This is a genomic window from Streptomyces sp. NPDC048718 (genome assembly GCF_043198875.1).
In the GTDB taxonomy this organism is placed as follows: Bacteria; Actinomycetota; Actinomycetes; order Streptomycetales; family Streptomycetaceae; genus Streptomyces.
Genome location: NZ_JBICVG010000003.1, coordinates 466942 through 524479 on the forward strand (window position 1 = coordinate 466942; position 57538 = coordinate 524479).

51 protein-coding genes and 5 pseudogenes (1 of these 56 cut by a window edge) are annotated in these 57538 nt (G+C 72.6%); 39 read left to right on the top strand and 17 right to left on the bottom strand.

The features are described 5' to 3' along the window. Positions 1 to 393: 393 nt before the first annotated feature. The gene (gene ileS / locus ACGFRB_RS07735) at positions 394 to 3534 is read right to left on the bottom strand and encodes an isoleucine--tRNA ligase (RefSeq protein WP_393240327.1); all 3141 of its coding nucleotides are present in this window, start codon (positions 3532 to 3534) and stop codon (positions 394 to 396) included. 607 nt (positions 3535 to 4141) lie between these two features. On the opposite strand from ileS, the gene ACGFRB_RS07740 reads away from it, so the two are divergent. From ACGFRB_RS07740 to ACGFRB_RS07765, 6 genes are all read left to right on the top strand, one after another. Then, positions 4142 to 4951, top strand: coding sequence for a TraR/DksA family transcriptional regulator (locus tag ACGFRB_RS07740; RefSeq protein ID WP_393240330.1), 810 nt, complete (start codon positions 4142 to 4144; stop codon positions 4949 to 4951). Between the two features lie 34 nt (positions 4952 to 4985). After that, positions 4986 to 5558, top strand: coding sequence for a signal peptidase II (lspA, locus tag ACGFRB_RS07745; protein WP_363012495.1), 573 nt, complete (start codon positions 4986 to 4988; stop codon positions 5556 to 5558). 151 nt (positions 5559 to 5709) lie between these two features. Further along, a complete protein-coding gene (locus ACGFRB_RS07750) occupies positions 5710 to 6651 on the top strand; it encodes an RluA family pseudouridine synthase (RefSeq protein ID WP_363012496.1) in 942 nt (313 codons plus the stop codon). An 86-nt stretch (positions 6652 to 6737) separates the two neighbouring features. Beyond that, positions 6738 to 7187, top strand: a complete 450-nt coding sequence (locus tag ACGFRB_RS07755; RefSeq protein WP_393240602.1) for a GNAT family N-acetyltransferase — start codon at positions 6738 to 6740, stop codon at positions 7185 to 7187. Between the two features lie 180 nt (positions 7188 to 7367). Then, positions 7368 to 8954 carry a Na+/H+ antiporter gene (locus ACGFRB_RS07760; RefSeq protein ID WP_393240333.1) on the top strand — a complete coding sequence of 529 codons (1587 nt, stop codon included), beginning with the start codon at positions 7368 to 7370 and terminating at the stop codon, positions 8952 to 8954. 153 nt (positions 8955 to 9107) lie between these two features. Then, complete coding sequence (locus tag ACGFRB_RS07765; RefSeq protein WP_393240335.1) at positions 9108 to 9677, top strand: dienelactone hydrolase family protein; 570 nt, start codon at positions 9108 to 9110, stop codon at positions 9675 to 9677. A 113-nt stretch (positions 9678 to 9790) separates the two neighbouring features. On the opposite strand, the gene ACGFRB_RS07770 is transcribed toward ACGFRB_RS07765, so the two are convergent. The 4 genes from ACGFRB_RS07770 to ACGFRB_RS07785 all read right to left on the bottom strand — a co-directional run bounded on the left by ACGFRB_RS07770 (position 9791) and on the right by ACGFRB_RS07785 (position 14650). After that, complete coding sequence (locus ACGFRB_RS07770; RefSeq protein WP_393240336.1) at positions 9791 to 10723, bottom strand: zinc metalloprotease; 933 nt, start codon at positions 10721 to 10723, stop codon at positions 9791 to 9793. A gap of 347 nt (positions 10724 to 11070) precedes the next feature. After that, complete coding sequence (locus tag ACGFRB_RS07775) at positions 11071 to 12717, bottom strand: alkaline phosphatase D family protein (protein ID WP_393240339.1); 1647 nt, start codon at positions 12715 to 12717, stop codon at positions 11071 to 11073. A 308-nt stretch (positions 12718 to 13025) separates the two neighbouring features. Continuing rightward, on the bottom strand, positions 13026 to 13841 hold the full coding sequence (locus ACGFRB_RS07780; protein ID WP_393240341.1) for a DsbA family protein: 816 nt from the start codon (positions 13839 to 13841) through the stop codon (positions 13026 to 13028). An 80-nt stretch (positions 13842 to 13921) separates the two neighbouring features. After that, positions 13922 to 14650 carry a hypothetical protein gene (locus tag ACGFRB_RS07785; RefSeq protein WP_393240344.1) on the bottom strand — a complete coding sequence of 243 codons (729 nt, stop codon included), beginning with the start codon at positions 14648 to 14650 and terminating at the stop codon, positions 13922 to 13924. Between the two features lie 390 nt (positions 14651 to 15040). On the opposite strand from ACGFRB_RS07785, the gene dnaE reads away from it, so the two are divergent. Beyond that, positions 15041 to 18580 carry a DNA polymerase III subunit alpha gene (gene dnaE, locus ACGFRB_RS07790; protein ID WP_363011649.1) on the top strand — a complete coding sequence of 1180 codons (3540 nt, stop codon included), beginning with the start codon at positions 15041 to 15043 and terminating at the stop codon, positions 18578 to 18580. 83 nt (positions 18581 to 18663) lie between these two features. Here dnaE and ACGFRB_RS07795 read toward each other — a convergent pair whose 3' ends face one another. After that, the gene (locus tag ACGFRB_RS07795) at positions 18664 to 18846 is read right to left on the bottom strand and encodes a hypothetical protein (protein ID WP_361228450.1); all 183 of its coding nucleotides are present in this window, start codon (positions 18844 to 18846) and stop codon (positions 18664 to 18666) included. 235 nt (positions 18847 to 19081) lie between these two features. On the opposite strand from ACGFRB_RS07795, the gene ACGFRB_RS07800 reads away from it, so the two are divergent. The 4 genes from ACGFRB_RS07800 (at position 19082) to ACGFRB_RS07815 (ending at position 23341) form a co-directional block, all read left to right on the top strand. Further along, the gene (locus ACGFRB_RS07800; RefSeq protein WP_393240347.1) at positions 19082 to 20620 is read left to right on the top strand and encodes an NYN domain-containing protein; all 1539 of its coding nucleotides are present in this window, start codon (positions 19082 to 19084) and stop codon (positions 20618 to 20620) included. 20 nt (positions 20621 to 20640) lie between these two features. After that, complete coding sequence (locus ACGFRB_RS07805) at positions 20641 to 21612, top strand: ABC transporter ATP-binding protein (RefSeq protein WP_363011739.1); 972 nt, start codon at positions 20641 to 20643, stop codon at positions 21610 to 21612. A gap of 214 nt (positions 21613 to 21826) precedes the next feature. Further along, positions 21827 to 22660, top strand: a complete 834-nt coding sequence (locus tag ACGFRB_RS07810) for an ABC transporter permease (RefSeq protein WP_363011741.1) — start codon at positions 21827 to 21829, stop codon at positions 22658 to 22660. A gap of 45 nt (positions 22661 to 22705) precedes the next feature. Then, a complete protein-coding gene (locus ACGFRB_RS07815; protein ID WP_363011653.1) occupies positions 22706 to 23341 on the top strand; it encodes a DUF2567 domain-containing protein in 636 nt (211 codons plus the stop codon). Positions 23342 to 23460: 119 nt separating this feature from the next. On the opposite strand, the gene ybaK is transcribed toward ACGFRB_RS07815, so the two are convergent. The 4 genes and pseudogenes from ybaK to ACGFRB_RS07835 form a co-directional block, all read right to left on the bottom strand. Continuing rightward, complete coding sequence (gene ybaK / locus ACGFRB_RS07820) at positions 23461 to 23958, bottom strand: Cys-tRNA(Pro) deacylase (protein WP_363011655.1); 498 nt, start codon at positions 23956 to 23958, stop codon at positions 23461 to 23463. 44 nt (positions 23959 to 24002) lie between these two features. Beyond that, positions 24003 to 24740, bottom strand: a complete 738-nt coding sequence (locus tag ACGFRB_RS07825) for an LON peptidase substrate-binding domain-containing protein (protein WP_363011658.1) — start codon at positions 24738 to 24740, stop codon at positions 24003 to 24005. A gap of 242 nt (positions 24741 to 24982) precedes the next feature. Beyond that, positions 24983 to 25999: pseudogene (locus tag ACGFRB_RS07830) on the bottom strand (hypothetical protein); the annotation flags it as partial. Between the two features lie 212 nt (positions 26000 to 26211). Beyond that, complete coding sequence (locus ACGFRB_RS07835) at positions 26212 to 27816, bottom strand: oxidoreductase (RefSeq protein WP_393240351.1); 1605 nt, start codon at positions 27814 to 27816, stop codon at positions 26212 to 26214. A 172-nt stretch (positions 27817 to 27988) separates the two neighbouring features. On the opposite strand from ACGFRB_RS07835, the gene hisD reads away from it, so the two are divergent. The 11 genes and pseudogenes from hisD to ACGFRB_RS07890 all read left to right on the top strand — a co-directional run bounded on the left by hisD (position 27989) and on the right by ACGFRB_RS07890 (position 36144). After that, positions 27989 to 29341 (top strand): histidinol dehydrogenase, encoded by a 1353-nt coding sequence (gene hisD / locus ACGFRB_RS07840; RefSeq protein ID WP_393240354.1) that lies wholly within the window; start codon positions 27989 to 27991, stop codon positions 29339 to 29341. A gap of 56 nt (positions 29342 to 29397) precedes the next feature. Beyond that, positions 29398 to 30504 (top strand): histidinol-phosphate transaminase, encoded by a 1107-nt coding sequence (locus tag ACGFRB_RS07845; RefSeq protein ID WP_393240606.1) that lies wholly within the window; start codon positions 29398 to 29400, stop codon positions 30502 to 30504. Further along, a complete protein-coding gene (hisB, locus tag ACGFRB_RS07850; RefSeq protein ID WP_361228470.1) occupies positions 30501 to 31094 on the top strand; it encodes an imidazoleglycerol-phosphate dehydratase HisB in 594 nt (197 codons plus the stop codon). Before ACGFRB_RS07845 ends, hisB begins: the two co-directional genes overlap by 4 nt. A gap of 2 nt (positions 31095 to 31096) precedes the next feature. Beyond that, positions 31097 to 31261, top strand: coding sequence for a hypothetical protein (locus ACGFRB_RS07855; protein ID WP_361228473.1), 165 nt, complete (start codon positions 31097 to 31099; stop codon positions 31259 to 31261). After that, positions 31258 to 31902 carry an imidazole glycerol phosphate synthase subunit HisH gene (gene hisH, locus ACGFRB_RS07860; RefSeq protein ID WP_363011670.1) on the top strand — a complete coding sequence of 215 codons (645 nt, stop codon included), beginning with the start codon at positions 31258 to 31260 and terminating at the stop codon, positions 31900 to 31902. Before ACGFRB_RS07855 ends, hisH begins: the two co-directional genes overlap by 4 nt. Then, complete coding sequence (priA, locus tag ACGFRB_RS07865; protein WP_363011672.1) at positions 31899 to 32642, top strand: bifunctional 1-(5-phosphoribosyl)-5-((5-phosphoribosylamino)methylideneamino)imidazole-4-carboxamide isomerase/phosphoribosylanthranilate isomerase PriA; 744 nt, start codon at positions 31899 to 31901, stop codon at positions 32640 to 32642. Before hisH ends, priA begins: the two co-directional genes overlap by 4 nt. Then, positions 32639 to 33034 (top strand): annotated as a pseudogene (locus tag ACGFRB_RS07870) (RidA family protein); the annotation flags it as partial. The gene priA and the pseudogene ACGFRB_RS07870, both read left to right, overlap by 4 nt. Before the next feature lie 95 nt (positions 33035 to 33129). Continuing rightward, positions 33130 to 33885 (top strand): imidazole glycerol phosphate synthase subunit HisF, encoded by a 756-nt coding sequence (hisF, locus tag ACGFRB_RS07875; RefSeq protein WP_393240359.1) that lies wholly within the window; start codon positions 33130 to 33132, stop codon positions 33883 to 33885. A 158-nt stretch (positions 33886 to 34043) separates the two neighbouring features. Further along, entirely contained in the window at positions 34044 to 34637 is a 594-nt protein-coding gene (locus tag ACGFRB_RS07880; protein WP_393240361.1) for a helix-turn-helix domain-containing protein, read from the top strand. Between the two features lie 17 nt (positions 34638 to 34654). Continuing rightward, positions 34655 to 35941, top strand: a complete 1287-nt coding sequence (locus tag ACGFRB_RS07885; RefSeq protein WP_393240364.1) for an MFS transporter — start codon at positions 34655 to 34657, stop codon at positions 35939 to 35941. A gap of 56 nt (positions 35942 to 35997) precedes the next feature. Beyond that, the gene (locus tag ACGFRB_RS07890) at positions 35998 to 36144 is read left to right on the top strand and encodes a hypothetical protein (RefSeq protein WP_393240367.1); all 147 of its coding nucleotides are present in this window, start codon (positions 35998 to 36000) and stop codon (positions 36142 to 36144) included. A gap of 184 nt (positions 36145 to 36328) precedes the next feature. Here the strand turns inward: ACGFRB_RS07890 and ACGFRB_RS07895 are convergent, their stop codons facing one another. Beyond that, positions 36329 to 36970, bottom strand: coding sequence for a TIGR03085 family metal-binding protein (locus ACGFRB_RS07895; RefSeq protein ID WP_363011685.1), 642 nt, complete (start codon positions 36968 to 36970; stop codon positions 36329 to 36331). A gap of 83 nt (positions 36971 to 37053) precedes the next feature. Between ACGFRB_RS07895 and hisI the strand changes: the two genes are divergently transcribed. The 15 genes and pseudogenes from hisI to ACGFRB_RS07970 form a co-directional block, all read left to right on the top strand. Further along, on the top strand, positions 37054 to 37512 hold the full coding sequence (gene hisI, locus ACGFRB_RS07900) for a phosphoribosyl-AMP cyclohydrolase (protein ID WP_393240371.1): 459 nt from the start codon (positions 37054 to 37056) through the stop codon (positions 37510 to 37512). Positions 37513 to 37523: 11 nt separating this feature from the next. Further along, positions 37524 to 39014: an anthranilate synthase component I gene (locus tag ACGFRB_RS07905; RefSeq protein ID WP_393240373.1), complete on the top strand. Its 1491-nt coding sequence runs from the start codon at positions 37524 to 37526 to the stop codon at positions 39012 to 39014. 132 nt (positions 39015 to 39146) lie between these two features. Further along, complete coding sequence (locus ACGFRB_RS07910; RefSeq protein WP_393240376.1) at positions 39147 to 39809, top strand: TIGR02234 family membrane protein; 663 nt, start codon at positions 39147 to 39149, stop codon at positions 39807 to 39809. A 93-nt stretch (positions 39810 to 39902) separates the two neighbouring features. After that, positions 39903 to 40433, top strand: a complete 531-nt coding sequence (locus ACGFRB_RS07915; protein ID WP_393240379.1) for an SMI1/KNR4 family protein — start codon at positions 39903 to 39905, stop codon at positions 40431 to 40433. Between the two features lie 175 nt (positions 40434 to 40608). Next, positions 40609 to 40863, top strand: coding sequence for an HGxxPAAW family protein (locus ACGFRB_RS07920; RefSeq protein ID WP_363011695.1), 255 nt, complete (start codon positions 40609 to 40611; stop codon positions 40861 to 40863). Between the two features lie 214 nt (positions 40864 to 41077). Further along, positions 41078 to 41545 carry a DUF2752 domain-containing protein gene (locus tag ACGFRB_RS07925; protein ID WP_393240609.1) on the top strand — a complete coding sequence of 156 codons (468 nt, stop codon included), beginning with the start codon at positions 41078 to 41080 and terminating at the stop codon, positions 41543 to 41545. A gap of 136 nt (positions 41546 to 41681) precedes the next feature. Beyond that, positions 41682 to 42491 carry an indole-3-glycerol phosphate synthase TrpC gene (gene trpC, locus ACGFRB_RS07930; RefSeq protein ID WP_363011697.1) on the top strand — a complete coding sequence of 270 codons (810 nt, stop codon included), beginning with the start codon at positions 41682 to 41684 and terminating at the stop codon, positions 42489 to 42491. Positions 42492 to 42497: 6 nt separating this feature from the next. Then, positions 42498 to 42746, top strand: a complete 249-nt coding sequence (gene trpM / locus ACGFRB_RS07935; protein ID WP_363011699.1) for a tryptophan biosynthesis modulator TrpM — start codon at positions 42498 to 42500, stop codon at positions 42744 to 42746. A 432-nt stretch (positions 42747 to 43178) separates the two neighbouring features. Further along, complete coding sequence (trpB, locus tag ACGFRB_RS07940) at positions 43179 to 44462, top strand: tryptophan synthase subunit beta (protein ID WP_393240612.1); 1284 nt, start codon at positions 43179 to 43181, stop codon at positions 44460 to 44462. Further along, entirely contained in the window at positions 44459 to 45277 is an 819-nt protein-coding gene (trpA, locus tag ACGFRB_RS07945; protein WP_363011701.1) for a tryptophan synthase subunit alpha, read from the top strand. The genes trpB and trpA overlap by 4 nt, the downstream gene beginning before the upstream one ends. Positions 45278 to 45361: 84 nt before the next feature. Then, the gene (locus tag ACGFRB_RS07950; protein ID WP_363011703.1) at positions 45362 to 46192 is read left to right on the top strand and encodes a thioredoxin domain-containing protein; all 831 of its coding nucleotides are present in this window, start codon (positions 45362 to 45364) and stop codon (positions 46190 to 46192) included. A gap of 120 nt (positions 46193 to 46312) precedes the next feature. Further along, complete coding sequence (gene lgt / locus ACGFRB_RS07955; protein WP_393240384.1) at positions 46313 to 47353, top strand: prolipoprotein diacylglyceryl transferase; 1041 nt, start codon at positions 46313 to 46315, stop codon at positions 47351 to 47353. Between the two features lie 193 nt (positions 47354 to 47546). Then, a complete protein-coding gene (locus ACGFRB_RS07960; protein ID WP_393240386.1) occupies positions 47547 to 48155 on the top strand; it encodes a class I SAM-dependent methyltransferase in 609 nt (202 codons plus the stop codon). 49 nt (positions 48156 to 48204) lie between these two features. After that, entirely contained in the window at positions 48205 to 48876 is a 672-nt protein-coding gene (locus ACGFRB_RS07965; protein ID WP_393240388.1) for an HAD-IA family hydrolase, read from the top strand. 22 nt (positions 48877 to 48898) lie between these two features. Continuing rightward, positions 48899 to 49147 (top strand): annotated as a pseudogene (locus ACGFRB_RS07970) (transposase family protein); the annotation flags it as partial. On the opposite strand, the gene ACGFRB_RS07975 reads toward ACGFRB_RS07970, so the two are convergent. The 5 genes and pseudogenes from ACGFRB_RS07975 to ACGFRB_RS07995 all read right to left on the bottom strand — a co-directional run bounded on the left by ACGFRB_RS07975 (position 49146) and on the right by ACGFRB_RS07995 (position 54280). Next, the gene (locus ACGFRB_RS07975) at positions 49146 to 50252 is read right to left on the bottom strand and encodes a ribokinase (RefSeq protein WP_393240390.1); all 1107 of its coding nucleotides are present in this window, start codon (positions 50250 to 50252) and stop codon (positions 49146 to 49148) included. The pseudogene ACGFRB_RS07970 and the gene ACGFRB_RS07975 sit on opposite strands and share 2 nt — an antisense overlap. Continuing rightward, a pseudogene (locus ACGFRB_RS07980) lies at positions 50249 to 50371 on the bottom strand (ADP-ribosylglycohydrolase family protein); the annotation flags it as partial. The gene ACGFRB_RS07975 and the pseudogene ACGFRB_RS07980, both read right to left, overlap by 4 nt. Positions 50372 to 50573: 202 nt before the next feature. Next, positions 50574 to 51725, bottom strand: a complete 1152-nt coding sequence (locus ACGFRB_RS07985) for an ADP-ribosylglycohydrolase family protein (protein ID WP_393240393.1) — start codon at positions 51723 to 51725, stop codon at positions 50574 to 50576. After that, a pseudogene (locus tag ACGFRB_RS07990) lies at positions 51706 to 53113 on the bottom strand (ADP-ribosylglycohydrolase family protein). Before ACGFRB_RS07990 ends, ACGFRB_RS07985 begins: the two are co-directional and overlap by 20 nt. A 69-nt stretch (positions 53114 to 53182) precedes the next feature. Beyond that, positions 53183 to 54280 (bottom strand): ADP-ribosylglycohydrolase family protein, encoded by a 1098-nt coding sequence (locus ACGFRB_RS07995; protein ID WP_393240396.1) that lies wholly within the window; start codon positions 54278 to 54280, stop codon positions 53183 to 53185. Between the two features lie 321 nt (positions 54281 to 54601). On the opposite strand from ACGFRB_RS07995, the gene ACGFRB_RS08000 reads away from it, so the two are divergent. After that, positions 54602 to 55330, top strand: coding sequence for a VIT1/CCC1 transporter family protein (locus ACGFRB_RS08000; protein ID WP_363011719.1), 729 nt, complete (start codon positions 54602 to 54604; stop codon positions 55328 to 55330). 75 nt (positions 55331 to 55405) lie between these two features. Here the strand turns inward: ACGFRB_RS08000 and ACGFRB_RS08005 are convergent, their stop codons facing one another. After that, entirely contained in the window at positions 55406 to 55981 is a 576-nt protein-coding gene (locus ACGFRB_RS08005; RefSeq protein ID WP_393240398.1) for a GNAT family N-acetyltransferase, read from the bottom strand. Positions 55982 to 56841: 860 nt separating this feature from the next. Here ACGFRB_RS08005 and gltB point away from each other — a divergent pair. Further along, positions 56842 to 57538, top strand: the 5' end (the start) of a protein-coding gene (gene gltB, locus ACGFRB_RS08010; RefSeq protein WP_393240399.1) for a glutamate synthase large subunit. 3974 nt of this gene lie beyond the right edge of the window; 697 of the gene's 4671 nt are visible here — the first part of the coding sequence; it begins with the start codon at positions 56842 to 56844; its stop codon lies beyond the right edge, outside the window.

The window sequence follows — 57538 nt, forward strand, 5'->3', positions numbered from 1 at the left end:
GGTGGGGGGGGGGTGGGGGGTGGGGGGGGGGGGGCCGGTCCGGGGGTCGCGTTCTGCACTGCATGATTTACGGCGCGGAGCCCTCACTTGTGCGTAAAGCGTTCTTTTTCCGCGCCACAAATCACGCTTTACGTTTCGAACGCGACCCCCTTCCCGTCCCCCGCTCCCGTCCGTCTCGTGGCGCACCGCCCCGCACCCCTCCCGCTTTGAGTGGGGGATGGGGGTGGGTGCCGCCAGTTGGGTGGGAGGGAGGTGGGTGGGGGTGGCTGTGGTGGGGTTCCTTGCTGGTTGTGTGTGGGGAGGGGATTTCTGTTTTTTTTGGGGTCCCGAGGTACGCGAAAGGCCCGGCCCCACCTTTGTCTTGTGGTGGGGGCGGGCCTTTCGTTTGTGGGGTTACGCCTTGCGGAGGCGGAACGTGAGGGACAGGCCCTCGTCCTCGAACGCGGTGCCGTACGTGTCGTCGGCCTCGCCCTCGGCGTGGTCCGTCGCGAGGACCTCGTCGGCGATGAGGCCGGCGTGGGCCGTCAGGGCCTCCGTGGTCTCCGGGGAGGCGGAGGTCCAGCGCAGGGCGATCCGGTCCGCGACGTCGAGGCCGCTGTTCTTGCGGGCCTCCTGGATCAGGCGGATCGCGTCACGGGCCAGGCCCGCCTTGCGCAGTTCCGGGGTGATCTCCAGGTCCAGGGCGACCGTGGCGCCCGAGTCGGAGGCGACCGACCAGCCCTCGCGCGGGGTCTCGGTGATGATGACCTCCTCGGGGGTGAGGAGGATCGTCTCGCCGCCCACCTCCAGCGGGGCCTCGCCGGAGCGCAGGGCCAGCGCCAGGGCCGCCGCGTCCGCCGCCGCGACCGCCTTGGCCACGTCCTGGACGCCCTTGCCGAAACGCTTGCCCAGCGCGCGGAAATTGGCCTTGGCGGTGGTGTCGACGAGCGAGCCGCCGACCTCGGAGAGGGAGGCCAGGGAGGAGACGTTCAGCTCCTCGGTGATCTGGGCCTGGAGCTCCGGGGTCAGGTCCGCGAAGCCGGTCGCCGCGACCAGGGCGCGGGACAGCGGCTGACGGGTCTTCACGCCCGACTCGGCGCGGGTGGCGCGGCCGAGTTCGACCAGGCGGCGGACCAGCAGCATCCGCTCCGACAGCACCGGGTCGATCAGGGCGGCGTCCGCCTCGGGCCACGAGGCCAGGTGGACGGACTCCGGGGCGTCCGGGGTCACCGGGACCACCAGGTCCTGCCACACGCGCTCGGTGATGAACGGGGTCAGCGGGGCCATCAGCCGCGTGACCGTCTCCACGACCTCGTGCAGGGTGCGCAGCGCGGCCTTGTCGCCCTGCCAGAAGCGGCGGCGGGAGCGGCGGACGTACCAGTTCGACAGGTCGTCGACGAACGCGGAGAGCAGCTTGCCGGTCCGCTGGGTGTCGTACGCCTCCATCGCCTCGGTGGCCTCGGCCACCAGCGTGTTCAGCTCGCCGAGCAGCCAGCGGTCGAGGACCGGGCGGTCGGCCGGGGCCGGGTCGGCCGCCGACGGGGCCCAGCCGGACGTACGGGCGTACAGCGCCTGGAAGGCGACCGTGTTCCAGTACGTCAGGAGGGTCTTGCGGACGACCTCCTGGATGGTGCCGTGGCCCACCCGGCGGGCCGCCCACGGCGAGCCGCCGGCCGCCATGAACCAGCGCACCGCGTCCGCGCCGTGCTGGTCCATCAGCGGGATCGGCTGGAGGATGTTGCCCAGGTGCTTGGACATCTTGCGGCCGTCCTCGGCGAGGATGTGGCCGAGGCAGACCACGTTCTCGTACGAGGACTTGTCGAAGACGAGCGTGCCGACCGCCATCAGCGTGTAGAACCAGCCGCGGGTCTGGTCGATCGCCTCGGAGATGAACTGCGCCGGGTAGCGGCGCTCGAACAGCTCCTTGTTCTGGTACGGGTAGCCGTGCTGCGCGAACGGCATGGAACCCGAGTCGTACCAGGCGTCGATGACCTCGGGCACACGCACCGCTTCGAGGGAGCAGCCCTCGGCCGGGCACGTGAAGGTGACGGCGTCGATGTACGGGCGGTGCGGGTCGAGTTCCGACTGGTCGGTGCCGGTCAGCTCGGTCAGCTCCGCGCGCGAGCCCACGCACGTGAGGTGGTCGTCGGCGCAGCGCCAGATGGGCAGCGGGGTGCCCCAGTAGCGGTTGCGGGACAGCGCCCAGTCGATGTTGTTGTTCAGCCAGTCGCCGAAGCGGCCGTGCTTGACCGAGTCCGGGAACCAGTTGGTCTTCTCGTTCTCTTCGAGAAGACGGTCCTTCACTGCGGTCGTACGGATGTACCAGGACGGCTGCGCGTAGTAGAGCAGGGCCGTGTGGCAGCGCCAGCAGTGCGGGTAGCTGTGCTCGTACGCGATGTGCTTGAAGAGCACCCCGCGCGCGTCCAGGTCGGCGGTCAGCGCCTCGTCGGCCTTCTTGAAGAAGACGCCGCCGACCAGCGGGATGTCCTCCTCGAAGGTGCCGTCAGGGCGGACCGGGTTGACGACCGGCAGGCCGTAGGCGCGGCAGACCTTGAGGTCGTCCTCGCCGAAGGCGGGGGACTGGTGGACCAGACCCGTACCGTCCTCGGTCGTCACGTACTCGGCGTTGACGACGTAGTGCGCCGGCTCGGTGAACTCGACGAACTCGAAGGGACGCTGGTAGGTCCAGCGCTCCATCTCGGCGCCGGTGAAGGACTCGCCGGTGGTCACCCAGCCCTCGCCGAGCGCCTTGTCGAGCAGCGGCTCGGCGACGACGACCCGCTCGTCGCCGTCGGTGGCGACCACGTACGTCACCTCGGGGTGGGCGGCGACGGCTGTGTTGGACACCAGGGTCCACGGGGTGGTCGTCCACACCAGGAGCGCGGCCTTGCCTGCGAGCGGGCCGGAGGTCAGCGGGAAGCGGACGTAGACGGACGGGTCGACGACCGTCTCGTAGCCCTGCGCCAGCTCGTGGTCGGACAGGCCGGTGCCGCAGCGCGGGCACCAGGGGGCGACACGGTGGTCCTGGACCAGCAGGCCCTTGTCGAAGATGGTCTTCAGCGACCACCAGACCGACTCGATGTACGAGGGGTCCATGGTGCGGTACGCGTCGTCCATGTCGACCCAGTAGCCCATACGGCTGGTCAGCTCGGCGAACGCGTCGGTGTGCCGGGTCACGGACTCGCGGCACTTGGCGTTGAACTCGGCGATGCCGTACGCCTCGATGTCCTTCTTGCCGGCGAAGCCCAGTTCCTTCTCGACCGCCAGCTCGACGGGCAGGCCGTGGCAGTCCCAGCCGGCCTTGCGGGCGACGTGGTAGCCGCGCATCGTGCGGAAGCGGGGGAAGACGTCCTTGAAGACGCGGGCCTCGATGTGGTGGGCGCCCGGCATGCCGTTCGCGGTCGGGGGGCCCTCGTAGAACACCCACTCGGGGCGTCCCTCGGACTGCTCCAGACTCTTGGCGAAGACCTTGTTGTCGCGCCAGAAGTCGAGCACGCCGTGCTCGAGCGCGGGCAGGTCTACCTGGGCGGGTACCTGGCGGTACTGCGAAGACATCGATCTTCCTCCGGCGGATGTGAGGTGCCACGTTTCCGTCCGGAGGGACGAGAGCCTCGGCTCCCGCGGTACCACCCTCCTTGGCCACGGACACGACCGCGTCCGAAGCCCCCTCATTGGGGTCGCGACACCGGGTCTAGTCGCCGTGGGTCCACCACGGCTTTCTTCCGGCAGCTCCGGGGTGATGCTTCACATCGGGCACGCCCCCGGGCTCGCACCGTCCCCGGGTCGCTCATGGCTGCGTACGACGCTACTCGTCCCCATCCAAGCCTTTCGCTGCGCCCAGTGTACGGGGCCGGGCGCGGGTCGGCCGACCCGATTTCCGCCGGGTGGCGGGCACGGGCGGGGCCCCGGGCGCGCCCCCGGCCGTGCCCGGTCCGGCGTGACCCGAATGGCGACACCGCCCCGGTCGGACTTCGGCGGCGGTCGTACGGGGGAGCGGCGGCGGGACGGCCCGCCGCGGCGGGCGCGGCCGGGCCCGGTCCGCGCGGGGGGCGCCGCCGGGGCACGGGAGGGGGCGGCGTGCCCCGTTGCCGAGTGTCCCGGGCCGATTTATCGTCCCAGCACGATGCGCGCGCGTGATCACGAAGTGTGAAGGGGCCGCGACATGGTGGCGAAGAAGACCGCCGCGGAGAAGACCGCGCCGCCGGCCGGGAAGGCGGCGGCGTCCGGGGCGGCGCCCGGGGAGACGGCCGGGGAAACGGCGGGGGAGACGGCCCGGAAGGCCGCCGGGAAGGTGGCGAAGAAGGCCGTGAAGAAGGCTGCGAAGAAGGCGGTCGGGAAGGTCGCCGGGACGGCTGACGGGAAGACCGTCGGGCAGGCCGACGGGAAAGCCGACGGGAAGGCGGCGCCCGCGAAGAAGGCGGCCGCCGCCTCCGTGAAGAAGGCCGCCGCGTCGAAGAAGGCCCCGGCCCCCCGGGCCGCGCGTGAGAAGACAGGAGCCAGGAAGGTGCCAGCTAAGAAGACCGCGGGGGTCGCGACGAAGATCGGGGCCGACGCCGCGGTGCCCCCCGCCCGGGCCGGTGAGCTCGCCGTACGCCCGGGTGAGGATCCGTGGACCCCCGGGGAGGTCGCGGAGGCCCGCAACGAGCTCCAGGCGGAGGTGCTGCGGCTGCGCAGCGAGCTGATCCACTCCAGGGAGGAGCTGACCGGCCTGATGCGCGACTCCGGCGAGGGCGCCGGCGACGACCAGGCCGACACGGGCAGCAAGAACATCACCCGTGAGCACGAACTCTCCCTGGCCGCCAACGCGCGCGAGATGCTGGAGCAGACCGAGCACGCCCTGGAACGGCTCGACACGGGGACCTACGGGCTCTGCGAGATCTGCGGCAAGCCCATCGGCAAGGCCAGGATGCAGGCGTTTCCACGGGCCACGCTGTGCGTCGAGGACAAGCAGAAACAGGAACGCCGCGGCTGACGCGCGCGCGGGGGCGTGTCGTACCCTCGTGCACATGGCAGAGGCGGAGGGCGTCATCGATACGCCCGAATCAGCAGGAGCCGACGAGTCGGCCGGTCCCGAGACCGAGGAGCGCCCCCGCGGGAAGCGGAAGCTCGCGGCGCTGCTGGTGGTGGCTGTGCTCGCCTACCTTCTCGACCTCGGCAGCAAGATGCTCGTGGTCGCGCGGCTGGAGGGGCACGAGCCGATCGACGTGATCGGCGATCTGCTGCGCCTCAACGCCATCCGCAACAAGGGCGCCGCCTTCGGCATGGGCGAGGCGTACACGGTCATCTTCACCCTGATCGCGGCCGTCGTGATCACGGTGATCATCCGGCTGTCGCGCAAGCTCTACAGCCTGCCCTGGGCCATCGCCCTCGGTCTGCTGCTCGGCGGCGCGCTCGGCAACCTGACCGACCGGATCTTCCGCTCGCCCGGCGTCTTCCGGGGCGCGGTCGTCGACTTCATCGCGCCCGCGCACTTCGCCGTCTTCAACCTCGCCGACTCGGCGATCGTCTGCGGCGGCATCCTGATCGTGCTGCTGTCGTTCCGGGGCCTGGACCCCGACGGAACCCTCCACAAGGACTGAGCAGGACCGAGAAGGGCTGGGCGGGACGGGCCGCACGGCGCCGTGGAGCGCCGTGCGGGACCGGTGAGGCACGGGCCGGGCGCCGGTGAGGCGTGGGGCCGAAAGGCCGGTGAGGTCCGAGTGCCTTCCGGCACAAGGCATACTCGACAGGGTGAGCACGAGTCCCGAGATCCGCACCCTGCCCGTACCCGACGGCCTGGAGGGCGAGCGCGTCGACGCCGCCATCGCCCGCATGTTCGGGTTCTCCCGTACGAAGGCGGCCGAGCTGGCCGCCGCCGGCAAGGTCCTCGTCGACGGATCCGTCGTCGGCAAGTCCGAGCGGGTCAGCGGGGGTGCGTGGCTGGAGGTCGAGATGCCCGGCGCGCCCGCCCCGGTGCAGATCGTGGCCGAGCCAGTCCCGGGCATGGAGATCGTCCACGACGACGACGACATCGTCGTGATCATGAAGCCGATCGGGGTCGCCGCCCACCCCAGCCCCGGCTGGACCGGCACCACCGTGATCGGCGGCCTCGCCGCCGCCGGTTACCGCATCTCCACCTCCGGCGCCGCCGAGCGCCAGGGCATCGTGCACCGTCTCGACGTCGGCACCTCCGGTCTGATGGTGGTGGCGAAGTCGGAGTACGCGTACACCTCGCTGAAGCGCCAGTTCAAGGAGCGCGTGGTCGACAAGCGCTACCACGCCCTCGTCCAGGGACACCCGGACCCGCTGAGCGGCACCATCGACGCGCCCATCGGCCGGCACCCGAACCACGACTACAAGTGGGCCGTGACCGCCGACGGCAAGGCCTCCGTGACCCACTACGACCTCATCGAGGCGTACCGGGCGGCCTCGCTGCTCGACATCAAGCTGGAGACGGGCCGCACCCACCAGATCCGGGTGCACATGTCCGCCCACCGCCACCCCTGCGTCGGTGACGTCACCTACGGGGCCGACCCGACCATGGCCAAGCGCCTCGGTCTGACCCGGCAGTGGCTGCACGCCGTCCGGCTCGGCTTCGAGCACCCCGGCGACGGCCGCTGGGTCGAGTTCGAGAGCACCTACCCGGCCGACCTCCAGACCGCCCTCGACCGGATCGCGTCGGAGAGCCGGTGACCCTCGCCGCGGAGCCGGCGGGAGCCGCGGAAGTCGCGGGCCCGGCGGGCTCGGCGGATTCCGTACGGTCTCCTCTCGCGTACGCGGTGCGCGAGGTCGGTGGGCCCGCCGACCTGGAGGCCTGTTTCGCGGTGCGCCGCGAGGTCTTCGTCGAGGAGCAGGGCGTACCGGCGGACGAGGAGTTCGACGCGTACGACGAGACCGCCGCGCATCTGCTCGCGGTCCGCGCCGACGGCGTGCCGCTCGGCACCGGACGGCTGCTGTACGGGGCGGACGCCACCGCCAAGACCGGCGCCGACGCCTCCGTGGGCTCCCTCGGCCGGCTCGCCGTGTCCCGCGCCGCGCGCGGTCTCGGGGTCGGTGCCGCGCTGGTGCGGGCGATCGAGGAGACGGCCCGGGCGCGTGGCCTCGCCGCCGTCGACCTGCACGCGCAGACCCGGGCCCTCGGCTTCTACGAGCGGCTCGGCTATGTCGTGTACGGCCCGGAGTTTCCCGACGCGGGCATTCCGCACCGGGCGGTGCGCCGCGCGCTCTGAGCGGCGCGAAGAGGATTCCTGAACGGGCGAGGGGCCCGCCGATCATCTGATGATCGGCGGGCCCCTCGCCCTTTTCGGTGCCGCTCCTTGCGCGCGCGTGTGTGAGTAGCATCGCGGCTCACGGACGGCCTGTCGGGGGCATTCGCCGCCAATCCGGACGTACGTGACAGGGTAGGGGTCGTGGATCAATTGGCCCTGCTGTTCCTGCTCCTGCTCGGCGCCGTGCTCACCGTTCCGCTCGGAAGCCGGCTCGGGCTGCCCGCGCCCGTTCTGATGACCCTCATCGGGGTCGTGCTGGCCTTCCTCCCCTTCGTCCCCAACGTCGACATCCCACCCGAGTTCATCCTGCCGCTGGTGCTGCCACCCCTGCTCTACGCGGCGGTGCAGCGCACCTCCTGGCGGCAGTTCGCGGCCAACCGGCGGCCGATCTTCCTGCTCGCGGTGGCCCTGGTGTTCGTGACCACGGCCGCCGTCGGCGCCGTCGCGGACGCGCTGGTGCCGGGCATTCCGCTGGCCGCCGCGCTCGCCCTCGGCGCCCTGGTCGCGCCGCCCGACCCGGTCGCGGCCACCGCCGTGGCCGGGTCGCTCGGTCTGCCCCGGCGCCTGGTGTCGATCCTGGAGGGCGAGGGCCTGTTCAACGACGTCACCGCGATCGTGCTCTACCACGTGGCGATCACGGCCGTCGTCAGCGGGCACTTCTCCTGGTCGCACGCGCTGGGCGAACTGGTCCTGTCGGCGGTCGTCGCGGTCGTGGTCGGTGTCGCCCTCGGCTGGATCACCAACAAACTGATCGTCATCCTGGGCGATCCGACCCTGCAGACCGGTCTCACCCTCCTCGTGCCCTTCGTCTCCTACGTCATCGCGGAGGAGCTGCACGGCTCGGGCGTGCTCGGCGTGCTGGTCACCGCGCTGTTCCTGGCGGAGCACGCGAGCGACGCCGACGACGTGATGGGGCGGCTCGCCGGACAGACCTTCTGGGAGGTCGTCGACACCCTCGTCACCGGTATCGCGTTCGGTCTGATCGGCCTGGAACTGGTGCATGTCTTCGGTGTCGCGGAGGGGCACGGCTGGCAGATGGTCGGCTGGGGTACGGCCGTCGTCGGTGTGGTCGTCGGGGTCCGGCTGCTCTGGCTGCTGCCGGCGTCCTGGCTGGCGAAACGGCTGCACACCCGGCGGGACTACGCCGAGGAGATCCCGATGAGCTGGCGGGAGAGCGTCGTCATGTGGTGGGCCGGGATGCGCGGGGTGGCCTCGGTCGCGCTGGCGCTCGCCATCCCGTTGGAGACGAGCGACGGTTCGCCCTTCCCCGGCCGTGACGTGCTGATCTTCATCGCGTTCTGTGTGATCCTCACGACCCTGGTGCTCCAGGGGCTCACCCTGCCCTGGCTGGTGCGCAAGCTCGGGGTGAAGGCGGACGCGGAGGCCGAGCGGGTCTACGAGCGGGACCTGGCGATCCGGGCCGCCAAGGCCGCGCGGCTGCGGCTGAAGGAGGTCGAGGAGGTGGAGGAGCTGCCCGAGGACCTGGCCGAGCGGTTGCAGCGCGCCGCCTTCGACATCGGCGCCCGGATCAGCGCGGACATGGTGGACGACGAGCGGCGGGCCGCGTTCACCCAGCGGGTGCAGCGGATGGCCACCCTCCAGCGGGTTCAGCGGGAGATGATGTCGGCCGCCCGGCACGAGGTCCTGGCGGCGCGCAGCGAGCCGGGGGCCGACCCCGAGGTGGTGGACCGGGTGCTGCGCCAGCTGGACGTGCGCAGTATGCGCTGACGGACGCGGCGGCCTGGCCGCCGGACGCGACGGGAGTGCGGGACGGGCGGGCGGGGGAGCGTACGGCATATGCCGGTCCCCTCTCGCGCGCGGTAGGCATATGCCGCACCGCGGCGGCGGGCGCGGCCGGGACCGGATGGCAGGATGGGACGTATGGACATCATGCTCTTCCACTCCACCTACGGTCTGACGCCTTCCGTGACCGCCGCGGCCGAGCGGCTGCGGGCCGCCGGGCACCGGGTCTGGACGCCGGACCTCTTCGACGGCCGGACGGCCGCCACGGTGGAGGAAGGCATGGCGCTGCGCGACGCCCTCGGCAAGGAGGAGCTGCTGAAGCGGGCGGTGCTCGCGGCGGCCCCGTACTCGGATCAGGGCCTGGTCTACATGGGCCTGTCCTTCGGGGCCTCGGTGGCGCAGACGCTGGCGCTGGGCGACGAGAAGGCGCGCGGACTGCTGCTGTTCCACGGCACCTCGGACATCGCCGAGTCGGCGGCCGTGGACGAGCTCCCGGTCCAGCTGCACGTGGCCGAGCCCGACCCGTTCGAGACGGACGACTGGCTGTCGTCCTGGTATCTGCGGATGGGCCAGGTGGGCGCGGACGTGGAGGTCTACCGCTACCGGGGTGCCGGGCACCTGTACACCGACCCGGAGCTGCCGGACTACGACGCGGAGGCGGCGGAGCGCACCTGGGCGGTGGCCCTGGCCTTCCTCGACAGCCTCTAGGAAATCGGCGAGATCGTCCGAAGACGCGAGAAGCACGCGAGAAGCACGCGAGGGCCGACGGCCCCGGGGAGTCACCCGGAGCCGCCGGCCCTTCGTGTGAAGGCGGTGGAGCGTCAGCCGCGGTAGGCGGTCCAGGAGCTGCTCATGCGGGCCACCTGGCCGGCGGTGAACTGGTACATGCAGGAGTCGTACGTGTAGTCCATGAAGTTGTGGATCGGGTCCACACCGGTCGCGGTGCAGGTGTCACGGCCGGTCGGGCACTCGTACGCGGGGCTGGCCTCGGCCGGGGTGTCGCTGACGGAGTCGCCGCTGCCGGAGCAGCCGCCCTGGAAGGTGTGGTAGAGGCCCATCCAGTGGCCGACCTCGTGGGTGGCGGTGTCGCCCTGGTTGTAGTTGGTGGCCGAGCCGCCCGGCAGCGACGAGTTGAGGATGACGACGCCGTCCATCTTCGGGCTCGACTTGTACGAGGACGGGAAGGTGGCCCAGCCGAGCAGACCGCCGCTGAGGTTGGCGGTGTAGATGTTCAGGGCGTTGGAGCCGCCCTTGCGCAGGGCGTTCTTCATGTTCGTCTCGGCGGCGGTGCCGTCGCTGACGTTGTACCAGGTGGCGTTGTCCGTGTAGTCGGTGCCGGCCAGGGTGAACTGGAAGCCCGAGTTGGTGTTGCCGGTGCCCTGGCCCGCGTAGGCGGCGTTGAGGACGGCCATCTGGTTGTTGATGGCGGTGGCGCTCAGCTTGCCCGTCGTACCGCTGTGGATGACGTGGAAGTAGACCGGGATGCTGACCGCGGTGGCACCGGCGGCGGCGGTCGAACGGCCGGCGGCGCGGGCCGCGGAGACCTTCTTCGCCAGGTCGGCGTCCATGGCCTTGGCCTGGGCGGCGGTCAGCTCGTTGGGGTCGGCCTTGGTGGTGCTGCCCTTGGCCTTGCGGGCGCCGGAGAGCGCGGCGCCGCCGTCGGCGCACTTCTCGGCCGAGGCGAGGGTCTTGCCGGCGGAGGCCGGGGCGGCCACCGGGGCCGACAGCGGGGCCAGGGCCAGGGTTCCGGCCATCACGGCGGTGCCGAGCAGGCGACGAGACGTACGCGGCGATATACGGGCAAGAGCGGGCACGGATGACTCCTTGGGGGGTTGTGGGAGGTAGTTCCTCGCCACCGACTGCCGGGAGATTACGCGTTCATGTCAGGTCAAGTTCAGGAGTGATCAAGCCCAATCACCTGGCGGGCAAAGCGGGTCATTGGTGAGAAAAACTCGCGAGGGCTTTGGAGTTTGAAACAAGACCGTCACAGAAGAGGCGGCGAAGGCGGGTGGTGTGTCCGGATTCGATGCCCCGAACTCGCCACCCGCCGTAGCCATGTGATCTCCCGTTAACAGAAGGGATCATGGCTGAAAAGCGTCTGTCAACGTACTGGCTGGTACACCCGCTCGACATGCTGCGTTCCGCTGAGCGTGCGGTACGAACGCGCCCAGGCCGCCGTCGCGTTGCGATCGGCCCGGTCCGAGACCGTGTAGTAGTCCATCTGCGAGCGCTCGGACGTCACGTCGAGCACGCCGTAGCCGTGGTGGTCCAGGTCCACCCACTCCACATGCCGGTTGGCGGCCTTGAGGGCGGCCGCCGCGGCGACCGAGACGGTGCCCGCCGGCACGTGCAGGATGTCGTCCAGGTTGTCGGAGGTCACCGACGTCACCACGAACTCCGTGGCCGCCGACGCCGACAGCGGGTACGTCGCCGCCTTCACCGGCACGTCGTTGGCCCACGCCATGTGGATGTCGCCGGTCAGGAAGACGGTGTTGCGGATGCCCCGGTCCGTCAGGTGCGCCAGCAGCTCCTTGCGGTCGTCGGTATAGCCGTCCCACTGGTCGACGTTGAGGGCGATGCCGCCCTTGGGCAGCCCCAGCAGCTCCGCGATCGGTGCGAGGAGCTCGGCCGGCAGCGAGCCGAAGGCCACCGGCGAGATCATCACCGAGGTGCCCACCAGCTGCCAGGTCGCCGTCGAGGACGCGAGCCCGGACTTCAGCCAGTCCAGCTGCGCCCGCCCGGTGATGGTGCGGTTCGGGTCGTCCACCGCGCCGTCGGCGATCTTCGCCTGCTGCGAGCGGAACGAGCGCAGGTCCAGCAGATGCAGATCGGCCAGCTTGCCGAAGCGCAGCCGGCGGTAGACCGTGCCCTCGGTGGAGGTGCGCACCGGCATCCACTCGAAGTACGCGCGCTTGGCCGCCGCGACCCGGTCCGCCCAGTCGCCCTCGGTGCCCGGCGTGTGGTTCTCCGCGCCGCCCGACCAGGCGTCGTTGGCGAACTCGTGGTCGTCCCAGATCGCCACGATCGGGTGCGCCGCGTGCAGCGCCTGGAGGTCGGCGTCCGTCTTGTACGTGGCGTGCCGGATCCGGTAGTCGGCCAGCGAGACGATCTCGTGCGCCGGCTGGTGCCGGCGCACCGTGTACTTCGCGGCCGGGTAGGACCCGGTCGCGTACTCGTAGATGTAGTCGCCGAGATGCAGGATCGCGTCGAGGTCGGGCCGGGCCGCCAGGTGGCGGTACGGGGAGAAGTACCCGGCCTCCCAGTTGGCGCACGAGACCACGCCGAAGCGGATCCCGGCGGCCGCGTCGGCGGCGGGCGCGGTGCGGGTGCGGCCCACCGGGGAGACGGTCGCCTCGGCGGTGAAGCGGTACCAGTAGACGGTGGCCGCCCGCAGACCGCGGACGTCGGCCTTCACGGTGTGGTCGCAGGCGGCGGTCGCGACGGTGGTGCCGCGGGCCACGACCCGGGTGAAGGCCTGGTCCTCGGCCAGCTCCCAGCCGACCTGGAGGTCGGGGCCGAGGCCGGAGCCGGGCAGGGCGTCGGGGGTGGGGGTGACGCGCGTCCAGAGCAGGATGCCGTCGGGCAGCGGGTCGCCGGAGGCGACGCCGTGACGGAACGCGGGGGCCCCGGAGGCCGCGAGTACGGGCGAGGTGGCCCCGACCAGCGCCGGTGTGGCGACGGCGGTCACGGCGGCGGCCTTCACCACGGTGCGGCGGGTGGGGGCGGATATGTGGTTATGACTGGTCACGGCGCGTCAGATTACCGACAGGTAAGGCCCGGGGGCAGAGGGCGAGAGGAAGTTCGCCGACTCTTCGACGGGCGTTCTTCGGACCGGAACCCGATCGAGGCCGCGGACCGGAACGGACCCGGGGACGGCCCCCGCGCAGGAGCCGCCGGACATCCCCCGGACAAGCGGAATCCCCGCCCCGCCGCCGCCCGGAATCGCCCCTGCGCCGGCCCCGCCCGGCACGCCTTCCGGCCCCGCACCCCGCGCGTGAGCGGGGTGCGGGGCCGGAGGACGGAAAAGAAGAGGAGGGGAGGGAAAGGGGGGAAGGGTCAGGCCTTCAGCGCCTTGGAGATGGCCGCGTCGAACTGCGCGACCGTCATGGGCGCGTTCTCGCTGCCCTCGGCGGTCACCGGCTTGCCGTCCATCTTCAGCGTCGGCGTGCCCCGGACCCCGCTCTTGTCGAAGGTCTTCGACATCTTCATCGCCCACGCGTCGAAGGTGCCGCTCTCCACGTTCTCGCGGAACTTCGCGTTGCCCTTCAGCGCCGGAACGGTGTCCGCCACCTCCAGGAGGTAGGAGTCCTTCGAGAACTTGTCGTCGGTCTCCTCCGGGTGGAACTGCTGCGAGTAGAGCGCGTTCTTGTACGCGAGGAACGCCTCGGGGCTCACGTCGAGCGCCGCGCCGAGGGCCGACAGCGCGTTCTTCGACCCCGTGCCCTGGTCGGAGTTGTCGATGAAGGTGGCGCCGACGTAGCGCAGCTTGTACGTGCCGGCCTCGACGTCCTTGTCGACCTTGGCGCCCACGTTCTGCTCGAAGGTCGCGCACACCGGGCAGCGCGAGTCCTCGTAGATCTCCAGGGTCTTCTTCGCCTCGGCCTTGCCGATGACGACCGTGGTGCCGTTCTCGCCCTCGGTGTGCTTCGGGGCCGTGACGTTCTTCGCGTCCGCCGCCGCCACCCACTCGGACGGCTTGTTGGCCTGGACGACGGCGTAACCTATGCCGCCCGCGACGGCGAGCACGGCGACGGCCGACGCGGCGACGATCACCTGACGGCGGGCCTTGTCCTTCTTGGCCTGCATCTCGCGCTCGGCGCGCAGCCGCTCGCGGGCGGCTGCCTTGTTGGCCTGGTTGTTGCGGTTGCTCATGAGGAATCACTCCGTGACACGGGAAAAGGGGCGGTTGCCTGTTCCGAGGCCCGGTCCGACCCTGATCCGCCGGACGGCCTCTAAGCGAAGACGAGCACGGGCGCGCCGGCCGGAGCCGTACGCCTCGGGCTCGCCGCGCTCGGCGGCCCGCGCCGTCCCACGCACGTCACGAGCGGCCAGATCCGCGAACGGCGCGGCCGGTCCGCGGGGCGCCCGGCGCGGCGCGGGGCCGACCCGGCGGCGCGGTGGAGCGCGGTGATCAGCAGCAGCGGCCGGAAGGCCAGGGCCACGGCCGCGCGCAGCAGCCGGCCGAGCGCCCGCTCGCCGCCGCGCAGCCAGCCGGCCGCCGTCAGTCCGACCGCCACATGGGCGGCGAGCAGCAGCCAGGGCACCGAGGGGTCGGGCGAGGACAGCAGGGCCGCCGCGGCGTCGGTCCCGGAGGCGGTCACACCGGGCAGCGGCGTACCGACGGCTCCGCCGCACAGCGTGTCCATGGCAAAACCGACCGACCGCAGCGATCCGGAGACCGGCCCGCCCGCGGGGCCGTAACAGGCCACCTGTCCGCTGGTGAACAGGGTGTCCGCGGCCAGCTCCAGCGGGACCAGCAGCCCCGCGATCGGCCCGAAGCCGCGCTCGCGGCCGGCCAGCGCGAACGCGGTGGCGAAGACGGCCACCGCGACCGGGACGACCGTCCCGAGCGGCAGGGGCACTCCCGACAGCAGGACATGCGAGGCCACGGACAGCGCCACGGCCACTGCCGTGAAGAACGCCGCCCGGAGAGCTCTCAGCGGGATGCCTGCCATGTCCATCGCCGGGAAGTGTGCCACGACAGGCCATAAGAGGTCTCTAAAAGAGGGCTGTGAGCCGTGCCCGCCCGGACCCGGAGGACCTTCGGCCCGGGGCCTTCGACCCTCGTACGGCTCCCGCCGGGCCGGGGAAGAGGCCGGTCTCGGGGGAGGGACCGGGGGCGGATCAGGCAAGGAACAGGCAAGGATCAGGGGGGATCCGGGGCGAGAGCAGAGGGTGGACCAAGGGGGCGGATCCGGCCGGGCACACGGCCCGCGGGGCATATGACAAAGCGGACAGTCGTGCGACGCCTACACCATGCGACGGCACCCGCCCGGCGGCCGTCGTCACGCCTCCCGGAGACGTAGACTTCCAGGCCTACCCCCCCCAGAAAAGCAGCCGGAGGCAACCCCGTGTCCAAGCCGCCCTTCACGCACCTCCACGTCCACACCCAGTACTCCCTGCTGGACGGTGCCGCGCGGCTGAAGGACATGTTCAACGCGTGCAACGAGATGGGCATGACCCATATCGCGATGTCCGACCACGGCAACCTGCACGGCGCCTACGACTTCTTCCACTCGGCCAAGAAGGCCGGGGTGACCCCGATCATCGGCATCGAGGCCTACGTCGCCCCGGAATCCCGCCGCAACAAGCGGAAGATCCAGTGGGGCCAGCCGCACCAGAAGCGGGACGACGTCTCCGGTTCCGGTGGTTACACCCACAAGACCATCTGGGCCGCGAACGCGACGGGCCTGCACAACCTCTTCAAGCTGTCCTCCGACGCGTACGCCGAGGGCTGGCTCCAGAAGTGGCCCCGGATGGACAAGGAGACCATCGCCCAGTGGTCCGAGGGCCTGATCGCCTCCACCGGCTGTCCCTCCGGCGAGCTCCAGACCCGGCTGCGCCTCGGCCAGTTCGACGAGGCCCTGAAGGCCGCCTCCGAGTACCAGGACATCTTCGGCAAGGACCGCTACTTCCTGGAGCTGATGGACCACGGCATCGAGATCGAGCGCCGGGTCCGCGACGGTCTGCTGGAGATCGGCAAGAAGCTCGGCATCCCGCCGCTGGTCACCAACGACTCGCACTACACCTACGCGCACGAGGCCACCGCCCACGACGCGCTGCTGTGCATCCAGACCGGCAAGAACCTGTCCGACCCGGACCGCTTCCGCTTCGACGGCACCGGCTACTACCTGAAGTCGACGGACGAGATGTACGCCGTCGACTCCTCGGACGCCTGGCAGGAGGGCTGCCGCAACACCCTCCTGGTCGCCGAGCAGGTCGACACCACCGGCATGTTCGAAAAGCGCGACCTCATGCCGAAGTTCGACATCCCCGAGGGCTACACCGAGGTCACCTGGTTCCGCGAGGAGACCATGCGCGGCATGGCCCGCCGCTTCCCCGACGGCATCCCGGACGACCGCATGAAGCAGGTCGAGTACGAGATGGACACCATCATCTCGATGGGCTTCCCGGGCTACTTCCTCGTCGTCGCCGACTTCATCATGTGGGCGAAGAAGCAGGGCATCGCCGTGGGCCCGGGCCGAGGCTCCGCGGCCGGCTCGATCGTCGCGTACGCCATGGGCATCACCGACCTCGACCCGATCCCGCACGGTCTGATCTTCGAGCGCTTCCTCAACCCCGAGCGCATCTCGATGCCCGATGTCGACATCGACTTCGACGAGCGCAGGCGCGTCGAGGTGATCCGGTACGTGACCGAGAAGTACGGCGCCGACAAGGTCGCCATGATCGGCACGTACGGCAAGATCAAGGCCAAGAACGCGATCAAGGACTCCGCCCGCGTCCTCGGCTACCCGTACGCGATGGGCGACCGGCTCACCAAGGCCATGCCCGCCGACGTCCTCGGCAAGGGCATCGACCTCGACGGCATCACCAACCCCTCCCACCCGCGCTACAGCGAGGCGGGCGAGATCCGGGCGATGTACGAGAACGAGCCGGACGTCAAGAAGGTCATCGACACCGCCAAGGGCGTCGAGGGCCTGGTCCGCCAGATGGGTGTGCACGCCGCCGGCGTGATCATGTCCAGCGAGCCGATCGTCGACCACGCCCCGATCTGGGTGCGGCACACCGACGGCGTCACCATCACCCAGTGGGACTACCCGCAGTGCGAGTCGCTCGGCCTGCTGAAGATGGACTTCCTGGGCCTGCGCAACCTCACCATCATGGACGACGCCGTCAAGATGGTGAAGGCGAACAAGGGCATCGACCTGGACCTGCTCGCCCTGCCGCTGGACGACCCGAAGACCTTCGAACTGCTCCAGCGCGGCGACACCCTCGGCGTCTTCCAGTTCGACGGCGGCCCCATGCGGTCCCTGCTGCGGCTGATGAAGCCCGACAACTTCGAAGACATCTCCGCCGTGTCCGCGCTCTACCGCCCGGGCCCGATGGGCATGAACTCGCACACGAACTACGCGCTCCGCAAGAACGGCCAGCAGGAGATCACGCCGATCCACAAGGAGCTGGAAGAGCCGCTCCAGGAGGTTCTGGCGGTCACCTACGGCCTGATCGTGTACCAGGAGCAGGTGCAGAAGGCCGCGCAGATCATCGCCGGCTACTCGCTCGGCGAGGCCGACATCCTCCGCCGCGTCATGGGCAAGAAGAAGCCCGACGAGCTGGCGAAGAACTTCACCATCTTCCAGGCCGGCGCCCAGAAGAACGGCTACAGCGACGAGGCCATCCAGGCCCTGTGGGACGTCCTGGTCCCGTTCGCCGGCTACGCCTTCAACAAGGCGCACTCCGCCGCGTACGGACTGGTCTCGTACTGGACCGCGTACCTCAAGGCCAACTACCCGGCCGAGTACATGGCGGGTCTGCTGACCTCGGTCAAGGACGACAAGGACAAGTCGGCCGTCTATCTGAACGAGTGCCGCCGCATGGGCATCAAGGTGCTCCCGCCGAACGTCAACGAGTCGGAGGCGAACTTCGCCGCCCAGGGTGACGACGTCATCCTGTTCGGCCTCACCGCCGTCCGTAACGTCGGCTCCAACGTCGTCGAGTCGATCATCCGTACGCGCAAGAGCAAGGGGAAGTACAGCTCCTTCCCCGACTTCCTCGACAAGGTCGAGGCCGTCGTCTGCAACAAGCGCACCATCGAGTCGCTGATCAAGGCCGGCGCCTTCGACACCATGGGCCACACCCGCAAGGGCCTGGTCGCCCAGCACGAGCCCATGATCGACACCGTGGTCGCGGTCAAGCGCAAGGAGGCCGAGGGTCAGTTCGACCTCTTCGGCGGGATGGGCGAGGAGGACAGCGACGAGCCGGGCTTCGGTCTCGACGTCGAGTTCTCCGACGTCGAGTGGGAGAAGGCCTATCTGCTCGCGCAGGAGCGCGAGATGCTCGGTCTGTACGTCTCCGACCACCCGCTCTTCGGCCTCGAACACGTCCTGTCCGACAAGTCCGACGCGGGCATCTCCCAGCTCACCGGCGGCGAGCACGCGGACGGCGCGGTCGTCACCATCGGCGGCATCATCTCCGGCCTCCAGCGGAAGATGACCAAGCAGGGCAACGCCTGGGCCATCGCCACGGTCGAGGACCTGGCCGGTTCCATCGAGTGCATGTTCTTCCCGGCCACCTACCAGCTGGTCTCCACCCAGCTGATCGAGGACGCCGTCGTCTTCGTCAAGGGCCGGCTCGACAAGCGCGAGGACATCCCGCGGCTTGTCGCCATGGAGCTGATGGTCCCCGACCTGTCCAACGCGGGCACCAACGCGCCGGTGATCCTCACCATCCCCACGGTCCGGGTGACCCCGCCGATGATCAGCCGGCTCGGCGAGATCCTCCAGAGCCACAAGGGCAACACCGAGGTCCGCATCAAGCTCCAGGGCCCGCGCAGCACCACCGTGCTGCGGCTCGACCGGCACCGGGTCACGGCCGACCCGGCGCTCTTCGGTGATCTGAAGGTGCTGCTCGGCCCGTCCTGCCTGGCCGGTTAGCCGGCACCGTACCCAACGGCCTTACGCGCGAGGGGCGCGCCCGTCGTCACGGGCGCGCCCCTCGGTGCTGTGTGCCGGGCCGGTCAGTTGTGACCGAAGCGCTTCTGGCGGCCCTTGCGGGCGATGTCGCCCGGGGTGACCTGGCTTGTGCGCTGCTCCGACTGGGCCTCGAGTGAGGACCGCTGCGCCTGCTGGGTGCCGCGTTCGGCCGGGGTGGCGCGCTGCTGCTGTTGCTGACTGCGGTCCTGCTTGCGGTTCTTGGCCATGGGGTGGTGCCTCCTCGTGGGGGTCTGAGCTCTGGGGGCCGGGCCGCTGTCAGACTCACACACGGGGCAATGCGTCGCATTTTGGATCATTACGGACGGTAGGCGCCACCCTGAAGTGAGATTCGCCACGCCGATGATCCAGTTCCGGACCTCAACCACACCCCGGTCGGGCAGACTCGAAGAATCCTGGAGCACTTCCGATCCCGAGATCCCCGAAGAGTGTGGGCGAAAGAGGGTGGAACACGTGGACCGATGCGTCGTCCTGGTGGACGCCGGCTACCTGCTGGGCGCAGCCGCCAGTCTCCTCGCCGGAGAGCCGGCCCGCGCGCGGATCGCCGTGGACCACACGGCGCTCATCCGGCAGCTGCGCGAATGCGCCGAGGCCGACACCCGGTTGCCCCTGCTGCGGATCTACTGGTTCGACGGCGCGCCCGGCCGCGCACCCCAGCCCGAGCACCGCAGACTGCGCGTCCTGCCCCGGGTCACCGTCCGGCTGGGTGCGCTGACCCGAAGCGACGGCCGCTGGGCGCAGAAGGGCGTCGACGCCGCGATGCACACCGAGCTCACCGAACTGTCCCGTAACCGCGCCTGCTCCGACATCGTCCTCGTCACCGGCGACGGCGATCTGCTGCCCGGTCTGATGTCCGCCAAGGAACACGGCGTCGCCGTCCACCTCTGGGCCGTCCAGGCCGCCGACGGCGACTACAACCAGTCCGAGGACCTGGTGGCCGAGGCCGACGAGCGCCGGGTGCTCGACCGGGCCTGGATCACCCGGGCCATCCGCGCCAAGGAACTGGGCGGTTCGTGCGCCCAGCCGCCCGTGCCGCGTCCCGAGATCGCCGCGATCCTCTCCGCGCCGCTGCCCGAGTCCGGGCTCTCCGCCGCCGACCGGTCCGCGGATCGGGCCGCCGACCGGGTCACCGATCGGGGCATCGTGCCGGCGGACGGGGCCGCAGGGCCGGGAGCGGACCCGGGTCTCGACCGGAGCCCCGACCGGGGTCTCGACCGGGATCTCGACCGGGACCAGGGACAGGGACACGACCAAGGGCACGGGGAGGGGCACGACCACGACCACGACCACGACCGGGACCTGGACCGGGGACCGGGCCGCGAGTCGGAGCCGGAACCGGAGTACGCCGGAGTCGTCGTCCACAGCCGCGACGCGGACGAAGAGGAAGGCGGGGACCGGGAGCGGGACCGGGACACCGGCGCCTCGCTGAACGGCTCCGCCGCCCCCGCGCCCCCGGGCGGCCGGACGACCGTCCCCACCCCCAAGGACCTCGCCGGGCTGCGCGCCCCCGCCACCGCCCTCGCGTCCGCCCCGCAGCCGGCGAGCGCCACCCTGCGCTGGTCCTCCGACCGGGGCTGGATCGACCGCCCGCCGTCGCTCGGCGAACCCGCCGAGACGGCCCTGCTGCCCACCCTCGCCCAGCTCACCAGCGCCGAGCAGCGCTGGGCCGACCGCGAGGAGGACATCACCACCGTCGGCGGCGACCCCTACGAGGTGGGCCAGGTCTTCGCCCGCCGCTGGCTGGACCGGCTGCCCGAGCCCGGCCACGTGCCCCGGCTCGCCGCCATGTACCCGCGCATCCCGCACCGCATCGACGGCGAACTACTCCGCTATGCCGCGCGTTTCGGACTTCTCGCCCACAAGGACGACCAGATCGACGAGCACGACCGGTACGCGATCCGGGCCGGATTCTGGCGCGAGATCGATCTGCACGCCGCCGCCCGACCCGCCCCCGCGCCCGAGGAGGCGGACGCGACCACGTAGGCTCATCCCTCGTGAGTACGGTGTGCGAGGTGCGGGATCTGGTCAAGACGTACCCCGCCACACGCGGCAGGCGCGGCACTCCGGCGACCTCGGAGGTGCGGGCCACCGACGGGATCAGCCTCGATGTGCGCGGTGGCGAGATCTTCGGACTGCTCGGCCCCAACGGGGCCGGCAAGTCCACCCTGGTCCGCCAGCTCACCGGTCTGATGCGCCCCGACTCCGGCTCCGTACGCCTCCTCGGCCACGACCTGGTGCGCCACCCCGAGCGCGCCTCCCGGCTGCTCGCGTACCTCGGCCAGGAGTCCACCGCCCTCGACGAGCTGACCGTCGCCCTCGCCGCCGAGACCACCGGCCGGCTGCGCGGGCTCGGGGTCCACGAGGCCCGCGCCGAGCGCGACGCCGTCCTCGACGAGCTGGGCCTCGCCCCGATCGCCGGCCGGCCGCTGAAGAAGCTTTCCGGCGGCCAGCGCCGGCTCGCCTGCTTCGCCGCCGCCCTCGTCGGCGAGCGGCCCGTCCTCGTCCTCGACGAGCCCACCACCGGCATGGACCCCGTCGCCCGCCGCGCCGTGTGGGCCGCCGTCGACCGCCGCCGCGCCGAGCGCGGCAGCACCGTCCTGCTCGTCACCCACAACGTCATCGAGGCCGAGACCGTCCTCGACCGGGTCGCCGTCATCGACCGCGGCCGGGTCATCGCCTGCGACACCCCGAGCGGGCTCAAGGAGCGCGTCGCGGGGGAGGTCCGGGTCGAGCTGGTGTGGCGCGAGCGCGCCCCGCTCGACGTCCCCGAGGTGGCCGCGCTGCGCGAACTCGCCCAGGAGTCGGGCCGCCGCTGGGTGCTGCGGCTCGCCCCGGACGAGGCCCGGGCGGCGGTCGCCGCGGTGACCGGCGGGGCGGCGTTCGCCTCCCTCGACGACTTCACCCTGGCGACGCCGAGCCTGGAGGACGTGTACCTGGCGCTCGGCGGGCAGGCCCGGGGGCTGGTCAAGGCATGACAGGCACGATGGGCATGACGGGCGCGACGGGCACGGGCACGCACGGGGTAGCCTGCGCCGCACCCCACCGCACGAGCGAGGGCGCGCCCCTCGGCACGACCCGCGGCGTGAGCCACGGTGCGCCCCGTGCCGTGCCGGGCGCCGCGACCGGTGCCGCGCCCCGTCCCGCGACGGGTGGAACGACGTACGCATGGACTGTCAGGAGCTGGACGAGTTGAGCACCCTGCCCGCCGAGGCCCCGCCGGCCGCCGGCGCCGCCGCGGCCCGCCCGGCCCGGGGCGAGGAACCCGGCGCCGCGCCGCTCGCCCCCCGCGCCCGGCTGCTGCCCGCCCTCGCCGCCGTCTACCGCGCCCAGCTCTCGCGCGCCCGGGTCTCCCGGATCCCGCTGCTCTTCGTGGCCACCTTCCAGTCCGTCGGCATCATGATCCTGATGCGCGGGGTCGTGGACGGCGGCTCGGAGGCCCGGGCCGTGGTGGCCGGCTCCGCCGTCCTCGTCGTCGCGTTCGTCGCCCTCAACCTGCTCGCCCAGTACTTCGGCCAGCTCCGGGCCGGCGGCGGGCTCGACCACTACGCGACCCTCCCGGTGCCGCCCGCCGCCGTGGTCCTCGGCGCGGCCGGCGCGTACGCCTCCTTCACCGTGCCCGGCACGGTGCTCACGGCCGTCGCCGGTTCCGTCCTGTTCGGGCTGCCGCTCGGCCATCTGTGGATCCTGGCGGCCGTCGTCCCGCTGTCCGGGGCGGCGCTCGCCGGACTCGGCGCGGCCCTCGGCCTGCTCGCCCCCCGGCCGGAACTGGCCACCCTGCTCGGCCAGCTCGGCATGTCGGCGGCGCTGCTCCTCGGCGTCCTGCCGGCCGACCGGATGCCCGGCCCGATCGCCTGGGCCCGGGACCTGCTGCCCTCCACGTACGGAGTGGAGGCCCTGGCCCGCACCTTCGACCCCCACCCGGACTGGGTGGCCGTCGGCCTCGACCTCGCGGTGTGCGGGGCGGTGGGTGTGGTGTCGCTCGCGGTGGCGACCTGGGCCTACCGGCGGGCCGCGGTGCGCTGACGTCCCGGCGCGGCGGCACACAGACACACCTGGCACGATGGCGTGGTGACCGCACCCCTGACGCCCCCGCACGAGCCGCCGCCCGACCCCTTCGGTTTCGCGAACCCGCCGGAGCCGCCCGACGGCGGTCCCGTCACGCCGGCCGAGATCCGGCAGGCCGCCGTGGTCGCCCTCGTCTCGGGTGTGGCCGGGGTACTGCTCGGGCTGATGTGGCTGTGGCTGGCGCCGAGGGTCGGGCTGATCTCCGACGGCAAGGCGGTCTATCTGCGCAACAGCGAGGCGGAGGCGGCCGTCGGCGGGGACGGTACGTTCATCCTGCTCGCCCTCGGCTTCGGGGCCGTGGCCGGGATCCTGGCCTTCCTGGTCCACCGGCGCGGCGGGGTCCCGCTGGTGTTCGGCCTGGCGCTGGGCGGGGTGCTCGGTTCGCTGCTGGCCTGGGGCGCGGGCATCTGGCTGGGACCGGGGGGCGACGTGGTCGCCCGGGCCAAGGAGGTCGGCCCCAAGGTTCCCTTCGACGCGCCGCTCGAACTGAACATGGCCGCGGCCGCGATGCTGGCCTGGCCGATCGGCGCCATGATCACGCACCTGCTGTGCACGGCCCTGTTCGGGCCCCGCGACCCGCGGCCCGAGCCGCAGCTCTGGCCGCCGGTTCCGCCGGCGCCGCAGGCCCCCTCGCACTGACGCCCGGCGCGGCGCGAGAAGCGATCCGGCCCCTGTCCCCGCGCGCGTACGGCGAGGGGACAGGGGCCGGAGTGGTTCCCGAGCGCGGACGTGGCAGGCGGGGTCCCGGTGGCCTGGCGTCAGGCGCGGCCGATCGGGGCCAGGACGGCGCCGGTGAGACCCGCCAGATCCTGCGGGGTCAGTTCGACCTCCAGACCGCGCCGGCCCGCCGAGACGCAGATGGTCTCGTGGTCCGAGGCCGAGTCGTCGAGCACGGTCCGCAGCCGCTTGCGCTGCCCCAGCGGGGAGATCCCGCCCCGTACATAGCCGGTGGTCCGCTCGGCCGCCGCCGGGTCCGCCATCGCGGCGCGCTTGCCGCCGACCGCCGCCGCCAGGGCCTTCAGATCGAGCTGGCCGGCCACCGGGACGACCGCGACCGTCAGCTCCCCGTCCACGTCCGCGACCAGCGTCTTGAACACCCGCGCGGGCGACACCCCGAGCGCCTCGGCCGCCTCCCCGCCGTACGAGGGGGCCGCCGGGTCGTGGTCGTAGGAGTGCAGGGTGTACGCCGTGCCGGCCGCGGTCAGCGCGACCGTCGCCGGGGTCCCGCCGCCGCTCTTCTTCTGCTTCTTCGCCACCTGGAGTTCTCTTCTCTCGGACCGGCCGGGGCTTGGGGGGTGTCCTAGTTCGGGCTGGTCGGCGTACGGGTCAGCTCCACCGCCGGGAGCGACGGCAGATGGCGCAGCACCGCCGTCTCGGCCCGCAGCAGGGCCAGCTCCTCACGCAGCCGGGACGCGGTGTCCGGCGCCTGGAGCAGTCGTTGCTTCGCCGGGGTGTCCAGGACCGTCGCGGCGGCCACCAGATAGGAGACCACCGACGGGTCGTCGGGCAGCTCGCTCGTGGTCAGCGACCGCTCCCGGGCTCCCGCGAGCCGCTTCTGGTACGCGCGGAAGGCCCGCAGCACGCCCTCGGAGAGCGGACCGGCCTCCTCGCCCTGCTCCTCGGGGACGTCCTCGACCTCGGCCGTCAGGAACGGTCCGGTCGCGTCGACGGAGAGCAGCCGTACCCGGGTGGTGCCGGTGGCCATCACATCGAAGCCGCCGTCGGGGCGCTCGCGGATGGACACCGCGTCGGCCACGCAGCCGACCTCGTGGAAGGACCGGAGCGGGTCGGGGCCGAAGCCGGCCGCCGGTCCCTTCTCCGGGAGTTTCGTCTGGTCCGGCAGACCGGGCGCCGTCGGCGCGGTCTCCCGGCCGTCGCGGATGGCGACGACGGCGAAGCGGCGTGGCTCGGACTCGTCCGTCCGGAGCAGTTCGCGCATCAGGGCGCGATAACGCTCCTCGAAGACGTTCAGGGGCAGCACGAGGCCCGGGAACAGCACCGCGTTGAGCGGGAAGAGTGGCAGACGAGCGGTGGTCACAGCGGTCAAGCGTAATGGCCGCCGGGCCCGCCCCGGCCGGGCCGCCCGTTCGGACCCGTACGATCGGCCCCCGCGCCCGCGCCCCGGACCGCTTCCGGGACCGCTTCGGCGCGGCCCGGATCACCCGCCCGGGACCCTGGCAGGACCACGGATCCGGCCTCTGACGCGAGCCCGGATCCGACCTCGGATCCGATCTCGGCCTCGCCCCCGGCCTCGCCCCCGACCTGGGTCTCGCCTCCGGTGCGCAGCGGGGTACGGCGCGCCACCTCGCGTACGGCGGTGGTCCGGGCGTCCAGGAAGCCGCGCAGCGGGTCGTCGGCGATCAGCCGCCACGGGAACGAGGTCGCGTGCGGGCCGATCCGCCGGAACTCGGCCAGCGCGTCGTGCGGGCGGCCCCGCGCCACCAGGACGTACACCAGCAGATTGCGCACCTCGGCGGGCCACAGATCACCCGCCGGGTACTCCGCCGACAGTGCAAGCGCCCGGTCGGCCGCCGCGTCGATCCGCTCGCCGGGCACCCCGTGCTCGGCCCAGGCCCCGGCGATCAGCTGCGCGAAGGCGGCCCGTACCGGCAGCGCCTGAGCCAGGGACCCGGGCAGCGCGTCCTCGGCGGCCTGCTCGGCGAAGTCGAAGCACTCGCGGTGCGGGCGGTGGGGGCGGCCGCCGCCCCGCGCGCCGTCCTGGGCCGACAGGTACTTCAGGGCCGCCACATGGCTGCCGTAGTGGTGCGGGGCCCGGCGGACGGCCTGTTCCCACAGCGCCTCGAAGGCGGAGTGCCCGGCGCGGGTGCCGTGGGCGTGGTCCAGGGCCAGCCGCCAGGGCACCGGGTCGCGCGGGCAAGCCTCGGCCGCCGCCTGGATCAGCGGTCCGGTCTCGCGCAGCCGTTCGGCCCGCGCGGGGGAGTCCCAGGCGCGGCGGACCGCGAGCTGCGCGTGGACGAGCAGGGCGTCGGGGTCGTCGGGGGTGTCCGCGAGCCAGCGGTGCAGCCAGCCGTCCCGGTGGTACGCGAAGGCGGCGAGCCGGGTCACATGGCGGTCCCGGTCCTCCCACGCGGCGGCGTCCCGGGTGGCGGCGAGCAGCCCGGCGGCCGGCCCCGGGTCGCCGAGGGCGGCCGCGACCAGGGCCGGAGCCAGCCGGGTGTCCGGTACGTCGAGCAGCACGTCGTCGTCCGGCGGGCATCCGGCGGCGAGCCGGGGCGCGTGCCGGACCAGGCGTGCGGTGCCGATCAGGGCGCGGAGCAGTGACATCGTGCGCATCATTGAAAACCGCAGGTGAGGGCGGCGCCAGTGGCGGCCTGTGAAGCTTTGGTGGCGGCCGGAAGGTTGTATTGGCGGGGGTCAAGACAGCGTAAAGAAAGGGGCGAACCGGTGCTGATGCGACCCCCCTTTCTTCACCCCCGCCCCACCCACCACACCCACCACCCATCCAGCCCGCCCGCACCACCCACCCGCACAGCGCAGCGCCCCGCCCCCTACCCCCGCCGCAGCAACCGCGACGCCCCCGCCGCCACTGTTGTTGCCAGCACCCAGCCGACCAGGATCAGCCCGGTCGACAGCCATTGCCACAGACCTTCCATCCGCCAGAAGCCGACCTCACCCAGGTCGATGACCGGCAGCAGCAGGTCGAGCGCGTACAGCGTGGCGTCCCAGTGCGGCGCCTCGTCGGGCTTGAGCGCCACCGGTTCGTACAGCGAGAAGGCGTACGCGCTGGCCGCCCACAGCACCGCCATCCACAGCGCGGCCCGTCCGGGCCGGTAGCCGTACGCCACCGCCAGGTCCTGTACGTACCCCCACAGCTTCCCGGCGACCGGCAGCGTCTCGCGCCGCCGCCGCTGTTTGGCGAGCAGCACCTCGCGCGCGTCGGCGTCCTCGCCACTGTTGCGCAGCACGGTCGCGAGGCGTTCGTACGGCTCGGGCGCGTACTCCGGGGTGGCGGCCGCGACCCATTCCAGGCGCCGGGCCAGCGGGAAGTGCCCGTAGGGGACAAGGTTCTCGTAGACGAATCCGCTCATCGCGAGCCCGCCGGGGCCCGGCCAGCTGCCGGCCAGGTCGATCAGGGTCACCACCTTCGCCCCGTTGAGCACCACCCGGCCCTCCTCGGGGCGCTCTCCGACGAAGCGCAGTTCGGGGGTGACGATCCGGCGCAGCGAGAACTCCTCGCGCTGGGCTCCGTCCAGGACGAAGCGGGCGTGCGTCAGGTCCACCGAGTCGCCGAATCGTCCGTCGTCGAGCCGCACTCCGCCGTGGCACTCCACGGCCTTGCGCCGGCCGCCCTGGGCCGGGGTCAACCCGTACGGCGGAGTGGTCGTGGTGGAGGGCACCGAGCTGTCGTAGACCCAGGCGGAGTCCAGGTACAGGGTGCGTTCGACGGTCATCTGTGGCGCGTTCAGGGCGCGGCGCTGCTGGGAGCCGCGCAGCACGCTGCCCCGCAGGCTGAGCGACACGCCGACGCGCGCCCCGCGCAGGCTCACCTCCCCGTAGGTCTCGATCAGCTCGGCCTGGAAGTCCTGCGCGACCACCAGGCCGTCGGCGGTGATGGCCCGGCCGCGCCGGTCCGGCCACACCCGGGTCTGGTTGATCAGCAGGTCCGTCCCGATCTGCGCGTCGGTGAGCCGGATGCCCCGTTCGACCCGGCAGCGCGGCAGGTGCAGATCGCCGGCGGTGTGCAGGCGCGCCGCCTCCAGGCGGGGAATGGCGCACTCCACCATCCGCAGCGTCCCGAACCGGGCCTCCGGCAGGACCACCTCCTCGTCGAACCGGCACCCGTTCATTTCCACGTACGGGCCTATCTCGCCGCCCGCCAGATTCAGCGCTCCGGTGATCCGCACCCCGCGCAGCTTGAGCGCCGCGACCCGCCCGGCCCGCGCCGGCGGGCCGTGCAGCAGCAACAGCGCCACGATCTGGGCCCGTACGCTCCGTTCCTCGTCCCACACCTCGCGCACCGCGAACGGATCGTCCCGTTCGGCGACCCCTTCTCGCAGGTCACAGGTGTCACCGATCCGGAACGCCCGCCACATCTCCCGCTCGGGGCCGCTCAGGCCCTCGGGCATTTGGTCGTCCTCGCGCGGCTCGGTCACTGCCGCCCCCTCGCTTCCCACGATTCCGTTTCCCGGATTCGTACAGCCGTTCTTCCCGCTGTGTGACGGACTGAACGCTAACGGTCAGGAGTGGCGGGCAGTCGCCAGAGTGGTTCGTATCAGCCAGTGATACGAACGACCGGCTTCCTGGGGCGTCTGAGAGAATTGACCCGTGATCTCTCGAATCGATCTGCGTGGCGAGGCCCTCCCCGAGGGTTCCGCACTGCGCGACCTGCTGCCCCGTGCCGAGTTCGACGTGGAAGCCGCCCTGGAGAAGGTGCGGCCCATCTGCGAGGGCGTACGGCATCATGGCGCGGCCGCGGTGATCGATTACGGGGAGAAATTCGACGGCGTCCGGCCGGCGAGCCTGCGGGTTCCCGCCGAGGCACTGGCCCGCGCCCTGGAGGAGCTGGATCCGGCCGTCCGCGCGGCCCTGGAGGAGTCCATCCGGCGGGCCCGCATGGTCCACCGCGACCAGCGCCGCACCACCCACACCACCCAGGTCGTCCCCGGCGGCACGGTCACCGAGAAGTGGATCCCGGTGACCCGCGTCGGCCTCTACGTGCCCGGCGGCCGCTCCGTCTACCCGTCCTCCGTCGTGATGAACGTCGTCCCGGCGCAGGAGGCCGGCGTCGAGGGCATCGCCGTGTCCTCCCCGCCGCAGAAGGAGTTCGACGGCCTGCCGCACCCCACGATCCTCGCCGCCTGCGCCCTGCTCGGCGTCGACGAGGTGTACGCGGCCGGCGGCGCCCAGGCCATCGCGATGTTCGCGTACGGCACCGAGGGCGCCCGGGGCACGGCGGGCGAGCCCGGCTGCGCCCCCGTCGACCTGGTCACCGGCCCCGGCAACATCTACGTCGCCGCCGCCAAGCGCCTGCTCAAGGGCCGTATCGGCATCGACGCCGAGGCCGGCCCCACCGAGATCGCGATCCTCGCGGACGACACGGCCGACCCGGCGCACCTCGCCGCCGACCTGATCAGCCAGGCCGAGCACGACCCGATGGCCGCCGCCGTCCTCGTCACCGACTCGGCGGAGCTGGCCGAGGCCACCGAGGCCGAGCTGAAGGCCCAGGTCGCCGCCTCCAAGCACGTCGACGACCGGATCGTCCCGGCCCTCGCCGGCCGGCAGTCCGCGATCGTCCTGGTCGACGGCCTGGAGGACGGCCTCAAGGTCGTCGACGCCTACGGCGCCGAGCACCTGGAGATCCAGACCGCGAACGCCGCCGCCGTCGCCGACCGGGTCCGCAACGCGGGCGCGATCTTCGTCGGCCCCTGGGCGCCGGTCTCCCTCGGCGACTACTGCGCCGGCTCCAACCACGTCCTGCCCACCGGCGGCTGCGCCTGCCACTCCTCAGGCCTGTCCGTGCAGTCCTTCCTGCGCGGTGTGCACATCGTGGACTACACGCGCGACGCGCTCGCCGACGTCGCCCACCACGTGGTGACCCTCGCCGAGGCCGAGGACCTGCCGGCCCACGGCGCGGCGATCAAGGCAAGGTTCGGCTGGAAGGTTCCGGAGAACAAGTGACTTCGCACGACCCCGCACGGCCGGACGACGCGCTCGGCACGCCCGGCACACTCGGCATTGACGATCTCCCCATCCGCGACGAGCTGCGCGGCAAGACCCCGTACGGCGCGCCCCAGCTCGACGTGCCCGTCCAGCTGAACACCAACGAGAACCCCTACCCGCTGCCCGAGCCCCTGGTGGCCCGGATCGCGGAGCGGGTCGCCGAGGCCGCCCGCGGCCTCAACCGCTACCCCGACCGCGACGCGGTCGAGCTGCGCACCGAGCTGGCGCGCTACCTCACCCGTACGGGCGGACACGAGGTCGGTGTCCGCAACGTCTGGGCCGCCAACGGCTCCAACGAGGTCCTCCAGCAGCTCCTCCAGACCTTCGGCGGCCCCGGCCGCACCGCGATCGGCTTCGAGCCCTCGTACTCGATGCACGCGCTGATCGCCCGGGGCACCGGCACCGGCTGGATCTCCGGCCCCCGCAACGACGACTTCACCATCGACGTCGACGCGGCCCGCCGCGCCCTCGCCACCCACGCGCCGGACATCGTCTTCATCACCTCGCCCAACAACCCCACGGGCACGGCGGTCGAGACGGAGACGGTCCTCGCGCTGTACGAGGCCGCCCAGGCCGCGAAGCCCTGCATGGTGGTGCTGGACGAGGCGTACGTGGAGTTCGGCCACCGCCCCTCGCTGCTGCCGCTGCTCGACGGCCGGCCGAACCTGGTCGTCTCGCGGACCATGTCCAAGGCGTTCGGCGCCGCCGGGCTTCGCCTCGGCTATCTGGCCGCCCACCCGGCCGTGGTCGACGCCGTCCAGCTGGTCCGCCTGCCGTACCACCTGTCCGCCGTCACCCAGGCCACCGCGCTCGCCGCCCTGGAGTACACCGACACCCTCCTCGGGTACGTCGAGCAGCTCAAGGCCGAGCGCGACCGCCTCGTCGAGGAGCTGCGGTCGATGGGCTACGAGGTGACGGAATCCGACGCCAACTTCGTCCAGTTCGGCCGCTTCGACGGGCCCGGGGGAGCCCATGAGGCATGGCGGAAGATCCTCGACCGGGGTGTCCTGGTCAGGGACAACGGCGTACCGGGCCGGCTGCGGGTCACCGCCGGCACCCCCCAGGAGAACGACGCGTTCCTCGACGCGGTTCGTGAGTTGAAAAAGGAGCAGAGCGCATGAGCCGCGTAGGCCGCGTGGAACGCACCACCAAGGAGACGTCCGTCGTCGTCGAGATAGACCTCGACGGCACCGGAAGGGTCGACGTGTCGACCGGGGTCGGATTCTTCGACCACATGCTCGACCAGCTCGGCCGGCACGGTCTGTTCGACCTGACCGTGAAGACCGACGGCGATCTGCACATCGACTCGCACCACACCATCGAGGACACCGCCCTCGCGCTCGGCGCCGCCTTCCGGCAGGCCCTCGGCGACAAGGTCGGCATCTACCGCTTCGGCAACTGCACCGTCCCGCTGGACGAGTCGCTCGCCCAGGTCACCGTCGACCTCTCCGGCCGCCCCTACCTGGTGCACACCGAGCCCGAGAACATGGCGCCGATGATCGGCGCGTACGACACCACCATGACCCGGCACATCCTGGAGTCCTTCGTGGCCCAGGCGCAGGTCGCGCTGCACGTCCACGTGCCGTACGGGCGCAACGCGCACCACATCGTCGAGTGCCAGTTCAAGGCGCTGGCGCGGGCCCTGCGCTATGCCTCCGAGCGCGACACCCGCGCCGCCGGAATCCTCCCCTCGACGAAGGGCGCGCTCTAACCGTGAACGGCCTGTCCACCATCCTCATCGTCGTCGGGCTCTTCCTGCTCGGCGGCGTGTACTCCTTCGTCAAGCAGAAACAGTCGAAGAGCGTCATCACCGTCCTCGCGCTGAGCTCCGCCCTGAGCCTCGCGGCCGGCCTCCTGCGACTGGATCTGTGGTCATGAGCGCGCCGTCCAAGAAGGTCGTCGTCTTCGACTACGGCTTCGGTAACGTCCGCTCCGCCGAGCGTGCCCTCGCCCGGGTCGGCGCCGACGTCGAGATCACCCGCGACTACGACAAGGCCATGAACGCCGACGGACTCCTGGTCCCCGGCGTCGGTGCCTTCTCCGCCTGCATGGAGGGCCTCAAGGCGGCCCGCGGCGACTGGGTCGTCGGACGCCGGCTGTCCGGCGGCCGGCCCGTCATGGGCATCTGTGTCGGCATGCAGATCCTCTTCGAGCGGGGCATCGAGCACGGCGTCGAGACCGAGGGGCTCGACGAGTGGCCCGGCACGGTCGGCCCGCTCGACGCGCCCGTCGTCCCCCACATGGGTTGGAACACGGTCGACGCGCCCGCCGGCAGCGAGCTCTTCGCCGGTCTGGACGCCGACACCCGGTACTACTTCGTGCACTCCTACGCGGTGCGCGAGTGGACCCTGGAGACCGTCAACCCGAATATGCGCGCCCCCAAGGTCACCTGGGCCACCCACGGCGAGCCGTTCGTCGCCGCGGTCGAGAACGGCGCCCTGTGGGCGACCCAGTTCCACCCCGAGAAGTCCGGCGACGCCGGCGCCCAGCTCCTCACCAACTGGATCGGAACCCTGTGACTGTCCCGCCGAGCGGCACGCTCGAACTCCTCCCCGCCGTCGACGTCCGCGACGGCCAGGCGGTCCGCCTCGTGCACGGCGAGTCCGGCAGCGAGACCTCCTACGGCTCCCCGCTCCAGGCGGCCCTCGCCTGGCAGCGCGCCGGCGCCGAGTGGCTGCACCTGGTCGACTTGGACGCCGCCTTCGGCACCGGCGACAACCGCGCCCTGGTCCGCGAGGTCACCGAAGCGATGGACATCAAGGTCGAGCTGTCGGGCGGTATCCGCGACGACGCCACGCTCGCCGCCGCCCTCGCCACCGGCTGCACCCGCGTCAACCTCGGCACCGCCGCCCTGGAGACCCCCGAGTGGGTCGCCAAGGTCATCGCCGAGCACGGCGACAAGATCGCCGTCGGTCTGGACGTCCGCGGCACCACCCTGCGCGGCCGGGGCTGGACCCGCGACGGCGGCGACCTGTACGAGACGCTGGCCCGTCTCGACTCCGAGGGCTGCGCCCGCTACGTCGTCACCGACATCGCCAAGGACGGCACGCTCCAGGGCCCCAACCTGGAACTGCTGCGCAACGTCTGCGCCGCCACCGACAAGCCCGTCGTCGCCTCCGGCGGCGTCTCCTCGCTGGACGACCTGCGTGCCCTGGCCGGGCTCGTCCCCGAGGGCGTCGAGGGCGCGATCGTCGGCAAGGCTCTGTACGCGAAGGCATTCACCCTGGAAGCGGCCCTGGAGGCGGTGGCCGCCGGATGAGCGAGGACCGCGCCAAGCCGCGCAAGGTGGTGACCGGCGCCCCCTGGGAGGAGCAGTTCGGCTACTCCCGCGCCGTGGAACTGCCGAACGGCACCGTCCTGGTGGCCGGCTGCACGTCCGTCGTGGACGGCGCCGTCGTCGAGGGCGGCCCGTACGAGCAGGCCGTCAACTCCTTCGCCGTGGCCTTCGACGCCCTGAAGCAGCTGGACCTCGGCCCCGAGCACGTGGTGCGGACCCGGATGTACGTCACCCACGCGCGCGACGTGGACGAGGTCGGCCGGGCCCACAAGGAGCTGTTCGACGCCATCCGGCCCGCCGCGACGATGGTGATCGTCTCCGGCTTCGTCGACCCGCGCCTGGTCGTGGAGATCGAGGTCGAGGCGTACCGCTCCGAGCCCGCCGCCGAGCCCACCGTCGTGCCCGCTGCCGTGCCCGCTGACGAGCCGGCCTCCGTGTCCGCCGCCGAGACCGCCGAGGGAGGTGCGGCGTGAGCCTCGCCGTACGCGTGATCCCCTGCCTGGACGTGGACAACGGCCGCGTCGTCAAGGGCGTCAACTTCCAGAACCTGCGCGACGCGGGCGACCCCGTCGAGATGGCCAAGCTGTACGACGCCGAGGGCGCCGACGAGCTGACCTTCCTCGACATCACCGCCTCGTCCGGCAACCGGGAGACCACCTACGACGTGGTGCGCCGCACCGCCGAGCAGGTCTTCATCCCGCTGACGGTGGGCGGCGGTGTCCGCTCCGCCGACGACGTGGACAAGCTGCTGCGCGCCGGGGCCGACAAGGTGGGCGTGAACACGGCCGCCATCGCCCGCCCCGACCTGATACGCGAGATCGCCGAGCGCTTCGGCCGCCAGGTCCTCGTCCTGTCGGTGGACGCCCGCCGTACGGCCTCCGGCTCCTTCGAGGTGACGACGCACGGCGGCCGCCAGGGCACCGGCATCGACGCCGTCGAGTGGGCGCACCGGGCCGCCGAGCTGGGCGCGGGAGAGATCCTGCTCAACTCGATGGACGCGGACGGCACCAAGGACGGCTACGACACCGAGATGATCCGGGCCGTTCGTCGGCACGTGACCGTCCCGGTCATCGCCTCCGGCGGCGCCGGCGAGCTGGCGCACTTCCCGCCGGCCATCGAGGCGGGCGCGGACGCGGTCCTCGCGGCCTCCGTCTTCCACTTCGGCGATCTGCGGATCGGCGAGGTGAAGGAGACGCTGCGGGAGGCGGGCCACCCGGTCCGCTGAGCCGGCTTCGGCGAGGCATATGCCTGAATGAGTGTCATGAAGGGCCCCCGCGGGGGCCCTTCGTTATGTGCCGGCGCCGGGCCGGTCCGCCGATTTACGCAGGATCAGTTGCGCAATTTCTCTTGCGCAAGTTTTCTTTCGTATCTACGATCATGCGCATGACCTCGCCCTCGCAGGAGAACCGCCGGATCACCGACCTCGGCACCCTCAAGGCCGTCTCGCACCCGCTGCGGATGCGCCTCTACCGCGCCCTCTTCGTCGCCCGCACCGCGACCGCCTCGCAGCTCGCCGAACAGGTCGACGAGGCCGTCTCGCTTGTCAGCTACCACCTGCGCAAACTCGCCGACCACGGCCTCATCGAGGAGGCCGATCCGCAGTCGGCGGACGGCCGCGAGCGCTGGTGGCAGCCCAGCTCGTACGGGGTGTCCGTACGCGACGAGGACGTCCGCAACTCGCCCGAGCTGGTCGCCGCGAGCGACGCGTTCGGGCGCGTCGTCAACGAGCAGCGCGCCGCGCTCCACCGCCGCTTCCTCGACGAGCGCCTCAGCTGGTCCGAGGAGTGGCGCTCCGCCTCCGTCAGCTCCGAGTGGCTGCCCCTGCTGACCGCCGCCGAACTCGCCGCGCTCGGCGAGGAGCTGGACGCCGTCGTCCACAAGTACGACCAGAAGGCCCGCGCCGCCGAGGCGGCCGGCGACACCGAGGGCCGCGAGAAGGTCGCCGTCCACCTCTACGGCTTCCCGTACCGGGGCTGAGACCAATGACCGCGACCATGCCCGAGACCACCGCCACCGCTCCTGACGAAGCCGGTGCGGCCGTCACCCGCCCCGCCCACCGCAACCCCCAGGTCCTCCGCTGGCTGGGCGCGTACACCGCCTCCACCCTCGGCGACAGCGTGTACTACCTCGCCCTGTCCTGGGCCGCCGTCAGCAGCGGCAGCCCCGCCCAGGCGGGACTCGTCGTGACCGTCTCCGCTGTCCCCCGCGCCCTGCTCATGCTCGTCGGGGGAGTGGTCGCGGACCGGCTCGGCCCGCTCCGCGTCGTGATCGTCTCGGACGCGGTCCGCTGCCTGTCCACCCTCGGCCTCGCCGCCGTTCTCTTCCTCGCCTCGCCCGGCCTGTGGGTGCTCGCGGCCGTCGGCCTGGTCTTCGGCACCGTCGACGCCCTGTTCCTGCCGGCCGTGGGCGCCCTGCCGCCCCGGATCGCGGAGCGCGACCAGCTCGCCCGGGTCCAGGGCATGCGCGGGATCTCGTACCGGATGGGCTCCGTCCTCGGCTCCCCGCTGGGCGGCCTCGCGGTCGCCACCGGCGGCTCGAAGACCGCCTTCGCCGTCGCCGGTGTGCTCTTCGCGCTGTCCCTGCCCCTGCTGTGCGCGCTCAAGCTCCGCCCGCTGCCGGGCGGGGAGAGGCCCGGCGAGGAGCCGAAGAAGGCGGGCGCCCCACGGGGCGGCACCGCCCTGCGCGACCTCACCGGCGGCCTGCGCTACCTGCGCGGCCACCGTGTCCTCGGGCCGCTGATGATCGTCATCCTCCTCGCCGACCTCGGCTTCGTGGGCCCGCTCAACATCGGCCTCGCGATCCTGTCCGACCAGCGCGGCTGGGGCGCCGCCGGCATCGGCTGGGTCCTCTTCGGCTTCGGTGCGGGCGCGGGCACCGCCTCGCTGCTCCTCACCGTGCGCGGCCGGGTCCCGCGCGCGGGAGCCGTCATGGGCTGGAGCATGGTCCTCGGAGCGGTCGCGATCGGCGCTCTGGCCTTCGTGCCCCAGCTGTACGCCGCCGCGCTCGTCGCCCTCTCGATCGGCCTGCTCGCCGGACTCAACGGAGTCCTGTGCGGCTCCCTCGTCCAGACCGAGGCGGACCCCGCCTTCCTGGGCCGGGTCAGCGCCGTCTCCAGCCTGGGCAGCCTCGGCATCGCCCCGCTCAGCTTCCCGCTCACCGGCGCGGCCATCGGCCTGTGGGGCCCCGGCCCGGTCTTCGTGGCCAGCGCCTCGGTCTGCGTCGTCTCGGGCGCGCTCGCCCTGCTGATACCGGCCCTGCGCCGGGCCGAACTGCCGAAGTAGGGCGGGGCGGCGAGGCGTGTGCCCGGCACAGGTGGGCGCGGTGCCACACTCCCAGCATGACGACCCCGGAAGAGACCGCGCGGCGGCAGAACGAGCGGGATGACCTGGACGAGCTGATCGCCGAGTTCGAGAAGGTCAACGGGCCCGTCGATCCCGAGGCGGTGGCCGCCAAGCGGGCCCGGCTCACCGGCCAGGCGACATGACGGGCCCCGCCCGGATCGCCTAGGGGCTGTCCGGCGGATCTTGGTCGGGGCCGTAACGCCTGACACGGCATCTGGCTGCGTTGCCGAAATGCCTGAATAGCTCCGCTATTAAGACACTCCGGCGCCTTGCCATCTACCGCACCAGACGCCCCGGCCTATCCGACCCTGATCCGCCGGACAGCCCCTAGATCCCCAGCTGCTTGGATCCGCTCACCCGCTCCACGGCCTCCGGCTCCCCGTCCAGGTCCACCTTCGCCACGTCCTGCCGTCCGAACAGGAACATCATCAGCTCGCCCGGCTCCCCGGCGACCGTCACCACCGGGGTGCCGCGGTGCGCCACCACCGTCTGGCCATTCGGGCGCCGCAGCACGAGCCCGACCGGCGCCTTCCGGCCGAGCAGCCGCGCCGACTTCTCCAGGCGGGACCACAGCGTGTCCGCGAAGACCGGGTCCAGATCGCGCGGCGACCAGTCCGGCTGGGCCCGCCGTACGTCCTCGGCGTGGACGAAGAACTCGACGACGTTCGCGCCCTCGTCCACCTGCTTGATGGTGAACGGGGACATTCGCGGGGGACCCGTTCGGATGAGCTGGATCAGTTCGTCGTACGGCTTCCCGGTGAATTCGGCCTGCACCCGGTCGAGCCGCGATTTCAGTGCCGGGACCGGCACGACCGCGCCCGCCGCCGCGTCGGGGCGGCGCTCCCGCACCACCACGTGCGCCGCGAGGTCGCGGGTCAGCCAGCCCTCGCAGAGGGTCGGGGCGTCCGGGCCCGCGGCCTCCAACAGGTCGGCGAGCAGAAGCCGTTCACGCTTGGCATGGGTCGACATGTCCGCCACCCTACGGCCGCCGCCACCGGTCCGCCCAGTGGACGCCCCAGCGGTCCCGGTCCGCGCGGCGGCACAATGGCGCCATGAGCAGCACGCCCCGGACCCCCAGCGACCTCGACCCGGCCATCGCCGCCCGCCTCAAGCGCAGCGCCGACGGACTGGTCCCCGCCATCGCCCAGCAGTACGACACCGGCGAGGTGCTCATGCTCGGCTGGATGGACGACGAGGCGCTGCACCTCACCCTCACCACCGGCCGCTGCACCTACTGGTCGCGCAGCCGCGAGGAGTACTGGGTCAAGGGCGACACCTCCGGGCACGTCCAGCACGTGAAGTCCGTCGCCCTCGACTGCGACGCCGACACCCTCCTCGTCAAGGTCGACCAGGTCGGCGCCGCCTGTCACACCGGCACCCGGACCTGCTTCGACACCGACGTCCTGCTCGCGGCCCCCGTGGACGGATCCGCGAAGCCGGCTGAACCGGCCGATCCTGCCGAGCCGTCCGATCCGGCTGATCCGGCCGGGCGCTCCGACGCGGCCGAGTAGGGTCGAACGCCATGGATCTCGAGACCTTCCGAGGGCTGGCCGCGGACCGCCGCGTCATCCCCGTCAGCCGCCGGCTCCTCGCGGACGGCGACACCCCGGTCGGGCTGTACCGCAAGCTCGCCGGCGAGCGCCCCGGCACCTTCCTCCTCGAATCCGCGGAGAACGGCCGCAGCTGGTCGCGCTACTCCTTCATCGGCGTCCGCAGCGACGCCACCCTGACGGTGAAGGACGGCGCGGCGCACTGGCTCGGCACCCCGCCGGTCGGCGTTCCCACCGGCGGTGATCCGCTCGACGCCCTGCGCGCCACCGTCGAGACCCTGCACACCCCGCGCGACCTCACCGCGGGCATGCCCCCGTTCACCGGCGGCATGGTCGGCTACCTCGGCTACGACATCGTCCGCCGCCTGGAGCGCATCGGCGAGCACGGCACCGACGACCTCGAACTGCCCGAGCTGACCCTGCTGCTCACCAGCGATCTCGCCGTCCTCGACCACTGGGACGGCACGGTGCTGCTGATCGCCAACGCGATCAACCACAACGACCTGGCGACCGGTGTCGACGAGGCGTACGCGGACGCCGTGGCCCGGCTCGACGCGATGGAGGCCGATCTGGCCCGCCCGCTCGCCGGGGCGCCCGTCGCGCTGCCGGACTCCGAGCTGCCCGCCTTCTCGGCCCGCTGGGGCGGCCCCGCGTACCAGGAGGCCGTCGAGGACATCAAGGAGCGCATCCGGGCGGGTGAGGCGTTCCAGGTGGTGCCCTCGCAGCGGTTCGAGACCCCGTGCGAGGCCTCCGCGCTCGACGTCTACCGGGTGCTGCGGGCCACCAACCCGTCCCCGTACATGTACCTGTTCCGCTTCGAGAACGGCTTCGACGTCGTCGGCTCCTCGCCCGAGGCCCTGGTCAAGGTCGAGGACGGCCGGGCGATGATCCACCCCATCGCCGGCACCCGGCACCGCGGGGCGACCCCGCAGGAGGATCACGACCTCGCCGAGGAGCTGCTCGCCGACCCCAAGGAGCGCGCCGAGCACCTGATGCTCGTCGACCTGGGCCGCAACGACCTCGGCCGGGTCTGCGCCCCCGGCTCCGTCGAGGTGGTCGACTTCATGTCGGTCGAGCGCTACTCGCACGTCATGCACATCGTCTCCACCGTCACCGGCCGGGTCGCCGAGGGGAAGACCGCCTTCGACGTGCTCACCGCGTGCTTCCCGGCGGGCACCCTCTCCGGCGCGCCCAAGCCGCGCGCGATGCAGATCATCGAGGAGCTGGAGCCGTCCCGGCGCGGGCTGTACGGCGGGTGCGTCGGCTATCTCGACTTCGCCGGCGACTCCGACACCGCCATCGCCATCCGTACGGCGCTGCTGCGGGACGGGACCGCGTATGTGCAGGCGGGCGCGGGGGTCGTCGCCGACTCCGACCCGGCCGCCGAGGACACGGAGTGCCGCAACAAGGCGGCGGCGGTGCTGCGCGCCGTCCATACGGCCAACCGGATGACGGGGAAATGATCGTCAGCGGATGGTCACTTGATCCGTTCATCGATCCGTCCACCGGCCATCCATGGCTCCGTCCATCGGTCGTCCATCGAAACGGACACAAGCGGATAACCGGATGAACGGATCCTGGGACCGTAGGGGATAGTGGGGTACGTGAGTGCCGTACCCGTACCCCAGCCCCGCGCCGCCCGCCCCGGCGCCGCCTCGTCCGGTGCCCGCCGCAGCCTGGCCGCCGCCCTGCTGCTCGGCGCGCTCGGATCCACCGTCGTCCTGCTCTCCGCCGGTCAGATCTGGGCCCAGGGCACGGCGGCCGTCGGCGGCGGCACCGTCCCGGTCGAGGCCGACGGCGGCACGGTCACCGGTGTGCCGACCGCCCTCGCGGTGGTCGGCCTCGCCGCGCTCGTCGCCGTCTTCGCCGTCCGCCGCACCGGCCGCGCGCTGGTGTCCGGGCTGCTCGCGCTGAGCGGCGCGGGCGCCGCGGCCGCCGCCGTCCTCGGCGCCGGCGACAGCTCCGCGCTCGACGCGGAGGCCGCCCGTATCAGCGGCAACACGGCCGCCGCCGTCGACGGCCTCAGCCACACCGCCTGGCCGTACGTCACCGCCGGCGGCGCCCTGCTCATCCTGATCGCCGGACTCTTCGCGCTGCGCTTCGGCAAGTCGTGGCCCGCCATGGGCGGCCGCTACGAGCGCTCCGGCGCCCCCCGCCCGGCCCGCCGCGCCACGGCCGCCGCCACCACCGACCCCGACCGCCCCGAGGACCTCTGGAAGGCCCTGGACCGAGGCGAGGACCCGACGCACGGCGGCTGAACGGGACCGGCCACCGGTCGCCGGCCGGCGGCGGCCCTCGCGTGGGCGCAGGCGCGGACATCGGCTGTCGGACGTGATCACTACGCTTCCGGCGTGACGACACCTCCCGACGACCGGACGTTCCCGGCCGCGCTCGCCGCTGCCCTCGCCGCCCCCTTCGCGTACGACGACGGCCTGGGCATCGATTTCGAACCCTTCCCGGCCTTCCTGAGCGCCGAGGACACCACCGACTGGTTCCGGGCCTGGACCGGCAACCGGGAGCTGGACGGCGACGCCTTCCGCGTCCTCGGCCAGGACGGCACGGGCGGCTACGCGGCTCTCTGGCTGATCCGCCCCGGCGCGCCCCTCACCGACCAGCCCGTCGTCTTCCTCGGATCCGAGGGCGAGACCGGTGTCGTGGCCCGCTGCCTCGGCGACTTCCTCTGGGTGCTCGCGGGCGGCTTCGGCCCCCGCGAGGCGGCCACCGAGCACGAGCCCCACTGGATCCCGCGGCCCGACGCGGCGCGCGCCGCCGTCGCTCGGAGGTTCGCCCCGGAGCGGGAGGCCGCGGCCGAGGCGCTGATCGCGGCGGCGGCCCGGGAGTTCCCGGACTTCGACGACGCGCTGATGGCACTCTGCCGCTGACCCGCCGGACCCGGACGGCCCCCGGCCGGGAGCCGCCGGAGACGACCCCGCGCCACCCGCCGGACCCCGTTCCGCCGCGACGCGTGATCGCCCGGAGCCCCCCGAGTCACCACCGCGCGGTCATGTGCGGAAGAATGAGGCGTCAGCACCGAGCACCACCAAAGAGGAGCAACTCATGTCGGGCAGCGCCCACGGACACACCCCGGCCGCCTGGGCCGGTGTCATCATCGCCTTCATCGGTTTCTGCGTCGGCGGAGTCTTCATGGTCGGCGCCAACGTGGTCGGCTTCTGGGCCGGTATCGGCCTGATGGTCCTCGGTGCCATCGTCGGCGGCGTGATGAAGATGGTCGGCATGGGTACGCCGAAGCCCACCGCTGCCGTCCAGGCCGCCCGCGACACCGCCACCGCGAGCATCCGGGCCCGCGCCTGACGCTCCCGGCGGCCTTGCCGCTCACCTCGGAGGCGCAGTACGGAACAACCGTGCTGCGCCCTCGTGCGTCAGGAGCGACAATCACCCGGTGGACCCGAACCCGACGGCGGCGGCCGTGACCGAGCCCCAGCCCCAGAGCTCCGGGGGGACGCCCCCCGACCCGTACGCACCGGCATATGCCGACCCGTACACCCCGGTCCCGGCATATGCCCCGATGCACCCGTCTCCATCACCGGCAGCGGCCCCGTTCTCGTCCCTGCCGCTGTACGCCCCGCAGCCCCCGCCGCCGCTCACCCGGCGGCTGCTCACCCCGGTCGGCACCCTGGCCGCCGTCGTGGCCGCCTTCGCGTACGTCGGCACCGTCGACCCCAACGAGCCCGGCCACTACCCGGTCTGCCCCCTGCTGCGCCTCACCGGCCTGTACTGCCCCGGCTGCGGCGGGCTGCGCAGCGCCCACGCCTTCGCCCACGGCGACCTCGCCGCGGCCTTCGGCTCCAACGCCCTCGCCGTCATCGGCTACGGCATTTTCGCCGCCGTCATGGTCCTGTGGCTGGTCCGCGCCATCCGGGGCATCCCGATGCGGGTGACGCTCTCCCCGGTCTGGTGGTGGGGGATCGGTGCCGTCCTGACCGCGTTCACGCTGGTCCGGAACCTGCCGTTCGGTGCCGCGCTGGCCCCCTGACCTGCGCGGCCGGCACCCCGCGGGAGTCCCAGCACGTGGGACGGCGCCCCTTCGATGCGGATCCGGGGCGCACCTGCGGATACCATCGACCTTGGCTGTATCCAGACCGTCACCGTCCCGGAAGGGGGCTCCTCGCGTGAGTGTGCTCGACGAGATCATCGAAGGCGTCCGCGCCGACCTCGCGGAGCGGCAGGCGCGGGTCTCCCTCGACGAGCTCAAGGAGCGCGCCGCGAGAGCGCCGCAGGCCAAGGACGGCGTCGCCGCGCTGAGCGGTGACGGAGTCAAGGTCATCTGCGAGGTGAAGCGCTCCAGCCCGTCGAAGGGCGCGCTCGCCGCGATCGCCGACCCGGCCGGCCTCGCCGCCGACTACGAGGCGGGTGGCGCCGCCGTCATCTCCGTCCTCACCGAGCAGCGCCGCTTCGGCGGCTCGCTCGCCGACCTGGAGGCCGTCCGGGCCCGGGTCGACATCCCGATCCTGCGCAAGGACTTCATCGTCAGCGCCTACCAGCTCTGGGAGGCCCGGGCGTACGGCGCGGACCTCGCGCTGCTGATCGTCGCCGCCCTGGAGCAGGAGGCCCTGGTCTCCCTCATCGAGCGCGCCGAGTCCATCGGGCTGACCCCGCTGGTCGAGGCCCATGACGAGGAAGAGGCCGAGCGGGCCGTCGCCGCCGGCGCCCGGATCGTCGGCGTCAACGCGCGCAACCTGAAGACCCTCAAGGTCGACCGCTCCACCTTCGAGCGCGTGGCCCCCGAGATCCCGGACCGCATCGTCAAGGTCGCCGAGTCCGGCGTCCGAGGCCCGCACGACCTGATCGCGTACGCCAACGCCGGCGCCGACGCGGTCCTGGTCGGCGAGTCCCTGGTCACCGGCCGCGACCCCAAGGTGGCCGTGGCCGACCTGGTCGCCGCCGGCGCCCACCCGGCCCTGCGGCACGGGCGGAGCTGACCCGACATGTCCCGCCGCCTTCTCCGAAGCGACGCGCAGGGGTGCGTCCCGGGCCGTGATGCCCGGGGCGCCGCCGGTGCGCGCGCGGACGAGGGCGACCGGCGGCACGCCCCGCTGGCCCGGGGCTGCCGCCCGCGCGGCTGCCGCGCCCCCGCGCGCCGGGTCCACGGCCGCCGGGTGCGGTACGTGATAGGCGACGAGCCGGGCCAGGTCAACGGCATGCGATGGCGCGCGTCCACCGCGCGCGACTCCTGACACTTCCCGGTCACCACCGGGCCCTCGCGCGAGGTTTCCGGCCCGCACGCACGGGACGCCGTACCCGAAAACGGTGCCGCCCCGCCCGTGCGCCTTGCCGCACCCTCGCGGCCGGGGGCCGGAACGCCCCGCCGGGGTGCCTCGCCGGTGTGCCCTGTCCTTCGGGAAAGCCCTTCGAGTCCGTCCTTCGGGACCGTCCCTCGGGAAAGCCCTTCGAGGCCGTCCCGAGGTCACCTCGCAGGCCGCCCCGAGGGCCGGTGCGAAGCCCGCCGAGCGCCCGCCGCCCGTTCCGCGTACACGGAACGGCGCGAGCCGGTGCCACCAGGTGCGGAACGTGTCAGAGCATGCGCATAACGTGACCATCGTCCAGACGTCACCGGGGCCCCGCCCCGCGAGGAGCGCATCCGCATGTCCAGCATGTCGTCCACCGACCTGACCAGCGACTTCTTCATCCCCGACCCGGAGGGGTCGGTCCCCACCCCCGAGGGTTACTTCGGCGCCTACGGCGGCAAGTTCATCCCCGAGGCCCTCGTCGCCGCCGTCGACGAGGTCGCCGTCGAGTACGACAAGGCCAAGAACGACCCCGAGTTCGCCCGTGAGCTCGGCGAGCTGATGGTGCACTACACCGGCCGTCCCAGCGCCCTCACCGAGGTCCCGCGCTTCGCCGAGCACGCCGGCGGCGCCCGGGTCTTCCTCAAGCGCGAGGACCTCAACCACACCGGCTCGCACAAGATCAACAACGTGCTCGGCCAGGCCCTGCTCACCAAGCGCATGGGCAAGACCCGGGTCATCGCCGAGACCGGCGCCGGCCAGCACGGCGTCGCCACCGCCACCGCCTGCGCCCTCTTCGGTCTCGACTGCACCATCTACATGGGCGAGATCGACACCCAGCGCCAGGCCCTCAACGTCGCCCGGATGCGTATGCTCGGCGCCGAGGTCGTCGCCGTGAAGTCCGGCAGCCGCACCCTCAAGGACGCCATCAACGAGGCGTTTCGCGACTGGGTCGCCAACGTCGACCGCACCCACTACCTCTTCGGTACGGTCGCGGGCCCGCACCCCTTCCCGGCCATGGTGCGCGACTTCCACCGGGTCATCGGCGTCGAGGCCCGCCGCCAGCTCCTGGAGCAGGCCGGCCGGCTGCCCGACGCGGCCGTCGCCTGCGTCGGCGGCGGCTCCAACGCCATCGGCCTCTTCCACGCCTTCATCCCGGACGCCTCCGTCCGGCTGATCGGCTGCGAACCGGCCGGCCACGGCCTCGCGACCGGCGAGCACGCCGCCACCCTCACCGCCGGCGAGCCCGGCATCCTGCACGGCTCGCGCTCCTACGTCCTGCAGGACGAGGAGGGCCAGATCACCGAGCCGTACTCGATCTCCGCCGGCCTCGACTACCCGGGCATCGGCCCCGAGCACGCGTACCTCAAGGACAGCGGGCGCGGCGAGTACCGGGCCGTCACCGACGACGCCGCCATGCGGGCGCTGCGCCTGCTGTCGCGTACGGAGGGCATCATCCCGGCCATCGAGTCGGCGCACGCCCTCGCCGGGGCCCTGGAGATCGGCAAGGAGCTGGGCAAGGACGGGCTCCTCGTCGTCAACCTCTCCGGACGCGGCGACAAGGACATGGACACCGCGGCCCGCTACTTCGGGCTGTACGACACCGACGCCGAGGTGGCCGCCGACGCGACCGCCACCGCCGAGATCGCGGGGGACGCCAAGTGACCGGGAACATCCAGCTGCTCGGCGACACGCTCGCCGCCGCCAAGGCCGAGAACCGGGCCGCGCTCATCGCGTACCTCCCGGCCGGCTTCCCGACCGTCGACGGCGGCATCGCCGCCATCAAGGCCGTCTTCGACGGCGGCGCCGACGTCGTCGAGGTCGGTCTGCCGCACAGCGACCCCGTTCTCGACGGGCCGGTGATCCAGACCGCCGACGACATCGCCCTGCGCGGCGGCGTGAAGATCGCCGACGTGATGCGCACGGTCAAGGAGGCGCACGAGGCCACCGGCAAGCCGGTCCTCGTGATGACCTACTGGAACCCCATCGACCGCTACGGCGTCGAGCGCTTCACCGAGGAACTCGCCGCGGCCGGCGGCGCCGGCTGCATCCTGCCGGACCTGCCGGTCCAGGAGTCCGCCCTGTGGCGGGCGCACGCCGACAAGCGCGGTCTCGCGACCGTCTTCGTCGTCGCCCCCAGCAGCAAGGACGAGCGCCTCGCCACCATCACCGCGGCCGGCTCGGGCTTCGTCTACGCCGCCTCCCTGATGGGCGTCACGGGCACCCGCGAGTCGGTGGGCGAGCAGGCCGCCGACCTGGTGAGCCGTACCCGCACCGCCGGCGACCTGCCGGTCTGCGTCGGTCTCGGCGTCTCCAACGCGGCCCAGGCCGCCGAGGTCGCCCGGTTCGCCGACGGGGTCATCGTCGGCTCCGCCTTCGTCAAGCGCATGCTCGACGCCGACGGCGACGAGACCGCCGCGCTCGGCGCCGTGCGGGAACTGGCGGCCGAACTCGCCGCGGGCGTCCGCCGCACCGCGTAACACCTGCGGCGTTCCCGTCACACGTACGGGTGGAATACGGACCGGGGAGGCGTGCGCGCGCCTCCCCGGTTCGTTGCTGAGGGCGTGAGCGAGAAGAACCGAGACGGAATGCGGAGCGCGCGCGAGCGCCTCAAGCAGCAGCGCGAGCAGGACAAGACCCGGGAGAAGCGGCGGCGCGTCCTCATCGTGTCGGCCGCGGTCGTCGGCGTCCTCGGCCTGGCCGGGGTGGTCGGCGTGATCGCCGCCGCGGGCGGCGGCGGGGACAGCTCCGACAAGGCGGGCCCGATCGTCCCGCCCGCCGGGGCCACCGCCGGCGACAAGCCCGCCATCCCGCAGGGCCGGCCGGACGCCCCGTCCACGCTCGCGGTCTGGGAGGACTTCCGCTGCCCCGCGTGCGCCCAGTTCGAGAGCATCATGCGGACCAGCGTCCACCAGCTGATGGCGTCCGGCGCGCTCAAGGTCGACTACCACCTCGCCACCCTCATCGACGGCAACCTCGGCGGCACCGGCTCCCTGCGCGCCGCCAACGCCGCCGCCTGCGCGCAGGACGCCGGCAAGTTCACCGCGTACCACGACGTGCTCTACAGCAACCAGCCGCCGGAGACCAACGACGCGTTCGCGAAGAACGAGAAGCTGATCGAACTGGCCGCGAAGGTGCCCGGGCTCGACACCCCGGCCTTCCGTGCCTGTGTCGAGGACGGCACCCACGACAGCTGGGTCAAGACCTCGCACGCCGCGTTCAAGAAGAGCGAGTTCCGCGGCACGCCGTCCGTGCTGCTCAACGGGAAGCCGGTCTTCCCGCAGAAGGACGGCGTGCAGATCTCCCCGGAGAACCTGAAGAAGTGGGTCGCCGAGGCCAACAAGGGCAAGAAGGCGGGCACGGCGTCGCCGGCCCCGGGTTCCCCGGAGCACTGACCGCCGCCGTTTCCGGCCGGGCGGGCCCCCGCCCCCGGCCGGGAACCGGGGCGTAGTTACGGAGAAATTGCCGGGCGGGCTGCCCTGAGGCCCGTCCGGCAAGGTAGCGTCGGGGTTGCCATGGACCTTGCCTACATTCCCAGCCCGTCGACCGGTGTGATCCACCTCGGACCGATCCCGCTGCGCGCCTATGCCTTCTGCATCATTCTCGGTGTCTTCGTCGCCGTCTGGCTCGGCAACAAGCGCTGGGTCGCCCGGGGCGGCACCGCCGGCACCGTGGCCGACATCGCCGTCTGGGCGGTGCCCTTCGGCCTCGTCGGCGGTCGCCTCTACCACGTGATCACGGATTACCAGCTGTACTTCAGCGAGGGTAAGAACTGGGTCGACGCCTTCAAGATCTGGCAGGGCGGCCTGGGCATCTGGGGCGCCATCGCGCTCGGTGCCGTCGGCGCCTGGATCGGCTGTCGCCGGCGCGGCATCCCGCTCCCGACGTACGCGGACGCCATCGCGCCCGGCATCGCCCTCGCCCAGGGCATCGGCCGCTGGGGCAACTGGTTCAACCAGGAGCTGTACGGCAAGCCCACCAAGCTGCCGTGGGCGCTGGAGATCAGCGACGCTCCGAACCGCGTGGCCGGGCTCTACCACCCGACCTTCCTGTACGAGTTCCTGTGGGACATCCTCGTCGCGCTGTTCGTGATCTGGGCCGGCCGCCGCTTCGCGATGGGCCACGGCCGCACCTTCGCGCTCTACGTCGCCGCGTACTGTGTCGGCCGCACCTGGACCGAGTACCTGCGCATCGACGAGGCGCACCACATCCTGGGCCTCCGGCTGAACGTGTGGACCGCGCTCATCATCGGCCTGCTGGCCGTCGTCTACATCGTGATCTCGGCGAAGCTGCGCCCGGGCCAGGAAGAGGTCGTGGAGCCGCGGAAGGCGGCTGCGGAGGCGGCCGAGGGCGGCGGGGACGCGGAGCCGACGGACGCCGAGCCGAAGGGCTCGAAGGACCCTGAGGCCGCGAAGGCCGGGGCCGGGAAGTCCGGCGACGAGTTCCCGGCGACCAAGGCCAACGACAAGGCCGGGGCGGACGCGGAGACCAAGGCCGAGGCGGAGACCGAAGCCGAGGACAAGGACGAGGTCAAGGACGGCGCGGGCAAGCGCTGAGACCGCACGTACGCCCCGTACGCGTACGGACACCGACGACGGAGGGCCGTCGGGACCACGGGTCCCGGCGGCCCTCCGCCCATCCATGGGTCTTCGAGAAGGGACGGATGACCGATGCTCGCGCCACCGCATGGGACACCTATGCGCGGAGCAAGCCCCAGCGGCGAACGGCCAACACCAAGGGCGAGACCACATGGTTCGACTGGACCCAGTACCGGACCACGGCCCCGGCGCGGAGGTGCTCGGGCTCGCCCCGGGGGACCGCGTGCTCGATCTCGGGTGCGGGGCGGGAGGGAACAGCGCGCATCCCGCCACGCTCGGGATGACGTCCGTCGGGATCGACCTTTCCGCCGGGCAGCTCGGCAAGGCGCGCGAGCGGTGGGCCGGCGTGGGCGGGATGGAACTCCACCAGGCCGACGCCCTCATCCACCTCGCGGACACGTCCATGGTCTTCGACGCCGTCTACAGCGTGTTCGGTGCCATGTGGTTCACCGACCCGGGTCTGCTGCTGCCGGCCGTTCACGCGAAGCTCAGGCCGGGCGGCGTGCTCGCCTTCTCTCAGCGCCCTCCGGTGGAGGGGTGTTACGGCTGCCAGGCGTCGTACATCCCCCGAGGCCCGGATGAGGACCCCGTCGTCGTCAAGCGGTGGGACTACGAGCCCGACACGTGGGCGCTGATTCTCGGCGAACACGGCTTCACGGACGTGTCCGTCTCCGTGCTCGCCGCGCCTCCGGGAAACCGCCGCACGGGCACCCTGCTCGTCCGGGGCGTCCGGGGCGGTCAGGCCGTTTCCCCCGCCTAAGGTTTGTCCCGCTAACTGCCTGCTCAGTGCCCGATGGCATGATCGATGCGTGATCAGCGAACCCGGCCGTCCCGGCGCCATGCGGTATGTCCTGTTTGATGTAGATGGCACGTTGATCGACGCCGTGGACAACCAGCGCCTGGTCTGGCACACGTGGGCAGAGCGGTACGGACTGGACCCTGATGAGGTCTACCGAGTGGCGCTGCAGACGAGGCCGATGGAGACGTTCGCGCGGATTGCCCCCGATCAGGATCCCCAGGAGTGCCTGGCCGCACTGCATAAGCTGGAGGACGAGGACGTTCGAGACGGTTCATATGCGGCCTTCGACGGCGCCGTTGAACTGCTGAATGCCTTGGAGGGCGGGGCGTGGGCGCTCGTGACCTCGAACTACGAGCACCGGGTACGCGGACGTTTCGCGCGGACAGGATTGCCGGTCCCGAAGGTCGTCGTGGATGCGGCCGCCGTGGCGGAGGGTAAGCCGTCGCCGGTGCCGTATCTGCAGGCGGCCGCACAACTCGGCGCCAAGCCGGAGGACTGCCTGGTCATCGAGGATGCCCCCTCTGGGGTGCAGTCCGGACTGCGTGCCGGGATGACGGTGTGGGGCGTCAACACCCCTGTGGCAGTCGATGGCGTGCATCGTCACTTCGGCAGTCTGCGGGAAGCGGTCCGGGACATCCTTGCCTTCTCATCCGGGGTCCATCCCGACCGGCTGGAGGCTTGAGCCGCAATGGAATGATTTTGCTGTGGCTGGTGTGGTCACGGCGTCGAAGCCGTCTTGGATAGCCCCGTTCACCGGGCTGAGCCCGCACTGCTTCGGCAAGTTGATGACTGTCGTGCGACGCAAGGACCCGGACGAGCCGCGGCGCGGACGGCCCTGGAGCCTGCCGCTGGAAGGCCGGGTGCTGCTGGTCGCGGCCTACTGGCGCCCGAATTTGTCGCTGCGTCAACTCGCCCCGCTCTTCGGCGTCTCGAAGTCCGCCGCCGACCGGATCACTCGCGGGCCTGGTCGCGGGCCGGGGCGAGGGCCGCCTCGGTCTCGGTGCGGTACGGAATCGACGGGGACGCGCCCTCGCGCTGGACGGAGAGAGCGGCGGCGGCCGACGCCCAGGCCAGCGCCTCCGGCACGGGCCGCCCCTCGGCGAGTGCCACGGCCAGGGTGCCCACGAAGGTGTCACCGGCGGCGGTGGTGTCCACGGCGGCCACCCGGGGCGCGGGCACGGCGACCGGTTCCCGGCCGCGCGCGGCGTACAGACAGCCGGACTCGCCGAGGGTGATCACGACCTCGGGCACGTCGGCGAGGAGCGCCCGGGCGGCGGCGCGCGGGTCGGTGAAGCCGGTGAGCGCGGTGGCCTCGTGCTGATTGGGCACCAGCAGATCGGTGACGGAGAGGAGTTCGGGCGGCAGTGGACGGGTGGGCGCGGGTGCGGGGGTGAGGACGACGCGTACCTCGTGCGCGCGGGCGATCCGGGCGGCCTCGGTGACGGCGGGAAGGGGGAGTTCGAGCTGGAGCAGCAGGATGTCGGCGGTGGCGATCAGCGCTTCGTCGCCGTGGCCGAGGGAGATGACGGTGCCGTTGGCGCCGGGGACGACGACGGTCGCGTTGCCGCCCTCGTCGTCGGCGACGATGTGCGCGGTGCCGGACGGGTCTTCGACGGTACGCAGCAGATCGGTGTCGACGCCGCCGTGGTCGAGCGCGGCGCGCAGCCGGGTGCCGAGACCGTCGGCGCCGACCGCTCCGATCAGCGCGACCTCGGCGCCCGCGCGGGCGGCGGCGACGGCCTGGTTGACGCCCTTTCCACCGGGCACGGTGTGAAAGGCGCGGCCGGTGACGGTCTCGCCCCGGGTGGGGGCCCGTTCGACACGGGTCACCAGGTCCATGGTCACGCTGCCGAGCACCACGATGCCGGCCGGGCGTCCGGGGATCGGGCGGCCGGGCCGGGCAGGCCCCGCAGGCCCGGTGCGTCCGGCAGCGGCGACAGGGGCGACGGGGGCGGTGGGGTCGACAGGGGTGAGAGGGCCCGCGGGCGCGGTGCGGTCGGCGGGGCCGGTGGGGCTGGTGTGCCCGGTGGGTTTCGAGGGGTCGGCGGAGCTGGTCATGGGCGTACTGCCTCCGAATGCGTCAGTGCGGCCGGCGTGTCGAAGCCGACGCCGTCGAAGGACGGCACCGAGGTCGACAGCCGGTTCTTGAGAGGGGCGGTCCAGCGGGCGGCCAGGGCACGGGCGTCGCGGCCGTCCTCGGCGGCCTGCCGCGGTTCGTGGCCGACCAGGTCCTCCGGCTGGACCAGGTGACCCGCGGCGGAGGACCGTCGGACAGCGCGGGAAGGCCGGACAGCGGAGGAGCGTCGGACATCGTGGGAAGACCGGCCGGCGCGGGAACGCCGGACGGCGGGGGAGGAGGGGCGGCGGGGACGGGCGAGGTCACCGGGCCGCGCCCGTCAGCCGCGCGTACGCGGCCTCGTGCGCGCGCCGCCGCTCGCCGTCCCGGGCGAACACCTCGCGCGCCACGGCCGCCAGCGTGACCGCCGGCGCGCGCAGATCGAGCCGGCTCGCCTCCGCCACCCGCTTCGCCCAGGCGGCGGGCACCGCCGCCGCGCCGTGCAGGGCGCCCGCGAGCGCGCCCGCCATGGTGGCGATCGAGTCGCAGTCCCGGCCGTAGTTGACCGCGCCGAGCACCGTACGCCGGTAGTCGCCGTCGCCGACGAGCAGCATGCCGAGGGCGATGGGCAGTTCCTCGATCGCGTGTGTACGAGAGGGACGGCGGGCGTCGAGCGAGGGGGAGCGGTAGTCGGGGCCGACCGAGTCGTACGGTGCGACCGCCCGCCGCAGTGGCCCCAGCGCGGACTCGAAGTCCCGGTATCCGTCGGCCACTTCGGCGACCGCCTCGATGGCGGCCCGGGTGCCGTCCTTGGCGAGGGCGAGCGCGGTGTCGACAACCGAGCGCGGGCCGGCGCCGGGAGCGCAGGCCGCGGCGACGGCCGCCGCGAACACCCCGGCGGCCTCCCGCCCGTACGAGGACTGGTGGGCGCCGGCGATGTCCACGGCCTCCGCGTAGGCGCCCGCCGGGTCGGCCGCGTTGACCAGTCCGACCGGAGCCATGTACATCGCCGCCCCGCAGTTGACGATGTTCCCGGTGCCGGCCTCGCGCGGGTCGGCGTGCCCGTAGTGCAGCCGGGTCACGATCCACTTCTCGGCCAGGAAGACCCGCTGCAGAGGCAGCGCCTCGGCCTCCAGTTCCGGGATCCACACGGTGCGGCCGATGAGTTCGGGCACCAGGTGCTCGGCGACCGCGTACGCGTCGAGGTGGTCGCGGACCTTCTCGTACACCCGGATCAGGGCGTGGGTCATCAGGGTGTCGTCGGTGACATGCCCATCGCCCTTGTGGTACGGCGCGAGGGGCCGGGCCGTGCGCCAGGCGTCGCCGCTCCAGGGGCCGACGATGCCGGTGACACGGCCGCCGTGGCGTTCCAGGATCTGTTCGGGGGTGTAGCCCTCGACGGGGCCGCCGAGGGCGTCGCCGACGGCGGCCCCGAGGACGCTGCCGGCGATCCGGTCATCCAGAAGCGGAGTCATGTCCGGATTGTCCACCTGGGGTGGCCGGTTCCCGGGCCATGGCCGCGAGCCGACCGGCGAGTTCCACCAGATCGGTGCCCGCGAGCCAGGGCAGCGCGCAGCCCGCGAGGATCCGGCACGCCTCCCGCCAGGTCGCCGGGATCGAACTCCCGCCGCCCAGCGCCCCGGTGAGCGCCCCGGCCAGCGCCGGGGCGGAGTCCGCGACCCGGGACAGACAGGCCGCGGCCGGCAGCGCCGAGGCGGCCTCGCCCCGCGCGGCCAGGGTCAGCGCCAGGGCGACCGGCACCGTCTCGGCCGCGGCGACGCCGTAGCTGTAGACGCGGTCCACGATCCGGTGTTCGAGAAGCGGGACGAGTTCGAAGGCCGTGGCGGCGGCGCGGGCCAGGCCGACCGCGTACCGGCCGTTGCGGCCGATCTCCGTACCGGGCGGCAGTTCGGCCAGCGCAGCGTCCACCGCCTCGTCCGGGCCGGCTCCGCCGAGCGCGGCGGCGACGGCCGCGGCCATCGCGCGGGCGCCGTGGACGCCGTCGCCGTCCTGGGTGTAGCGGGCGTCGAACTCGGCGAGCGCCGCCGCCGGGCCAGGATTGCCGGGGTGGGCGAGGGCGAGGACGGCGGCGCGCACGCAGGCGGCGTCGTCGAAGTAGTGCGGGTTGTCGTGCCCGGTCGCGGGCGGGCGCAGACCGGCCGCGAGATTGCCGAGCCCGGCCCGCACCGAGATCCGGGCACGCAGCGGGAGCACGGCCGATTCGACCTCGGGCGCCCGCTCCGCCGCCGCGGCCACCTGGACGGCGAGCGTGTTCCAGACGAGGTCGACGGCGGCCCGCCGCCGGAGTTCCGGAGCGAGGGCCAAGGCGGCCGGGCCGGGCCGGGCCAGCAGTGCCTCGGCGGTGAACGCCGCCCACTCGGCGTCGTCGGAGGGCCCGAGCGCGAGCGGCTCGGGCGGCTGGTTGAGGGCGAGGGGGGACGGGCAGGGTGGTCGTCGCGTTCTCGTCGGCGAAGGCGTCGAGTTCCCGGGTGAGCCGCCGCGTCCACTCCGGCAGCCGCGCCGCCCGGTGCCGCGCGGCGGGCCAGCCGGCGGCGTCCCCGGCGGCGATCCCGAGCAGCAGCCCCTCGATCCGGTCGCGGTACGGGGGCCCGGCCGCGGATGCCGCGTGGGAGGGGAGTGCGCCGGCGGACGCGGGGCCTTCGGATGTACGGTCGCGTTCCGGCGTACGGACACGTCCCGACGTACGGAAACCTCTTGGCGTACGGTCGCCCGACGCGGGGCCGCCTCCTGACGTACGGTCGCCTTCCGCCGTGCCCGTGCGAGCCGAGCCGCCTCCCACCCCCGCGACGCCGGACGCCGGGCCCGCGCCTATGCCCGTACCCGCACTCGTCCCTCTGCCCATGCCCACTCCCGCCTTCGTGTCCGCGCTCGCCCCCGGGTTCGGCGGGCCCGGGTGTCGTCAGGTCCGCGCTCATGCCGTGTTCCCCTCGCACTCCTCGTACTCTTCGCACCCCTCGTGGTTCTCGTGGTCCTCCGGGGTCAGCAGATCCGCGATGTCCAGGACGTGGTAGCCGCGCATCGCGGGGAGGCAGCTGCCCGCCACCGGAGGGATGGCGTCGGCCCACTCCCCGGGGATCGCGGAGGCGCCGCACCGCGCGCCCGCGAGCGCGCCGGCGACCGCCGCCGTGGTGTCGGCGTCGCGGCCCATGTTGACGGCGGTGAGCACCGCCGTACGGAAGTCGCCTCGGGCGGCGGCGAAGGCGCCGAAGGAGAGGGCGACGGCCTCGGGGGCGAGGTCGGTCCAGGGGTGGCCGCCGATCACGACGGCGGAACGGACTGCGCGTTCGCGTTCCGGCGGGTCGGTGCCGGCCCGCCCGGCGGCGACCACCGCGCGGCGGATCGAGCGCGCGGTCCAGGAGTCCATCGGGATTGCCGAGAGCGCCGCCGCGACGACCGAGGTGACCGATCCGCCGCCCATGGCCGCCGCGACCCCCGCCGCGACCGCCTGGCCGCCGTAGATGCCCTCGCCCTCGTGGCTGACGCTGCCGTCGACCGCGACCAGCCGCGCCGCCTCGGCGGGCCGGCCGGCCGCGAAGACGCCGAACGGCGCGGCGCGCATGGCGAGCCCGTCGCTCCAGGCGTGCCGGTGCTGCGCGGAGATCGGCGCGGCCAGTCCCCGGCGCAGGTTCTCCAGGGTGCCGCGCTCGGAGAATCCGGCGCCCCGGAACGGACGTTCGTCGAGGTCGGCGATCCAGCGGTGCCAGGCCCGTTCGACGTCGGCGACGGTCAGAGCGGAGCCGTGCCGGGCGAGCAGCAGCCCGGAGAAGACGGCGTACTCGGTGTCGTCCGTGCCCGCCGGACGGTCCGTCACGAAGCCCTCGATCCGGCCCCAGCGGCGGCGGATCTCCGAGGGGCGCAGATTCTCGGCGGGCGCGCCGAGCGCGTCGCCCACGGCGAGACCGAGCAGTGCCCCCCTCGCCCGGTCGCGCCGTCCGACCTCCCGGTCACCGTCGCCGTCACCGTCGCCGTCACAGTCGTGCTCGCGGGTCGTCGCCGTCCCACCGGCCATGTCGCTCCCCTTTCAGGGTCGTTACATCTTTTCCACCCGGTGGGCGGCCCCTCACCGAATCGGGACCGTGACGTGGATGACACGACGTCGGGGAACGGCTCCGGAAGCGGCTCCGGAAGCGGCGCCGCGCCGGGGGCCCGGGGCGCCCCGCGAGCAGGCTCGGGAGCAGGCCTAGAAGCAGGTGGGACGGCGGACGGAGGGGCAAGGTGAGCCTTAGTAAGTACGGCCTGCCTTGCTGGCACGCCCCTTACATTCAGCGTATGTTCGAGGCCATGGAGGGGGCGGACACGCCGAACCCCAGGGGAGACAAAGGGGACCCGCATGTCCATCATCGAGACCGCCGCGCCACTGCACGAGGCCCACCGCGACAACCACACCCACCGCGACGTGAACGGCGGCTGGCTGCGCCCCGCCGTCTTCGGCGCGATGGACGGACTCGTCTCCAATCTCGCGCTCATGACGGGTGTGGCGGGTGGTGCGGTCTCCTCGCAGACCATCGTCATCACCGGCCTCGCCGGCCTCGCCGCAGGTGCCTTCTCGATGGCAGCCGGCGAGTACACCTCGGTCGCCTCGCAGCGCGATCTCGTCCAGGCAGAACTCGACGTCGAGCGCCGCCAGTTGCGCAAGCATCCGGTCGACGAGATGGAGGAGCTGGCCGCGCTCTACGTCTCCCGGGGCGTCGAGCCCAAGCTCGCCCGCGAGGTCGCCCTGCAGCTGTCCCGGGACCCGGAGCAGGCACTGGAGATCCACGCGCGCGAGGAACTCGGCATCGACCCCGACGACCTGCCGTCGCCGCTGGTCGCCGCGGTGTCGTCCTTCGGTTCGTTCGCGCTGGGCGCGCTGCTGCCCCTGCTGCCGTATCTGCTCGGTGCCACCGTGCTCTGGCCGGCCCTGCTGCTCGCCCTGATCGGGCTCTTCGGCTGCGGCGCGCTCGTGGCCCGGGTGACCGCCCGCAGCTGGTGGTTCAGCGGAATCCGCCAGCTCGTCCTCGGCGGCGCCGCCGCGGCCGTCACCTACGGTCTCGGCATGCTCTTCGGAGCGGCGCTGTAGCGCCCGTCCGTTCCGCGCGAGAAGACCGCCGCTTCGTAAGGAAGCGGCGGTCTTCTGTCATATGCCCGACGCGGCCTATGCCCGTGAGGTGGGCGTCGGCCAGGTGTACTCCAGCTCGGGAAGCTCGAAGCCCTGCTCGAACACGCAGATCCGTTCGTCGGTACGGAGGGCGCCGTGCCGCTCGTAGAAGGCGATGGCGCGCGTATTGGCGCGCAGCACCTCCAGATAGACGGGCCGGCCCGGGTGTTCCCCGGCGGCCCAGGCGAAGACGTGCCGCAGCAGCCGGCCGCCGATCCCGGACCCGGTCCGGCCGGGGCTGGCGTGCAGATTGTCGAGCAGCAGACGGCCGTCGGGCCGGGGCAGCACATAGGCGAATCCGTCGAGCCGGGCGCCCCCACTGAGCCCATCGCCCCCATCGCCCTCACCGAGCCCATCCGCCCCATCCGGCCCGTCAGTGCTCTCCACCACGAACAGGGCCGCCCCCGGCTCCGGCGTGTCGAGCCGGCCGCGCCACAGCTCCAGCCGGTCCTCCAGGAGCGGGCCGCGCAGAAAGCCGTCCGGCATGATGCCCGCGTACGCCGTGCGCCAGCTCTCGGTATGCAGAGCCGCGACCCGCTCGGCGTCGTTCCGTGTCCCCGTTCTGATCTTCATGGCGCCCAGCCTCACCCCTCGCCGAGGACGATGTCACCCCCCGAGCCCGGTCCGGCCCCGATCCGCCGAACGAACCCATGGGCCGGACGGGTGACCGTCGCGAGGTCGCGCGCGGGCCCCGCGCGGGCTCGCCGTTCTGTCCGGATTCTGCCGGGGTTCCGTCCGGGACCACCCCTCCAAGATCCGCGCGTCTTACGCGTCGTCGCAGGTGGAGGCCATGGGGGTGCGTTGTGATCTATCTCCCTGAGCGGATCCGCCGATCGGGTGGGAGACTATGCGCAGCGCCCCATAACGAGCCGGTTACCCGGCGGTTTCGATTGCTCGACCACCGGGCATGAGGCGTAAGCGCCGCGGGCAAGGACGCCCGCCCTGCGACGGGTCGATGGAGACCCCACCGTCGAATCCGTCCCCCGGCGGGCATTTCAGCAAAAGCCCGCGAGAGCCGAACGAGAATCAGCGACACCCCCGCAGACGCCCCGGACATCCCGCGGGCGCCCTGACGGACCCCTGAGCAGACCCCGACAGGCATCCGGGGATCCCCGAGATCCCCGACCCCCTGTGGGCACCTCCGCGGGCACTCCACGGCAACCCCGTGGCGTCCCCATCCGGTGCTCGCGCGGTGTGCCGTATCCGAGGCGGACAGGCGGGCGGGACAGGTGGAACAGGCAGGACGGGCGGGACCGGAACGAACCCGCCCGCCCCACCCCTGCCACCCCTGACCACCCCTGCGATGTCCGTATGTTGGAATCTTCTTTCCGACTGGCGAGAAGAAAGCCATCATGTAACCTGCACGAACTTTCGCGGAGGGCCAACGTCGTCCCTCGGCTGCTGCATATGCCACGACGACGACGGGAGAGCCGATGCGTACCCACGCCTGGTCGCCCCTGGACGGTCGCCCCGCCCCTCAGGGGCTGTACGACCCCCGCAACGAACACGACGCCTGTGGTGTCGGGTTCGTGGCCACCCTCACCGGTGTGGCCGACCACGAGCTGGTCGAGCAGGCGCTGACCGTCCTGCGCAATCTCGAACACCGCGGCGCCACCGGCTCCGAGCCCGACTCCGGTGACGGCGCCGGCATCCTGCTTCAGGTCCCGGACGCGTTCCTCCGCGAGGTCGCCGGATTCGAGCTGCCCGAGGCCGGGGCGTACGCCGTCGGCATCGCCTTCCTGTCCGCCGAGGACCCCGCCCCGGCCGCCGCCCGTATCGAGGCGATCGCCGCCGAGGAGGGCCTGACCGTGCTCGGCTGGCGCGACGTCCCCGTCGCCCCCGAACTGCTCGGCGCCACCGCCCGCGCCACCATGCCCGTCTTCCGCCAGCTCTTCGTCGCGGACGGCACCGGCGCCGGCACCGGCACCGGCGCCACCGGCACCGGCGCCACCGGCACCGGCGCCACCGGCACCGCCACAGGCGCCGACGGCACCCCCACGGGCCCCGCCACCGGCATCGCCCTCGACCGCAAGACGTTCGTGCTGCGCAAGCGCGCCGAGCGCGAGACCGGGACGTACTTCCCGTCGCTCTCCGCCCGCACCCTCGTCTACAAGGGCATGCTGACCACCG

Coding starts and splice junctions, on each gene's coding strand:
- ACGFRB_RS07985 (WP_393240393.1), bottom strand. CDS start 51,725: ATGACTCCGCTTCTGGATGACCGGATCGCCGGCAGCGTCCTCGGGGCC.
- ACGFRB_RS08005 (WP_393240398.1), bottom strand. CDS start 55,981: ATGAAGATCAGAACGGGGACACGGAACGACGCCGAGCGGGTCGCGGCT.
- ACGFRB_RS07925 (WP_393240609.1), top strand. CDS start 41,078: ATGCACCCGTCTCCATCACCGGCAGCGGCCCCGTTCTCGTCCCTGCCG.
- hisH (WP_363011670.1), top strand. CDS start 31,258: ATGAGCGCGCCGTCCAAGAAGGTCGTCGTCTTCGACTACGGCTTCGGT.
- ileS (WP_393240327.1), bottom strand. CDS start 3,534: ATGTCTTCGCAGTACCGCCAGGTACCCGCCCAGGTAGACCTGCCCGCG.
- lspA (WP_363012495.1), top strand. CDS start 4,986: ATGGCAGAGGCGGAGGGCGTCATCGATACGCCCGAATCAGCAGGAGCC.
- hisB (WP_361228470.1), top strand. CDS start 30,501: ATGAGCCGCGTAGGCCGCGTGGAACGCACCACCAAGGAGACGTCCGTC.
- ACGFRB_RS08000 (WP_363011719.1), top strand. CDS start 54,602: ATGTCCATCATCGAGACCGCCGCGCCACTGCACGAGGCCCACCGCGAC.
- ACGFRB_RS07995 (WP_393240396.1), bottom strand. CDS start 54,280: ATGGCCGGTGGGACGGCGACGACCCGCGAGCACGACTGTGACGGCGAC.
- ACGFRB_RS07885 (WP_393240364.1), top strand. CDS start 34,655: ATGCCCGAGACCACCGCCACCGCTCCTGACGAAGCCGGTGCGGCCGTC.
- ACGFRB_RS07740 (WP_393240330.1), top strand. CDS start 4,142: ATGGTGGCGAAGAAGACCGCCGCGGAGAAGACCGCGCCGCCGGCCGGG.
- ACGFRB_RS07960 (WP_393240386.1), top strand. CDS start 47,547: ATGGTTCGACTGGACCCAGTACCGGACCACGGCCCCGGCGCGGAGGTG.
- hisI (WP_393240371.1), top strand. CDS start 37,054: ATGAGCAGCACGCCCCGGACCCCCAGCGACCTCGACCCGGCCATCGCC.
- ACGFRB_RS07770 (WP_393240336.1), bottom strand. CDS start 10,723: ATGGCCGGAACCCTGGCCCTGGCCCCGCTGTCGGCCCCGGTGGCCGCC.
- ACGFRB_RS07905 (WP_393240373.1), top strand. CDS start 37,524: ATGGATCTCGAGACCTTCCGAGGGCTGGCCGCGGACCGCCGCGTCATC.
- ACGFRB_RS07920 (WP_363011695.1), top strand. CDS start 40,609: ATGTCGGGCAGCGCCCACGGACACACCCCGGCCGCCTGGGCCGGTGTC.
- ACGFRB_RS07895 (WP_363011685.1), bottom strand. CDS start 36,970: ATGTCGACCCATGCCAAGCGTGAACGGCTTCTGCTCGCCGACCTGTTG.
- ACGFRB_RS07880 (WP_393240361.1), top strand. CDS start 34,044: ATGACCTCGCCCTCGCAGGAGAACCGCCGGATCACCGACCTCGGCACC.
- ACGFRB_RS07785 (WP_393240344.1), bottom strand. CDS start 14,650: ATGGACATGGCAGGCATCCCGCTGAGAGCTCTCCGGGCGGCGTTCTTC.
- ACGFRB_RS07975 (WP_393240390.1), bottom strand. CDS start 50,252: ATGACCAGCTCCGCCGACCCCTCGAAACCCACCGGGCACACCAGCCCC.
- ACGFRB_RS07765 (WP_393240335.1), top strand. CDS start 9,108: ATGGACATCATGCTCTTCCACTCCACCTACGGTCTGACGCCTTCCGTG.
- trpM (WP_363011699.1), top strand. CDS start 42,498: ATGTCCCGCCGCCTTCTCCGAAGCGACGCGCAGGGGTGCGTCCCGGGC.
- ACGFRB_RS07780 (WP_393240341.1), bottom strand. CDS start 13,841: ATGAGCAACCGCAACAACCAGGCCAACAAGGCAGCCGCCCGCGAGCGG.
- ACGFRB_RS07795 (WP_361228450.1), bottom strand. CDS start 18,846: ATGGCCAAGAACCGCAAGCAGGACCGCAGTCAGCAACAGCAGCAGCGC.
- lgt (WP_393240384.1), top strand. CDS start 46,313: ATGGACCTTGCCTACATTCCCAGCCCGTCGACCGGTGTGATCCACCTC.
- ACGFRB_RS07890 (WP_393240367.1), top strand. CDS start 35,998: ATGACGACCCCGGAAGAGACCGCGCGGCGGCAGAACGAGCGGGATGAC.